This window comes from Roseovarius salincola, assembly GCF_026891095.1.
In the GTDB taxonomy this organism is placed as follows: domain Bacteria; phylum Pseudomonadota; class Alphaproteobacteria; order Rhodobacterales; family Rhodobacteraceae; genus Roseovarius; species Roseovarius salincola.
The window spans coordinates 54744-110805 of record NZ_JAPTNL010000002.1; the positions used below are offsets into that span (position 1 = coordinate 54744).

55 protein-coding genes, 1 tRNA gene and 1 pseudogene (2 of these 57 only partly in view) are annotated in these 56062 nt (G+C 64.2%); 28 read left to right on the forward strand and 29 right to left on the reverse strand.

Annotated elements, in window-relative coordinates:
• A protein-coding gene (locus N5A93_RS02885) for a hypothetical protein (protein WP_268953562.1) crosses the window boundary here: on the reverse strand, positions 1-1195 show its beginning. The gene continues 1241 nt to the left of window position 1, outside the view; the window shows 1195 of its 2436 coding nt (coding positions 1-1195); it begins with the start codon at positions 1193-1195; its stop codon lies beyond the left edge, outside the window.
• 232 nt (positions 1196-1427) lie between these two features.
• Here N5A93_RS02885 and N5A93_RS02890 point away from each other — a divergent pair, with 232 nt between their 5' ends.
• Positions 1428-2102, forward strand: coding sequence for a thiamine diphosphokinase (locus N5A93_RS02890; protein WP_268953563.1), 675 nt, complete (start codon positions 1428-1430; stop codon positions 2100-2102).
• Positions 2103-2115: 13 nt separating this feature from the next.
• Here N5A93_RS02890 and N5A93_RS02895 read toward each other — a convergent pair whose 3' ends face one another.
• Together N5A93_RS02895 and N5A93_RS02900 are read right to left on the reverse strand one after the other, a co-directional pair.
• The gene (locus tag N5A93_RS02895) at positions 2116-3489 is read right to left on the reverse strand and encodes an L-serine ammonia-lyase (protein ID WP_268953564.1); all 1374 of its coding nucleotides are present in this window, start codon (positions 3487-3489) and stop codon (positions 2116-2118) included.
• Positions 3490-3648: 159 nt separating this feature from the next.
• The gene (locus N5A93_RS02900) at positions 3649-4353 is read right to left on the reverse strand and encodes a glutathione S-transferase family protein (protein ID WP_268953565.1); all 705 of its coding nucleotides are present in this window, start codon (positions 4351-4353) and stop codon (positions 3649-3651) included.
• A 174-nt stretch (positions 4354-4527) separates the two neighbouring features.
• On the opposite strand from N5A93_RS02900, the gene rpiA reads away from it, so the two are divergent.
• The 6 genes from rpiA (at position 4528) to N5A93_RS02930 (ending at position 10797) form a co-directional block, all read left to right on the forward strand.
• On the forward strand, positions 4528-5316 hold the full coding sequence (gene rpiA / locus N5A93_RS02905) for a ribose-5-phosphate isomerase RpiA (RefSeq protein ID WP_268953566.1): 789 nt from the start codon (positions 4528-4530) through the stop codon (positions 5314-5316).
• A 26-nt stretch (positions 5317-5342) separates the two neighbouring features.
• Positions 5343-6698 (forward strand): glutathione-disulfide reductase, encoded by a 1356-nt coding sequence (gor, locus tag N5A93_RS02910; protein WP_268953956.1) that lies wholly within the window; start codon positions 5343-5345, stop codon positions 6696-6698.
• A 68-nt stretch (positions 6699-6766) separates the two neighbouring features.
• Positions 6767-7936 carry an FtsH protease activity modulator HflK gene (gene hflK, locus N5A93_RS02915; protein ID WP_268953567.1) on the forward strand — a complete coding sequence of 390 codons (1170 nt, stop codon included), beginning with the start codon at positions 6767-6769 and terminating at the stop codon, positions 7934-7936.
• Entirely contained in the window at positions 7936-8979 is a 1044-nt protein-coding gene (hflC, locus tag N5A93_RS02920; protein ID WP_268953568.1) for a protease modulator HflC, read from the forward strand. The genes hflK and hflC overlap by 1 nt, the downstream gene beginning before the upstream one ends.
• Positions 8976-9173: a DUF2065 domain-containing protein gene (locus tag N5A93_RS02925; protein WP_268953569.1), complete on the forward strand. Its 198-nt coding sequence runs from the start codon at positions 8976-8978 to the stop codon at positions 9171-9173. Before hflC ends, N5A93_RS02925 begins: the two co-directional genes overlap by 4 nt.
• Positions 9174-9399: 226 nt before the next feature.
• The gene (locus N5A93_RS02930) at positions 9400-10797 is read left to right on the forward strand and encodes a DegQ family serine endoprotease (RefSeq protein WP_268953957.1); all 1398 of its coding nucleotides are present in this window, start codon (positions 9400-9402) and stop codon (positions 10795-10797) included.
• A gap of 84 nt (positions 10798-10881) precedes the next feature.
• Here N5A93_RS02930 and N5A93_RS02935 read toward each other — a convergent pair whose 3' ends face one another.
• From N5A93_RS02935 to rbfA, 4 genes are read right to left on the reverse strand one after another with little or no spacing between them, the layout of a single operon-like run.
• Complete coding sequence (locus tag N5A93_RS02935; RefSeq protein WP_268953570.1) at positions 10882-11442, reverse strand: DUF1643 domain-containing protein; 561 nt, start codon at positions 11440-11442, stop codon at positions 10882-10884.
• Positions 11439-12344, reverse strand: coding sequence for a tRNA pseudouridine(55) synthase TruB (gene truB / locus N5A93_RS02940; RefSeq protein ID WP_268953571.1), 906 nt, complete (start codon positions 12342-12344; stop codon positions 11439-11441). Before truB ends, N5A93_RS02935 begins: the two co-directional genes overlap by 4 nt.
• 55 nt (positions 12345-12399) lie before the next feature.
• A complete protein-coding gene (locus tag N5A93_RS02945; RefSeq protein ID WP_372920999.1) occupies positions 12400-13158 on the reverse strand; it encodes a phosphodiester glycosidase family protein in 759 nt (252 codons plus the stop codon).
• A complete protein-coding gene (gene rbfA, locus N5A93_RS02950) occupies positions 13145-13540 on the reverse strand; it encodes a 30S ribosome-binding factor RbfA (protein ID WP_085817835.1) in 396 nt (131 codons plus the stop codon). The genes N5A93_RS02945 and rbfA overlap by 14 nt, the downstream gene beginning before the upstream one ends.
• Positions 13541-13655: 115 nt before the next feature.
• On the opposite strand from rbfA, the gene dapB reads away from it, so the two are divergent.
• Positions 13656-14474 (forward strand): 4-hydroxy-tetrahydrodipicolinate reductase, encoded by an 819-nt coding sequence (gene dapB / locus N5A93_RS02955; RefSeq protein WP_268953572.1) that lies wholly within the window; start codon positions 13656-13658, stop codon positions 14472-14474.
• 9 nt (positions 14475-14483) lie between these two features.
• On the opposite strand, the gene N5A93_RS02960 is transcribed toward dapB, so the two are convergent.
• Positions 14484-14663, reverse strand: coding sequence for a DUF1674 domain-containing protein (locus N5A93_RS02960; protein WP_268953573.1), 180 nt, complete (start codon positions 14661-14663; stop codon positions 14484-14486).
• A 67-nt stretch (positions 14664-14730) separates the two neighbouring features.
• Here N5A93_RS02960 and N5A93_RS02965 point away from each other — a divergent pair, with 67 nt between their 5' ends.
• The 7 genes from N5A93_RS02965 to N5A93_RS02995 all read left to right on the forward strand — a co-directional run bounded on the left by N5A93_RS02965 (position 14731) and on the right by N5A93_RS02995 (position 23297).
• On the forward strand, positions 14731-16014 hold the full coding sequence (locus N5A93_RS02965; protein WP_268953574.1) for an RsmB/NOP family class I SAM-dependent RNA methyltransferase: 1284 nt from the start codon (positions 14731-14733) through the stop codon (positions 16012-16014).
• A 112-nt stretch (positions 16015-16126) separates the two neighbouring features.
• Positions 16127-17887 carry a heparinase II/III family protein gene (locus tag N5A93_RS02970; protein ID WP_268953575.1) on the forward strand — a complete coding sequence of 587 codons (1761 nt, stop codon included), beginning with the start codon at positions 16127-16129 and terminating at the stop codon, positions 17885-17887.
• Positions 17888-17914: 27 nt separating this feature from the next.
• Positions 17915-19504, forward strand: coding sequence for a bifunctional phosphoribosylaminoimidazolecarboxamide formyltransferase/IMP cyclohydrolase (gene purH, locus N5A93_RS02975; RefSeq protein ID WP_268953576.1), 1590 nt, complete (start codon positions 17915-17917; stop codon positions 19502-19504).
• Positions 19505-19514: 10 nt separating this feature from the next.
• Positions 19515-19988, forward strand: coding sequence for a signal peptidase II (gene lspA, locus N5A93_RS02980; RefSeq protein ID WP_268953577.1), 474 nt, complete (start codon positions 19515-19517; stop codon positions 19986-19988).
• A gap of 52 nt (positions 19989-20040) precedes the next feature.
• The gene (locus N5A93_RS02985; protein ID WP_268953578.1) at positions 20041-20565 is read left to right on the forward strand and encodes a DUF3035 domain-containing protein; all 525 of its coding nucleotides are present in this window, start codon (positions 20041-20043) and stop codon (positions 20563-20565) included.
• A gap of 90 nt (positions 20566-20655) precedes the next feature.
• Positions 20656-21987 (forward strand): M16 family metallopeptidase, encoded by a 1332-nt coding sequence (locus N5A93_RS02990; protein ID WP_268953579.1) that lies wholly within the window; start codon positions 20656-20658, stop codon positions 21985-21987.
• Complete coding sequence (locus N5A93_RS02995) at positions 21984-23297, forward strand: M16 family metallopeptidase (RefSeq protein ID WP_268953580.1); 1314 nt, start codon at positions 21984-21986, stop codon at positions 23295-23297. Before N5A93_RS02990 ends, N5A93_RS02995 begins: the two co-directional genes overlap by 4 nt.
• 93 nt (positions 23298-23390) lie before the next feature.
• Here the strand turns inward: N5A93_RS02995 and gyrB are convergent, their stop codons facing one another.
• The 9 genes from gyrB to mutM all read right to left on the reverse strand — a co-directional run bounded on the left by gyrB (position 23391) and on the right by mutM (position 33781).
• Positions 23391-25808, reverse strand: a complete 2418-nt coding sequence (gyrB, locus tag N5A93_RS03000; protein WP_268953581.1) for a DNA topoisomerase (ATP-hydrolyzing) subunit B — start codon at positions 25806-25808, stop codon at positions 23391-23393.
• Positions 25809-25979: 171 nt separating this feature from the next.
• Positions 25980-26600 carry a LysE family translocator gene (locus N5A93_RS03005; protein WP_268953582.1) on the reverse strand — a complete coding sequence of 207 codons (621 nt, stop codon included), beginning with the start codon at positions 26598-26600 and terminating at the stop codon, positions 25980-25982.
• The gene (locus tag N5A93_RS03010) at positions 26597-27028 is read right to left on the reverse strand and encodes a VOC family protein (RefSeq protein ID WP_268953583.1); all 432 of its coding nucleotides are present in this window, start codon (positions 27026-27028) and stop codon (positions 26597-26599) included. The genes N5A93_RS03005 and N5A93_RS03010 overlap by 4 nt, the downstream gene beginning before the upstream one ends.
• Positions 27025-28137: a DNA replication/repair protein RecF gene (gene recF / locus N5A93_RS03015; protein WP_268953584.1), complete on the reverse strand. Its 1113-nt coding sequence runs from the start codon at positions 28135-28137 to the stop codon at positions 27025-27027. Before recF ends, N5A93_RS03010 begins: the two co-directional genes overlap by 4 nt.
• A 70-nt stretch (positions 28138-28207) precedes the next feature.
• On the reverse strand, positions 28208-29326 hold the full coding sequence (dnaN, locus tag N5A93_RS03020; protein ID WP_268953585.1) for a DNA polymerase III subunit beta: 1119 nt from the start codon (positions 29324-29326) through the stop codon (positions 28208-28210).
• 164 nt (positions 29327-29490) lie between these two features.
• Positions 29491-30861 carry a chromosomal replication initiator protein DnaA gene (dnaA, locus tag N5A93_RS03025; RefSeq protein ID WP_268953586.1) on the reverse strand — a complete coding sequence of 457 codons (1371 nt, stop codon included), beginning with the start codon at positions 30859-30861 and terminating at the stop codon, positions 29491-29493.
• A 498-nt stretch (positions 30862-31359) separates the two neighbouring features.
• Positions 31360-31623 carry a 30S ribosomal protein S20 gene (rpsT, locus tag N5A93_RS03030; protein ID WP_268953587.1) on the reverse strand — a complete coding sequence of 88 codons (264 nt, stop codon included), beginning with the start codon at positions 31621-31623 and terminating at the stop codon, positions 31360-31362.
• Between the two features lie 464 nt (positions 31624-32087).
• Entirely contained in the window at positions 32088-32864 is a 777-nt protein-coding gene (locus N5A93_RS03035; protein WP_268953588.1) for an enoyl-CoA hydratase, read from the reverse strand.
• A gap of 65 nt (positions 32865-32929) precedes the next feature.
• Positions 32930-33781 carry a bifunctional DNA-formamidopyrimidine glycosylase/DNA-(apurinic or apyrimidinic site) lyase gene (gene mutM, locus N5A93_RS03040; protein ID WP_268953589.1) on the reverse strand — a complete coding sequence of 284 codons (852 nt, stop codon included), beginning with the start codon at positions 33779-33781 and terminating at the stop codon, positions 32930-32932.
• A 98-nt stretch (positions 33782-33879) separates the two neighbouring features.
• Between mutM and ubiE the strand changes: the two genes are divergently transcribed.
• The 4 genes from ubiE to N5A93_RS03060 all read left to right on the forward strand — a co-directional run bounded on the left by ubiE (position 33880) and on the right by N5A93_RS03060 (position 39086).
• Positions 33880-34623 (forward strand): bifunctional demethylmenaquinone methyltransferase/2-methoxy-6-polyprenyl-1,4-benzoquinol methylase UbiE, encoded by a 744-nt coding sequence (ubiE, locus tag N5A93_RS03045; protein ID WP_268953590.1) that lies wholly within the window; start codon positions 33880-33882, stop codon positions 34621-34623.
• A complete protein-coding gene (gene ubiB / locus N5A93_RS03050; RefSeq protein ID WP_268953591.1) occupies positions 34624-36156 on the forward strand; it encodes a 2-polyprenylphenol 6-hydroxylase in 1533 nt (510 codons plus the stop codon).
• A 99-nt stretch (positions 36157-36255) separates the two neighbouring features.
• Complete coding sequence (locus tag N5A93_RS03055; RefSeq protein WP_268953592.1) at positions 36256-38409, forward strand: YjbH domain-containing protein; 2154 nt, start codon at positions 36256-36258, stop codon at positions 38407-38409.
• A complete protein-coding gene (locus tag N5A93_RS03060; RefSeq protein ID WP_268953593.1) occupies positions 38406-39086 on the forward strand; it encodes a YjbF family lipoprotein in 681 nt (226 codons plus the stop codon). The genes N5A93_RS03055 and N5A93_RS03060 overlap by 4 nt, the downstream gene beginning before the upstream one ends.
• Before the next feature lie 78 nt (positions 39087-39164).
• Here the strand turns inward: N5A93_RS03060 and N5A93_RS03065 are convergent, their stop codons facing one another.
• From N5A93_RS03065 to fliK, 4 genes are all read right to left on the reverse strand, one after another.
• Positions 39165-39395: a hypothetical protein gene (locus tag N5A93_RS03065; protein WP_268953594.1), complete on the reverse strand. Its 231-nt coding sequence runs from the start codon at positions 39393-39395 to the stop codon at positions 39165-39167.
• A gap of 161 nt (positions 39396-39556) precedes the next feature.
• Positions 39557-40438, reverse strand: coding sequence for a phosphotransferase family protein (locus N5A93_RS03070; protein ID WP_268953595.1), 882 nt, complete (start codon positions 40436-40438; stop codon positions 39557-39559).
• Between the two features lie 74 nt (positions 40439-40512).
• The gene (locus tag N5A93_RS03075; protein ID WP_268953596.1) at positions 40513-41109 is read right to left on the reverse strand and encodes a flagellar hook capping FlgD N-terminal domain-containing protein; all 597 of its coding nucleotides are present in this window, start codon (positions 41107-41109) and stop codon (positions 40513-40515) included.
• A 96-nt stretch (positions 41110-41205) separates the two neighbouring features.
• A complete protein-coding gene (gene fliK / locus N5A93_RS03080) occupies positions 41206-42927 on the reverse strand; it encodes a flagellar hook-length control protein FliK (RefSeq protein WP_268953597.1) in 1722 nt (573 codons plus the stop codon).
• Positions 42928-43093: 166 nt separating this feature from the next.
• Here fliK and N5A93_RS03085 point away from each other — a divergent pair, with 166 nt between their 5' ends.
• Positions 43094-43333, forward strand: a complete 240-nt coding sequence (locus N5A93_RS03085) for a rod-binding protein (RefSeq protein ID WP_268953598.1) — start codon at positions 43094-43096, stop codon at positions 43331-43333.
• Positions 43320-43679 carry a flagellar export chaperone FlgN gene (gene flgN, locus N5A93_RS03090; protein WP_268953599.1) on the forward strand — a complete coding sequence of 120 codons (360 nt, stop codon included), beginning with the start codon at positions 43320-43322 and terminating at the stop codon, positions 43677-43679. The genes N5A93_RS03085 and flgN overlap by 14 nt, the downstream gene beginning before the upstream one ends.
• A 189-nt stretch (positions 43680-43868) precedes the next feature.
• Here the strand turns inward: flgN and N5A93_RS03095 are convergent.
• A pseudogene (locus N5A93_RS03095) lies at positions 43869-43988 on the reverse strand (chemotaxis protein MotB); the annotation flags it as partial.
• 182 nt (positions 43989-44170) lie between these two features.
• On the opposite strand from N5A93_RS03095, the gene N5A93_RS03100 reads away from it, so the two are divergent.
• Entirely contained in the window at positions 44171-44971 is an 801-nt protein-coding gene (locus tag N5A93_RS03100) for a class I SAM-dependent methyltransferase (RefSeq protein WP_268953600.1), read from the forward strand.
• Between the two features lie 53 nt (positions 44972-45024).
• On the opposite strand, the gene N5A93_RS03105 is transcribed toward N5A93_RS03100, so the two are convergent.
• The 4 genes from N5A93_RS03105 to N5A93_RS03120 form a co-directional block, all read right to left on the reverse strand.
• Positions 45025-45100, reverse strand: a tRNA-Thr gene (locus N5A93_RS03105).
• A 45-nt stretch (positions 45101-45145) separates the two neighbouring features.
• On the reverse strand, positions 45146-46645 hold the full coding sequence (locus tag N5A93_RS03110; RefSeq protein WP_268953959.1) for a heme biosynthesis protein HemY: 1500 nt from the start codon (positions 46643-46645) through the stop codon (positions 45146-45148).
• Between the two features lie 19 nt (positions 46646-46664).
• Positions 46665-47969, reverse strand: a complete 1305-nt coding sequence (locus tag N5A93_RS03115; protein ID WP_268953601.1) for a COG4223 family protein — start codon at positions 47967-47969, stop codon at positions 46665-46667.
• Positions 47970-48017: 48 nt separating this feature from the next.
• Complete coding sequence (locus N5A93_RS03120) at positions 48018-48749, reverse strand: uroporphyrinogen-III synthase (protein WP_268953602.1); 732 nt, start codon at positions 48747-48749, stop codon at positions 48018-48020.
• Positions 48750-48820: 71 nt separating this feature from the next.
• On the opposite strand from N5A93_RS03120, the gene tsaD reads away from it, so the two are divergent.
• Genes tsaD through N5A93_RS03140 form a run of 4 tightly spaced genes read left to right on the forward strand, consistent with a single transcriptional unit; the run spans position 48821 to position 51563 of the window.
• A complete protein-coding gene (gene tsaD / locus N5A93_RS03125; RefSeq protein ID WP_268953603.1) occupies positions 48821-49915 on the forward strand; it encodes a tRNA (adenosine(37)-N6)-threonylcarbamoyltransferase complex transferase subunit TsaD in 1095 nt (364 codons plus the stop codon).
• Complete coding sequence (locus N5A93_RS03130; RefSeq protein WP_268953604.1) at positions 49912-50871, forward strand: NAD(P)H-dependent glycerol-3-phosphate dehydrogenase; 960 nt, start codon at positions 49912-49914, stop codon at positions 50869-50871. Before tsaD ends, N5A93_RS03130 begins: the two co-directional genes overlap by 4 nt.
• Positions 50871-51140: a YciI family protein gene (locus N5A93_RS03135; RefSeq protein ID WP_268953960.1), complete on the forward strand. Its 270-nt coding sequence runs from the start codon at positions 50871-50873 to the stop codon at positions 51138-51140. Before N5A93_RS03130 ends, N5A93_RS03135 begins: the two co-directional genes overlap by 1 nt.
• Before the next feature lie 3 nt (positions 51141-51143).
• Positions 51144-51563 (forward strand): EVE domain-containing protein, encoded by a 420-nt coding sequence (locus N5A93_RS03140; protein ID WP_268953605.1) that lies wholly within the window; start codon positions 51144-51146, stop codon positions 51561-51563.
• 227 nt (positions 51564-51790) lie between these two features.
• Here N5A93_RS03140 and N5A93_RS03145 read toward each other — a convergent pair whose 3' ends face one another.
• Positions 51791-52132, reverse strand: a complete 342-nt coding sequence (locus tag N5A93_RS03145) for a DUF2853 family protein (protein ID WP_268953606.1) — start codon at positions 52130-52132, stop codon at positions 51791-51793.
• Between the two features lie 209 nt (positions 52133-52341).
• Entirely contained in the window at positions 52342-53736 is a 1395-nt protein-coding gene (ahcY, locus tag N5A93_RS03150) for an adenosylhomocysteinase (protein ID WP_268953607.1), read from the reverse strand.
• Between the two features lie 107 nt (positions 53737-53843).
• On the opposite strand from ahcY, the gene N5A93_RS03155 reads away from it, so the two are divergent.
• Positions 53844-54437, forward strand: coding sequence for an HD domain-containing protein (locus N5A93_RS03155; RefSeq protein WP_268953608.1), 594 nt, complete (start codon positions 53844-53846; stop codon positions 54435-54437).
• A 24-nt stretch (positions 54438-54461) separates the two neighbouring features.
• Here the strand turns inward: N5A93_RS03155 and N5A93_RS03160 are convergent, their stop codons facing one another.
• Positions 54462-55208 (reverse strand): metallophosphoesterase, encoded by a 747-nt coding sequence (locus N5A93_RS03160; protein ID WP_268953609.1) that lies wholly within the window; start codon positions 55206-55208, stop codon positions 54462-54464.
• 200 nt (positions 55209-55408) lie between these two features.
• Between N5A93_RS03160 and N5A93_RS03165 the strand changes: the two genes are divergently transcribed.
• On the forward strand, positions 55409-56062 hold the start of the coding sequence (locus N5A93_RS03165; protein WP_268953610.1) for a type I secretion system permease/ATPase. The gene runs 1086 nt beyond the window's last position; the window shows 654 of its 1740 coding nt (coding positions 1-654); the start codon lies at positions 55409-55411; its stop codon lies off the right edge, out of view.

Sequence of the window (56062 nt, forward strand, 5' to 3'; positions counted from 1 at the left end):
CGGCGGTGTCGGAAGCGTTCTTGGCCGCGTCCGCAGGCAGGGAATCTGCCAGAAGCTGCGCCAGCGTGTCATGAGCCAGATCGACCTGATCAGCGGGTGCGCGTTCGCTGGGCGCGGGCTGAATTTCCTGTTCTGTTTCAAGGGTGTCGCCGGTATCGGCGGGCGCCTGGCCAACGGTGTCGCGATCCGCGTCAAAGCGCGAGAGGATCGAATCGAGATCGTCGTCCTCGTCCTGCTCGAGCGGCGTGGCGCGCGCGAGTTCGGCGGCGTCGTCGGCTTCGAGGGCGGCATCGAGATCGGCGGCGGTATCGTCGAGGAAATCGCCTGCGCTGTCGTCTTCGGCGTGCTCGTCCTCGGTGAATTCGTCACCGCCATAGCCGCGCTCGGACTGCATCACGACCGAGCGGATACGGCGCAGCTTGGCGGCGACGCTGTCGTCCTCGGGCACGGATTCAGCCGCAGTTTCGGCGGCGGGTTCCGCAGGGGATTCCGCGACGGGTTCCGCTGTTTGGCCGAGAACCTCTTCGCTGGACTCTTCGGTGACGGCGGGATGCGCGGCTTCGGCTGCCTCGGCGGATGTTTCGGCGTCATCTGCGGATTCGGCCACAGGGGAGTCGGCGGCATCCGTGGCCGCACTCTCTTGCTCCGGCTCGGGTTCGGGTTCGGTTTCGGGCTCAGGTGTTTCGGCGGTCGTGACCTCGGTCTCGGTGGCGTCGGCAAGCTCCGCCTCGGGTTCGGCCACCGGTTCCGCTGCGGCCTCGGGTTCAGGCGCCGGTTCGGGCGCGTCCTCTGACGGGGTCGCGGATTCAGGTGCCTCGGTCTCGGCGGGCTCGGGTGCGACGGGCTCGGTCTCGGCGGGCTCGGGGGCTTCCGCCTCCGGCGCGGGTGCCGTTTCGGGCGCGGCCCCGGGCTTGGGTGCGTCCTGAGCCCCGGGTTCGGGTGCGGGCTGCTCGGGGGCCGGTTCGCCTGCGGTTTCGGGCGCGGGCTGCGGCTGAGGTGGGGTCAGACCGGAGAGCGCTGCGGAATCCGCGGCGCGCAGAACGATCCCGCCGTCGCGCTGATGCGCCTCGACGCGGCGCGAGACTTCGCGCTCGGCGATCCGGGCGAGCATCTCGGCGTCCGGCGTCGGCGGTTCGGCACCGAAGTACCGGTCATCCGCCGCGAGGTCGCGAAAATACTCGGCGATCGCTTTCATCGTGTCGAAGGAATCATCGAATCCTTCGAGTGTGCACGAGAATGTCCCGTACGAAACTGTGAGAATTTTACTTCCACTAACCATTTGAATGCTCGCTCTTCTTGACCTGCGACATTCGTCTTTACCATCCTTGCCAAGACCAAAGGCGCCCGATTCTTGGAACTTTACCGTATCATTTCGTGGTGAGAATGTGATCAGCTTCCTAAATAGTGGCTAATCAGGAAAATGTCAGATGATTGTTGAGGCGGCAGAGCCAATTACCCTGATTGGGGGCGCAGATATAGATAAATTCCTGCTCAAGCGGGCGCGTGCGCTGGGGCCGCGGGTGGTTGCGGCGGATGGCGGTGCGGATGCGGCGCTGGCGCTCGGGGTGGTTCCCGAGGCGGTGATCGGCGATTTCGATTCGCTGAGCGCGGCGGGGCGTGCGCAGTTTCCCCCCGAGGCGCTGCATCCGATCGCCGATCAGGACAGCACTGATTTCGACAAGTGTCTCGGCAATATCGCCGCCCCGCTGGTGGTGGGAATCGGGTTTTCGGGGGCGCGGCTGGATCACCAGCTTGCCGCTTACAACACGCTGGTGCGCCACCCGCACCGGCGCTGCATCCTGCTGGGCAGCGAGGAGCTGGTGTTCCTCGCGCCGCCGGAATTGGCGATCGACCTGCCCGAGGGCTGCGAGGTGTCGCTATTTCCGCTGGGGGCGGTCGAGGGGCTGTCGGAGGGACTGCTGTTTTCCATAGCGGGGCTGAACTTCGCGCCCGACGGGAGGGTGGGCACGTCGAACCACGCGACGGGGCCGGTGCAATTGTCGCTGACGGCGCCCAAGATGCTGGTCATCCTGCCCGAGGCGATGCTGGAAGTGGCGGCAAGCGCGCTTCTGAAGGCGCGCGCCGTCTGGCCCGAAGGTTAGGCAGCCGGGATCTTCAGCAGTTGGGCACGTTCACGGCAAGGCCGCCGAGGGATGTTTCCTTGTATTTCTCGCTCATGTCCTCGCCGGTCTGGCGCATGGTTTCGATACAGGCATCGAGCGGAACAAGGTGGGTGCCGTCGCCGCGCAGGGCGAGGCTGGCGGCGCTGACCGCCTTGATCGCGCCAAGGCCGTTGCGTTCGATGCAGGGCACCTGCACCAGCCCCTTCACAGGGTCGCAGGTCATGCCAAGGTGATGCTCCAGCGCGATTTCGGCGGCGTTCTCGATCTGGGCGGGGGTGCCGCCCAGCACGGCGGCCAGCCCGGCGGCGCCCATGGCGGCGGCGCTACCCACTTCGGCCTGGCACCCCGCTTCGGCGCCCGAGATCGAGGCGTTGTATTTCACCAGCCCGCCGATGGCGGCGGCGGTGAGCAGAAAATCCTCGATCTGGGATTCGGAGGCGCCGGGGACATGTTCGAGCCAGTACTTGATGACGGCGGGCACCACGCCCGCCGCGCCATTGGTGGGCGCGGTCACGACCTGCCCGCCGGCGGCGTTTTCCTCGTTCACGGCCATCGCGTAGAGGCTGATCCAGTCGTTGATCTTGTGGGGTGCCTGTAGGTTGGTGCCGCGCTCGGCCAGCAGGGCATCGCGGATTCCCTTGGCGCGGCGGCGCACGCGCAGTCCGCCGGGCAGTTCGCCTTCGGCCTCGATGCCGCGTTCTATGCAGTCATCCATAACCTTCCAGATCCGCGCCACGCCCGAGCGAAGGTTTTCAGGGCCGCCGCGCGAAATCTCGTTGGCCTTCTTCATCTGGGCGACACTCTTGCCCGAGTGTTCGGCCATTTCCAGCATCTCGGCGGCGGACTTGAAGGGATAGGGGACCGGCTCGCCTTCGTCGGTGTTGCGGCCCTGGGCCAGTTCGGCCTCGGTCATGACGAAACCACCGCCGATGGAATAATAGGTTTCCTGAAGGATCACGTCGCCTTGCGCGTCGGTGGCCATCAGGATCATGCCATTGGCATGGCCCGGCAGGTTGGGGCCGAAATCGAAGATCAGGTCATCCTTGGGGTGAAAGGCCAGTTCCGGCAGGCCGGGCGGGCGCAGGGTGTGGGTTTCACGGATCTGTTCGAGCGTCGCCTCGGCGGTGTCGTGCTCGTAATCCTCGGGGCGAAAACCGGCGAGACCCAGGATGGTGGCGCGGTCGGTGGCGTGGCCGATGCCGGTGAAGGCAAGGCTGCCATGCAACGAGCCGCGCAGGCCGTGGGGTTCGAACGGCGCGGCGCGCATCTTGTCCAGAAATCGCGCGGCGGCCACCATCGGCCCCATCGTATGCGACGAGGACGGGCCGACGCCGATCTTGAACATGTCGAAGACGGACAGAAACATGCAATCTTTCCCGTTCTGGCCCGATGGCAACACGGGCTTTTCTATCTCTATGACGCGCCGGGGCGCGATGTGGCGGCGCAAAAGCGACCGAGTCGTCGAAATCCGCGCCAGTCTTGTCAATCTCGGGGTTGCGGGACCGGGTTTCAACAACTGTGTGAGTCAGAGCGCGCTGCCTTCGGGCGGATCGCAGGGCCGTGGCGCGGTGAGCGGCGTGGGGCCAAGCCCTTCGGCGCAGATCGCGGCGGCGATGCTGGGGCGGGTTTCAAGGGCGGCGGCCATGGCCCGCAGATGTGGCCAGCGCGCCAGGGAAAACCAGCCGGTCGCGCCCTGCGGATAAAGCGCCATCCAGCGCAGCATCGGGCCGAGGTAAAGGCCAAGGATCGTGGGGGCGGTACCGCTGAACAGCGAAGGCGACGTGGTGGCGGCTGATTCGACTGTATCGAGGTGGCGGGCGATCTCGCCCTGCATATGGCTGCGCAGGCGCGCGCATTCCGCAGGGCCGGGGCCGGTATAACGATCCGGGTAAAAGGTTATCCGAAGGGCCGGGTGCAGCGTGTTCGCAAGAAAGAACAGCCATTTGAGCATCGCGCCCCGGTCGGGCGCGTCGGGTGCGGGCGCCAGCGCGCCATGGCGGTCGGCCAGCCAGAGCAGGATCGCGCCGGTCTCGAACAGCGGGCCGTCGGGGGTTTCGAGCGCCGGAATCAGTCCGGCGGGGTTGATCGCAAGGTAAGCGGGCGCGGATTGCCCCCGCGCCGCGCGGTCCACCAGAATGGCGTGATAAGGCTGGCGCAGTTCCTCGAGCGCGAGGCGGACCACCAGAGAGGCGTTATCGGGCGCGTAATGCAGGCGGTAGGATTCGGTCATGAGCATGGTGTCAGCCTAGCGGCGCGGGCGCACCGCGCCAGCCTGAAAGCGACGGCCCGGCCGCCGCGCGAGGCATCGGGCGCGCGGGTTTGTCACAAACCCGCCGATGCCCCCTCGCGCATGGCGTTCAACTTGCCTATAACCCTCCCCGAAACGTCACGGGGAGTCGCTGCCATGACCGGAGAATTGTCGCCCATCGACAAGGCCAAATTCGTCGCCGCCAAGCGGTCGGTGGATTATGTCGAGGACGGGATGCGCGTGGGGCTGGGCACCGGATCGACCGCCGCGTGGATGGTGCGCTGCCTCGGCGAGCTGGTGCGCGATGACGGGCTGAAGATCAAGGGCGTGCCCACATCCACCCGCACCGCCGAACTGGCGCGCGAGGTCGGCATCGAGGTGATCAGCCTTGACGAGGCCAAGTGGCTGGATCTGACCATCGACGGCGCGGATGAGTTCGACGCGAACCTGAACCTGATCAAGGGGGGCGGCGGGGCGCTGTTGCAGGAAAAGATCGTCGCCACCGCCAGCGACCAGATGATCGTGATCGCCGATGTCGGCAAGGAGGTCGAGACGCTGGGCGCGTTTCCGCTGCCGATCGAGGTCATTCCGTTCGGCTGGGAGACCACCAAATCGCTGGTCGAGGAGATGCTGATCTCGATGGATGTGCTGGGGCGCGACGCGACGCTGCGGATGAACGGGGACCGGCCCTTCGTGACCGATGAGGGGAATTACATCCTGGACCTGCATCTGGGGCGGATCGGCAAGGCGAACCAGTTGGCGATGGTGCTGAACCAGATGCCGGGCGTGGTGGAAAACGGGCTGTTCATAGATATCTGCGACGTGGTGATCGTGGGCTATGGCGATGGCCGCGTCGAGACCCGCGACATCAACGAGGGCACGGTCGAGGAAGACCGGCTCGATTTCCTGGAATCCGAGAACCTGTTCACCGATCTGCAGGATTGAGCGGGCACAAGTCAGAGGGCAAGGCATTGGCATTCGACTACGAACTTTTCGTGATCGGCGGCGGCTCGGGCGGGGTGCGCGCGGCGCGCGTCGCGGCGCAGGGTGGCGCCAGTGTGGCGCTGGCCGAGGAGGACCGCTATGGCGGCACCTGCGTGCAGCGCGGCTGCGTGCCCAAGAAGCTGATGGTCTTCGCCAGCGAGTATCCCGGCCATATGGAGGACGCGCAGGCCTATGGCTGGACCGTGCATGCGGGCGGCTTTGACTGGCCGGCCTTTCGGGACACGATGCACAGTGAGCTGGACCGGCTGGAAGGGGTCTATCGGCGGCTGTTGTCCAACAGCGGGGTCGAGACCTTCGATTCCCGCGCGGTGGTGGCGGATGCCCATAGTGTCAGGCTGGCCAGCGGCGAAACCAAGACCGCAAAGCATATCCTGATCGCCACCGGCGGCTGGCCGGTCACGCCCGACCTGCCCGACGCCGAGCACGCGCTGACCAGCAACGAGATTTTCCACCTGGAAACGCTGCCCAAATCGCTGCTGATCGTCGGCGGCGGTTATATCGCCTGCGAATTCGCCTGCATCCTCAATGGTCTGGGCGTCCAGGTGACGCAGTATTACCGCGGCGCGCAGATCCTGCGGGGGTTCGACGAAGAGGCGCGCGGGCTGATTTCCGAGGAAATGATGCGCAACGGGGTCGATCTGCATCTGGGCTGCAACATCATCGAGATGGAAAAGCAGGAACAGGGCTTCCGCATCAAGGCCACCAATGGCGACGAGCGGATGTTCGACCAGGTGATGTTCGCGACCGGGCGCAACCCCAACACGGCCGGGATGGGGCTTGAGGAGGTCGGCGTGAAGCTGGGCCGCAAGGGCGAGATCGAAGTGGATTCCTACAGCCAGACCGCGGTTCCGTCGATCTATGCGATCGGCGACGTGACCGACCGGGCGAACCTGACGCCGGTGGCGATCCGCGAAGGGATGGCCTTTGTGGAGACGGTGTTCAACGGCAACCCGACCCCGGTGGATCACGATCTGATCCCGACGGCGATCTTCACCCAGCCGGAATTCGGCACCATCGGCCTGAGCGAGGAGGCGGCACGCGATCAGGAGCCCGTGGATGTCTACTGCACATCGTTCAAACCGATGCAGCAGAGTTTCGCGGGGCGCGAGGACCGGGTTCTGATGAAATTGATCGTCAGCAAGGAAAGCCGGCGCATCCTGGGCTGTCATATCGTCGCGCCCGGCGCGGGCGAGATGATCCAGCTGGCCGGGATCGCGGTCAAGATGGGTGCCACGAAAGAGGATTTCGACCGCACGGTGGCGGTTCACCCCACCATGGCCGAAGAAATCGTCACGATGCGAGAACCAGTGCGAAGCGCTTGAAATTCAGGTATCACAGCACAGTTTAGATAGAACGTCCCGTTAGGGACGGCAGTGAAGGGAAGGTTTACATGGCTGGAAATTCTGGCGGCCCCTGGGGCGGCGGCGGAAATTCAGGCGGCGGGGATGACAACCGCGGCGGAAATCGGGGCGGACGCAGACCTCCGGAGGGGGGCGGGCCGCAAATCCCGGAGATCGACGAACTTGTCCGCAAGGGCCAGGATCAACTGCGCGTCCTGATGGGCGGACGCGGCGGCGGCGGCAATGGCGCCGGCGGAGACGGTGGCGGCCCGGCCTTCGGGCGCGGCTCCATCGTGCTTGGCGTGGTGATCGCGCTGGTGGCCTGGGCGGCGGCCAGCTTCTATACGGTGAAACCGGAAGAACAATCCGTCGAACTGTTCCTCGGGTCCTATTCCTCGACCGGGCAGCCGGGTCTGAACTTCGCGCCCTGGCCGTTGGTGACTTATGATGTGGTCAATGTCACCTCGGAACGCACCGAGGATATCGGCATGGGCCGCGGCGCCGACAGCGATGGCCTGATGCTGACGACTGATGCCAATATCGTGGATATCGATTTCCAGGTCGTGTGGAACATCCAGGATCCCGCGAAACTTCTGTTCAACATCCGTGATCCGCAGCTGACGGTGCGTGCGGTGTCCGAATCCGCCATGCGCGAGATCATCGCGGCATCGAACCTGGCACCGATCCTCAACCGCGACCGTGGCATCATCGCAGACACCGCGCGCGAGAATATCCAGGAAACGCTGGATGATTACGAAAGCGGCATCACCATCGTGCGTGTCAACCTTGACACCGCCGACCCGCCGGGCGCCGTGATCGACGCCTTCCGCGAGGTTCAGGCCGCCGAACAGGAGCGCGACCGCCTGCAACGTCAGGCCGACGCCTATGCGAACCGTGTTCTGGCCGAAGCCAGGGGGGAAGCGGCACAGGTGATCGAAGTGGCCGAGGGGTATCGCGCCCGCGTGGTCAACGAAGCCGTTGGTGAGGCCAGCCGCTTCATCGCCGTCGCGCAGGAGTTCAACACCGCGCCCGAGGTCACGCAGCGCCGTCTCTATCTTGAGACGGTCGAGCGCACGCTTGGGCAGCTTGACAAGATCCTGATCGACGAAGCCACCGGGGCGGGCGAGAACGGACAGGGTCTCGTGCCCTATCTGCCGCTTAATGAATTGCGCCGCAGTGGCGGTGCGTCCTCCAACACCAGCAACGGGGGCTCGAACTGATGCGTAAATCCGCACTTCTTCTGCCGATCGTGGTCATCGCCATCATCGGCGGCCTGTCCTCGGTCTTCATCGTGGACGAGCGCGAGAAAGCGCTTGTCCTGCAATTCGGTCAGATCCGCCAGGTGGTCGAGGAACCGGGCCTCGGGTTCAAGATCCCGATCATCCAGGAGGTCGTGAGATATGACGACCGGATCCTGTCCTTTGACACCGACACGATCGAGGTCACGCCTTCGGATGATCGCCGACTGGTGGTCGATGCCTTCGCCCGCTACCGCATCGCCAATGTGGTGCAATTCCGCCAGGCCGTCGGCGTGGGCGGTATCCGCGCCGCCGAGGACCGCCTTTCGTCGATCCTCAACGCACAGATCCGCGAGGTTCTGGGTGCCGATCAGGTGACATCGGATACGATCCTGTCGCCGCAACGGGGCGATCTGGCGCGGCGTATCCGCGCACAGGCCCGCACCAGTGCCGAAGGCCTTGGGCTGGAAATCGTCGACGTCCGGCTGAAGCAGACCAACCTGCCGCAGCAGAACCTTGACGCGACCTTCGCCCGGATGCGCGCCGAGCGCGAACGCGAGGCCGCAGACGAGATCGCCCGCGGTAACGAGGCCGCTCAGCGCGTGCGCGCCGCTGCGGACCGGACCGTGGTTGAAACCGTGTCGAAAGCCGAGCGGGAGGCCGAGATCACCCGCGGTGAGGCCGATGCCGAACGTAACCGGATCTATGCCGAAGCCTTTGGAAAGAATCCCGAGTTCTTCGCCTTCTACCGCTCGCTCTCGGCGATGGAGCGGTCGCTCAATTCGGAGAACACGACGCTGGTTTTCTCGCCCGACAGCGAATTCCTGTCCGAGTTGTTCAACTCGGTGCGGGCCGATGGTCTGAGGGAGGTGGACATCGATGATATCGATATCGACAGCCTGCGCGACATGGCGCCTGAATCCGAGATTTCGCCCGATCTGCCCGAGGCCGAGCGCGAGCGGCTGGAAGAGGACGAGCGCCTGCAGCAGATCGACAACGACAACGACTCAGAGGCGTCCAATTGATCGAGAATATCTTTCTGGCCCTCGGGCTGGTCTTGATCCTGGAGGGGCTGGTCTATGCGCTGGCCCCTTCGCTTGTGGAGCGATTCCTGATTGCGCTGAGTGCCCTGTCGGAAGACAATCGCAGGCTTATGGGGCTTGTCGCGATGGCGATCGGGCTGGTTATGGTCTGGGCGGCGAAAACGCTCGGCGCTTGATTTCCGGCTCACTTGAGCTTCACATGAACGTGACAGCGGGTTGCGCGCGTTTTGCGTTTGCGCCCGAAGCACCTACATGCATGTCAGAACAGCGCAGGCGTCAAGGCGTTTTGCAGATGCCCCAACGGACAATGGCAAGGAGACGATCCCAGTGACAGCCCAATCCGCAACAGCTTCAAATCGACAATCCGGCGCGCTGCGCGCGCTTTGGGTGACGGCGCTGACCATGGCGCTGATCATCGCGCAGGCGCTGGTGGCGCAGGCGCGGCCCGAGAGTTTCTCGGACCTGGTCGACAAGGTCAGCCCGGCGGTGGTGAACATCACCACATCTACCGTGGTGGCGCAGGGCACAGGCCCGTCGCCCATCGTGCCCGAGGGCTCGCCTTTCGAGGATTTCTTCCGCGAATTCCGTGATCGCAGCGGCCAGGGAGACCGGCCGCGACGCAGCTCGGCGCTTGGTTCGGGCTTCGTCATCTCGGAGGATGGCTTCGTGGTGACCAACAACCACGTCATCGAATCCGCCGACGAGATCATCATCGAATTTTTCTCGGGCAAGGAGTTGGTCGCCGAAGTCGTCGGCACCGACCCCAAGACCGACATCGCGCTGTTGAAGGTGGAGACCGACGAGCCGCTGCCCTTTGTCACCTTCGGCGACAGCGACACGGCACGCGTCGGGGATTGGGTCATGGCGATGGGCAATCCGCTGGGACAGGGTTTCTCGGCCAGTGCGGGGATCGTTTCAGCCCGCAATCGCGCGCTCAGCGGTACCTATGACGATTACATCCAGACCGACGCCGCGATCAACCGTGGCAACTCGGGCGGGCCACTGTTCAACATGGACGCGCAGGTGATCGGGGTGAACACCGCGATCCTGTCGCCGACCGGTGGCTCGATCGGTATCGGCTTTTCGATGGCGTCGAATGTGGTGACGCGGGTGATCGACCAGCTCAAGGAGTTCGGCGAGACGCGGCGCGGCTGGCTGGGTGTGCGCATCCAGGACGTGACTGACGACGTGGCCGAGGCGATCGGCCTTGAAGAGGTGCGCGGCGCATTGGTGACCGACGTGCCCGAAGGCCCCGCCGCCGAGGGCGGAATGAAGGCCGGTGACGTGATCCTGAGCTTTGACGGCAAACCGGTTCAGGATACGCGCGAGCTGGTTCGCCGGGTCGGCAATACCGAGGTCGGCAAGGCCGTCCGGGTGAGGGTGTTCCGCGACGGCAAGACCCAGTCGCTGAAGATCACGCTGGGACGGCGCGAAGAGGCCGAAGGCGCGGTGCCTGCGGCCCAGGTCGAGGAGGACAATGGCGGGGAAGCCTCCAGCCAGGAGATCCTCGGCCTGACGATCAGCCCGCTTGACGACGAGCTGCGCGATCAACTGGAGCTGGATGACAACGCGACCGGACTGGTGGTGACCGATGTCGACAACCTGTCGGAGGCCTATGAAAAGGGCGTGCGCGCAGGCGATCTGATCACCGAGGTCGGGCAACAGCAAGTGACCAGCATGAGCGATCTTGAGGACCGCATCGCCGAGGCCCGCGAGGCCGGGCGCAAGTCCATCCTGCTGTTGGTGCGCCGCGCTGGCGAGCCGCGCTTCGTGGCGCTGCCGGTCGAAACCGGCGAGTGACGCCGCGCTCGGAAATCGGGCAAGCAAAGGTCAGGGCGCCCTTGCCAGGGCGCCCTTTTTCGTGGCCGGGGGCCAACCGCGCGGTCAGACCGGCAGCGGGAAATCCATGAGCGCCGTGTCCTTGCGCAGGTAAAGCGGATGCTTGGCCGATCCGTCCTGATTGAGGCCAAGGCATTTCAGCGGCTTGCCGGTCGCGACCATCGCGCCGATCACGTCCTGCACCACGGGCCGGAAGCGTTTGTGCAGCTTGCCATAGGCCATGACGATCAGCTCGGATTCCTGCGCCATTTCAAGCAGAGCGGGAATATTGGCGGGGCTGCAGGCGGCCGCCGGATCGGCGGGGATGTCGCGCGGCGAGGTTGCGCGCCAGTCGAGCATGTTGCCCTTGAGATAGCGGGTGAAGCCCCAATCGCGGGCAAAGATCAGTTCGCGGTGGCAGGTGGGATCGGAAACTTCGGCAGCGGCGACCGAGGGGTTCATGCCGATGAACAGCACGGCGCGGGGGGTGGTGCCCGCTGGTGTCCAGTCACGCGTCAGCGATTGGCGGTAGCGCCCGCATTCCGAAAAGCTGGCGCCGCCGATCACCCCGTCGGGCAGCTTGAGGCGCACCTTGCCGCCGGGATCATGCGCGCCGGCGCCGCTCATTGGTTGAAGACGCGGCTTGGATGCAGCTCGCCCGCCTTGAAGCGGCCCACGGCGACGGCCCGCCCGTCGTGAGAGGCCCAGCATTCCTCGCCATATTCCACGTCGCTTGCGATCACCATGCCGGGATTGCCATTCCTGAGCCGCGCCAGCCCCACATCGGTGCAGCGCACCTGGGGCAGATCGTCGAGCCCCTCTTCGAGGGGGCGGATGTGGCTGTCGAGTTCGGGCGAATGGGCCAGCGCGTCGATCTGGTCGAGCGTCAGCCCGTCCTCGGCGCGAAACGGCCCCGACCAGATACGGCGCAGCCGGGTCACATGGCCGAAACAGCCCAGCGCCGCGCCCAGATCGCGGGCGATGGCGCGCACATAGCCGCCCTTGCCGCAGGTCATCGTCAGAACGACATGATCGGGATCGGGGCGATCCAGCATCACCAGTTCCTCGACCCAGAGGGGGCGGGGTTCGACCTCGAAATCCTCGCCGTCGCGGGCCAGCTTATAGGCGCGCTGCCCGTCGATCTTGACGGCCGAATATTTGGGCGGGACCTGCATGATCTCGCCGACGAAGGCGTGCAGCGCTTCCTTGATGGCGTCATCATCGGGGCGCGTTTCACTGGAGGCGATCACCTCGCCTTCGGCGTCGTCGGTATTGGTGGCCTGACCCAGCCGGACGGTGAATTCGTAGGCCTTGAGCGCGTCGGTGACATAGGGGACGGTCTTGGTCGCCTCGCCCAGCGCCACGGCCAGAACGCCTGTCGCCTCGGGATCGAGCGTGCCGGCATGGCCCGCCTTCCTGGCCTGCAAGGCCCAGCGCACCTTGTTCACGACCGCTGTCGAGGTCATCCCCGCAGGCTTGTCCACGATCAGCCAGCCGGAAATATCGCGCCCCTTGCGTTTGCGTGCCATGCTCGTGCCTTTCTGCCCGGTGAAGGCGGCGGCGTAGCCCAAGCCCCGCGCGCTGTCAATTCGCCCCGTGCCGGACCACACCCACCACCGGCCCCATCGGGAAGCCCCCGTCATGACGCCCGATGGCAGGCGCATAGAGGCGCGAGACGTTGCCGTCGAGGTAAAGCGCCTGCGGCGTCTTGAGCACGTCGCGAAACAGCGTGGCGAATTGATGGAAGCTCACCGGCGCCTGCGAGATCGCGAACCAGAGCGTCTGGCCGTCCGCCGAGCTGCCCACCGCGTTGCGCCGATAGCGGCTGTCGCTGTCGCGCAGGAAGCGCGGATGCAGCGCGCCGTCGATCACCAGCATCGGCCCGGACTGGGTGGCAAAGCGGCATGCGGGCGGATCGTCGGTGAAGCGCAGGGTCTCGATCACGTCGGCACGCCCGTCGCGAATGCACAGGATGCCGTTGGGCAAAAGCCCGAAATTGCCCGGCCCAGCCGAGGTGACGACCGGGGCAAGGGTCTCGCCCTCTTCGACATAAAGCCCGACCGGGCTGCGATCGGTGTGATACATCCCGGCATTCATGCCAAAGGCGAGGCGCGCGTCATCAGCGCCCAGCATCCTGTCGATATTGTCGAAACTGGCAAGCGGTTTGCCGGTGCTGTCGTCGCGCAAGAACAGCCTCAGGTCCGCGTCGGCGACATCGACGCGGCAGATGGTGAAAGCCTCGCCTTCATGGTCGCGCGTGCTGCATTCCACCGCAGCGGCGGGCATGGCGGCGGCACCCGCCCAGAGGGCCACGCAGAGGCGAAGCATGTCAGCCTTCGACATCCCGGCGCACCTTGTCCTGCGCAAAGAGCCTTCGGGTTTCATCCATCCGGTCGAATGTCTCGTCGATGCGGAAACGCAGGTCGGGCGCGTATTTCAGATCCAGCTTCTTGCCCACCATGCGGCGCAGTTCGCCCTTGTTGCGGGCAAGGAAGGCGATGGCGTCTTCCTGCCCCTCGCCGCCAAGCGGCAGCACATAGGCGGTGGCGACCTTGAGGTCGGGGGATACGCGCACTTCGCCGACCGTCACCGAAAGACGGTTGAGTTCGGGATCATGCACGTCGCCGCGCATCAGAACCTCGGACAGGGTGCGCCGGATCAGTTCGCCGACGCGAAGCTGGCGTTGCGACGGCCCGGATCCTTCGTGAAACTTGTTTCTGGCCATGACCCGCATCTAATCGCTTCGCGCTGCTTTGCCAAGATCAATGCGCGCAGTTGCCCATTGTGCGATGCCCCTGCCACGGGCTACACAGCGCCGGACATTCGCAGGAGGCCGCGACATGACAGATCTGCCGGGTATCGTGGTGACGGGCGCATCGGGGCGCATGGGCCAGATGCTGATCCGCACCGTTCTGGAAAGCGACCGCGCCAGGCTGGCCGGGGCGCTGGAGCGCAAGGGCCATGACTGGATCGGCAAGGACGTCGGCGAGGCGATGGGCGGCACGGCGATCGGGATCAGCGTGACCGACGATCCGCTGGAGGCGCTGTCGCGCGCCCATGCGGTGATCGATTTCACCGCGCCTGCAGCAACGGTGGAATTCGCCGGACTGGCGGCGCAGGCGCGCTGCGTGCATGTGATCGGCACCACCGGCCTTACGGGTGATGACATCGACAAGATCGACGCCGCCGCACGCCATGCCACGATCATCCGCGCCGGAAACATGAGCCTTGGCGTCAACCTGTTGGTGCAACTGACCAGGAAGGTCGCCGCCGCGCTGGACGAGGATTACGATATCGAGGTGATCGAAGCGCATCACAATCAGAAGGTCGATGCGCCCTCGGGTACCGCCCTGATGCTGGGCGAGGCCGCCGCCGAGGGGCGGGGCGTGCGCCTTGAGAGCGTCGAGGACCGGGGCCGCGACGGGATCACCGGCAAGCGCACGCGCGGGCATATCGGGTTTTCGGCGATACGGGGCGGCGATATCGTGGGCGAACATGACGTGATGTTCGCCGCGATGGGCGAGCGGGTGATCCTGCGCCATGTCGCCACCGACCGGGCGGTCTTTGCGCGCGGCGCGCTGAAGGCGGCGTTGTGGGGTCAGGGCCGCAAGCCGGGCGCCTATGACATGCTGGATGTGCTGGGCCTCAAGGAAGCCTGAGCGCACCGTTCAGAAATCGATGGCGAGGCCCTTTTTCTCCCAATCGCCATAGCGCACTGGCTCCAGCCCCTCGCGGCGGCCGCCAAGTTCCTTGGGCAACTCGGTTTCGGCGGCGTTGCGGCGGCGCTCTTCGGCTTCGGCCAGGGCGCGGATGGCTTCGGGCGGGAGATCGCGTTTGGGGTCGGTCATCGTCGGGCTTCCTTTGGTGCTTGAGCCTTGATATATGCCCGCATTGCCCCCGAGCCAAGGATTTCCGATGTCACAGCCCGCCCCGTCCGCCCGCCGCAGCGCTGTTCACCTGCTGGATCAGGTGATGGGCGAAGGGCGGTTGATGTCCGACATGATCGGCTCTGGCGCGCTGGACCGGCTTGAACCGGCGGACCGCGCCCGCGCGCAGCGATTGGCAAGCGACACCTTGCGCGGGCTGGAACGGGCCGACCGGCTGCTGCAACGCCATCTGCGCAAGCCGCCGCCGCTGCATGTGTTCAACATCCTGCGCCTCGGCACGGTCGAGCTTTGCACGGGAGGCGATGCGCATGGGGTGGTCAACGATCTTGTGGGGATCGTCGGCAGTCACAAACGGTATGGCAACCTCAAGGGGCTGATCAACGCGGTGCTGCGCAAGATCGCCGATGACGGGATGAAGACGTGGAACGATCTGCGCGTGCCACGCCTGCGCCGCTGGCTGCGTGAGCCGCTGATCGCCGCTTGGGGCGCGGGGCCGGTCGGGGCGATGGAGCGGGCGCATTTCGCGGGCGCGCCGCTGGACCTGACGGCCAAGGGGGATGCGGGTGAACTGCTGACCATGCTTGGCGCGGGGACACTGTTGCCGACCGGGAGTGTGCGGCTGTCGGATGCGGGTCAGGTCTCGGCCCTGCCCGGTTTTGATGCTGGCGCTTGGTGGGTGCAGGACACCGCCGCCGCGATCCCGGCGCGGGTGCTGGCGCCACAGCCGGGGGAAAGTGTGCTGGATCTTTGCGCGGCGCCGGGTGGCAAGACATTGCAGCTGGCGGCGGCGGGGGCGGATGTGACTGCGCTCGACATCTCCGAAAAGCGCATGGCGCGGGTGCGCGAGAACCTCGCGCGCTGCGGGCTTACGGCGCGGTGCGAGATCGGCGACGCGCTGGATCATGCGGGCGGCCCCTATGACGCGGTGCTGCTGGATGCGCCCTGTTCGGCGACCGGCACGATCCGGCGTCATCCCGACCTGCCCTTTGCCAAGGATGGCGCCGAGTTCGCGGCGCTGATCGCGTTGCAGTCGGCCATGATCGACCACGCGCTGACATTGCTCAAACCCGGCGGGCGGCTGGTGTTCTGCACCTGCTCGCTGTTGCCTGACGAAGGCGAATGCCAGGTCGAGGAGGCCTGCGCACGCCACCCGGGGCTGAGCGTGGAGCGCGCGGCGCTGGACCTGCCGGGGATCGCACCCGAGTGGATCACCGAAGAGGGCGGGCTGCGCCTGCGCCCCGATTACTGGCCCGAAATCGGCGGCATGGACGGGTTCTATATTGCCAGCCTGCGTCTGGACGCCGGGGCCTGACCCGGCACAGGAAACCTTCTGCGCCTTGAGGCGGATTGCCCGGTGACTTGGCGGCGACGGGAAGCTATAGTGACTCCAACAACGCCAGGAAGAGCGTGCAGAGGCACGGCATATGTCAAAGTCCGACAACCTGTCGGCGCGCTGGACGCGCCTTATGAACCGCGTCGCCGCCCGGCGCGCGACACTGACGCGCGCGGCCACGGCCTTTGTCTCGCAGCCCGAACCGCGCACCATCGGCAGTTATGCACGCGGTCGCCAGCTTGTGGCGGGCAACTTCCTGTTCGCCGGGCATCTGTTGCAGGAACCGGGCAGCAATATCTGGGACCTGGCGCCTCCGGACAAGGCTTTTGCCGAAGAAACACACGGATTTGGCTGGCTTGACGATCTGGCGGCGCTTGGCGATGCGAGCGCGCGTCAATGCGCGCAGGCGTGGCTGTGGTCCTGGATCGCGCGCTATGGCGCGGGGCGCGGGCCGGGCTGGACCCCTAACCTGACCGGTCGGCGGCTGATCCGCTGGATCAACCACGCGCCCTTCCTGCTTGGCTGCACCGGGCGCGAGGAGGCCGAGGGTTTCTTCAAATCGCTGGCGCAGCAGACCAATTTCCTGGGCCGCCGCTGGCGCGCCTCCTGCCCCGGCCTGCCGCGATTCGAGGCGCTGACGGGTCTGGTCTATGCGGGTTTGTCGCTGAAAGGGATGGAGGGGCATGTGGACCCCGCGCTGCGCGTGCTGGCGCGCGAGTGCGACACGCAGATCGACGATACCGGGGGTATCGCCACCCGCAACCCCGAGGAGTTGCTGGATGTCTTCGCGCTTCTGACATGGGCCTCGGTGGCACTGTCGGAATCCGGGCGCGCCCCGACGCCGTCGCATTGGAACGCCATTGAGCGGATCGCCCCGACCCTGCGGACCCTGCGCCATAGCGACGGCGCGCTGGCGCGGTTTCACGGTGGCGGGCGCGGGCTTGAGGGGCGGCTCGACAATGCGCTGGCCAATAGCGGCGTCAAGACGCGCCAGCCTGACGGTTTGTCGATGGGCTACGCCCGGATCAGCGCCGGACGGACCTCGATCATCATCGACGCGGCACCGCCGCCTTCGGGGCGCGCATCGCTCAATGCCCATGCCTCGACGCTGGCGTTCGAGCTGACGTCGGGGCGGCGGCCGCTGATCGTGAATTGCGGCTCGGGGGTCAGTTTCGGGGCGCAGTGGCGGCGCGCGGGACGTGCCACGCCGTCGCATTCGACACTGGTCCTGGCGGGCCGCTCCAGCGCGCGTTTGGACCTTGGGGCAAAGCGCGAAGGCTGGTTGACCGACGCGCCGCGCCATGTGCCGGTCAAGGTCAGCAATGCGCCGGACGGGCTGCGCTTCGAGGGGGGGCATGATGGCTATCTGCGCAGTTACGGCCTGACCCATGCCCGCACGCTGGACCTGACATTCGACGGGCGCGGGGTCGCGGGCGAGGACATGCTGCTGACGCTGGGCGATGGCGACCGGCGCAAGTTCGACAAGGCGATGGATGCGGCCACCTTGCAGGGCATTCCCTTTGACATCCGCTTTCACCTGCACCCGGATGTGGATGCCAGCCTCGACATGGGCGGCGCAGCGGTGTCGATGGCGCTCAAGAGCGGAGAGATCTGGGTATTTCGCAGCGACGGACGGGTGAACCTGTCGCTGGAACCCAGCGTTTATCTCGAAAAAAACCGGCTCAAGCCGCGTGCGACCAAACAAATCGTTCTATCCGGGCGCGTGATGGAGTATGCGACCCGCACAAGGTGGTCATTGGCCAAGGCACAGGACACGCCGATCGGCATCCGCGACCTGACACAGGACGAGTTGGAGCCAGCGGCCGGTGACACCGAGACAGAACAGACCTGAACCGACTGACCCGAGGATCCGCTGCCCATGACCGATCTCGCCCCCGTGCGCCGAGCCCTTCTTTCCGTTTCCGACAAGACCGGACTGGTCGAACTGGGCCAGGCCCTGGCCGATCGCGGGGTCGAGTTGCTGTCGACCGGTGGCAGCGCCAAGGCGCTGCGCGATGCGGGGCTGGTGGTGAAGGATGTGGCCGAGGTCACCGGCTTTCCCGAAATGATGGACGGACGGGTCAAGACCTTGCATCCGGGCGTGCATGGCGGGTTGCTGGGGCTGCGCGACGACGATCAGCACATGGCGGCGATGACCGCCCACGGGATCAAGCCGATCGACCTTCTGGTGGTCAATCTCTATCCATTCGAGGCGACCGTCGCCAAGGGCGCCGATTACGCGACCTGCATCGAGAATATCGACATCGGCGGTCCGGCGATGATCCGCGCGGCGGCCAAGAACCACGCATTTGTCAATGTCGTCGTGGATGTCGAGGATTACCAGCCGCTGCTGGACGAGCTGGCCGCGCATGACGGTCAGACCACATATGCCTTCCGCCAGCGGCTTGCGCTGACCGCCTATGCGCGCACCGGCGCCTATGACGCGGCGGTCTCGGGCTGGATGGCCCAAGCCCTGGGCGAACAGGCACCGCGCCGCCGCGCCGTCGCCGGCAAGCTGGCGCAGACCTTGCGGTACGGCGAGAACCCGCATCAGAGCGCGGCCTTCTATGTGGATGGCTCGAACCGTCCCGGCGTGGCCACCGCCAAGCAGCACCAGGGCAAGGAACTGAGCTACAACAACATCAACGACACCGACGCGGCCTTCGAGCTGGTCAGTGAGTTCCTGCCCAAGGACGGCCCGGCCTGCGCGATCATCAAGCACGCCAATCCCTGCGGGGTGGCGCGGGGTGCGACCCTAAAGGAAGCCTATGCGCGCGCCTTTGACTGCGACCGGACCTCGGCTTTCGGCGGGATCGTCGCGCTGAATTCGACGCTCGACCGCGAGACCGCCGAGGAAATCTGCGAGATCTTCACCGAAGTGGTCATCGCCCCCGGCGCGCACCGGGAGGCCAAGGAGGTATTCGCGCGCAAGAAGAACCTGCGCCTGCTGACCACCCCCGGCCTGGCCAATCCGGCCGAGTCGGGCCTGATGCTGCGGCAGGTCTCGGGCGGCTATCTGGTGCAGGACAAGGATAACGGGCGGCTGGATGTCGCCGATCTGAAGGTGGTGACCAAGCGCGCGCCGAGCGATCAGGAGCTGGCAGACCTGCTGTTCGCCTGGCGCGTCGCCAAGCACGTCAAGTCGAACGCCATCGTCTATGTCAAGGACGGCGCCACGGTGGGCGTCGGGGCCGGACAGATGAGCCGCGTCGACAGTTGCCGCATCGCCGCGCGCAAGGCCGAGGACATGGCCGCGACACTGGGTCTCGATGCGCCGCTGACACGCGGCAGCGTGGTGGCGTCGGATGCGTTCTTTCCCTTTGCCGACGGGTTGCTGACGGCTGCGGAGGCCGGGGCGACGGCGGTGATCCAGCCCGGCGGCTCGATGCGCGACGACGAGGTGATCGCCGCCGCCGATGAGGCCGGGTTGGCGATGGTCATGACCGGCATGCGCCATTTCCGCCATTAGGGGGCAAGCGATGCGAGTGGTTTTACGGGCGGGTCTGTTGACGCTGCTGCTGGATCAGGTGACGAAATACTGGATCGTGCATGCGCTGAACCTGCGCGAGCTGGGATCGCTGGACGTGTTTCCGCCTTACCTGAACCTGCGCATGGCGTGGAATTACGGGATCAATTTCGGCCTGATGTCCGGGGGTAATCCGGTCATGCGGTGGGTCCTGATCGCGGTTGCGCTGCTGATTTCGGGTCTTGTGCTGTGGTGGGTCCATCGCGACCAAGGCGGGCGCTGGCAGATGCTTTCGGCCGGTCTGCTGATCGGCGGGGCGATTGGAAACGTGATTGACCGTCTGCTGTACGGGGCGGTTGCGGATTTCATCAATATGTCCTGTTGCGGGATCAACAACCCGTTTGCGTTCAATGTCGCGGATATCGCGGTTTTCGCCGGGGCGATCGGGCTGGTCCTGTTCAGCCCGCCTGCGAAAAACGCCTCGTGACCTCGGGCAAAGGATGCGATACATCTGTTCGCGAAACCGAAGGAGACGGGCGATGAGCGTGCCGCGCGTGACAGTATTGATCCTCAGTCTTGGCCTGGCCGCCTGCGGCAACCGGGGCGAGGATGTGACGCTGACCCATATCAAGCACACGGGCGAAGGCCCGGACGAATTCACGGTGCTGCCGACCAAACCGTTGCAGACGCCCGAAAGCTATTCTGCGCTGCCCGCGCCTGCGCCGGGCTCGGCCAATCTTGTCGATACCAATCCCAAGGCCGAAGGGGTCGCCGCGCTTGGCGGCAATCCCGCAGCCTTGAGCGGAACCGCACCTGCCGCCGCTGACAGCGGGCTGGTGCGCCATGCCGGGCGTTACGGCACGCAGCCGGGCATCCGCCAGACAGTGGCGCGCGAAGATGCCGAAACCCGCCGCAAGCACGGTCGGGTGAACATCCTGCGGCTTGGGCCGGTGGATGATTACACCAACGCCTACAAGCGCCAATGGCTTGATCCGCATAGCGAGGAAATGCGCATGCGCCGCGCCGGCGTCGAAACGCCCAGCAATCCGCCCCCCGAGGACTGACGCGCATCACAACCCTGTCAGCGCGCTTGCAACGCGGTATTGGCGACGTATGTTCCAAATCTGGAACCGTCGGAAATCTGGAGACACGGGATGCGCAAATTCATCGCGGGTCTGATTCTGAGCCTGGCCGCCACTCTGCCGGCCACCGCCAAGGATCAGGTCACGACCTTCACGCTCGATAACGGGATGGATGTTGTGGTGATCGAAGATCACCGCGCGCCGGTAGTCGTGCACATGGTCTGGTATCGTGCCGGGGCGGCGGATGAACCGCCGGGGGCCTCCGGTGTTGCGCATTATCTTGAACACCTGTTGTTCAAGGGCACCGAGACCATGGCGCCGGGAGAATTCTCGGCGGTGGTGGCGCGCAATGGCGGGTCGGACAACGCCTTTACCAGCTATGACTACACCGCCTATTTCCAGCGGATCGCCGCGGACCGGCTTGACCTGATGATGAAGATGGAAAGCGACCGGATGGTCAATCTTCGCCTGACCGAACAGGATATCGCCGCCGAGCGCGACGTGATCCTGGAGGAACGCAACCAGCGGGTCGAGAACAACCCCGGCTCGCTGCTTCGCGAACAGAAGAATGCGGCGCAGTATCTCAATCATCCATATGGCACGCCGATCATCGGCTGGCGGCACGAGATGCGCATGCTGGACATGGAAAAGGCACTGGATTTCTACAAGACCTTCTACGCGCCCAACAACGCGATCCTGATCGTGGCCGGTGACGTGATGCCCGACGACGTGCGCGCGCTGGCCGAGGAGCATTACGGCAAGCTGCCCGCCAATCCCGATCTGCCCGAGCGCACCCGCCCGCAGGAGCCGCGACAGATGGCCGAGCGGCGGATCGTGCTGGAGGATGCGCGCGTCTCGCAGCCCTATGTGACCCGCTCCTATCTTGCGCCTGAAAGGGACAGCGGCGCTCAGGAAGAAGCCGCGGCGCTGAATCTTCTTGCGGAAATCCTTGGCGGCGGAACCACGTCGCTATTGGCCGAAAAGCTGCAATTCGAGACCCAGCGGGCGGTCAGCACCTCGGCCTTTTACCGTGGCACGTCGCTTGACGACACGACCTTCGGGCTTGCGGTGGTGCCTGCGCCGGGTATCACGTTGCAACAGGCCGAAGATGCCATGGACGAGGTGATCGCGTCTTTCCTTGAAAAGGGTGTGGACAGCGAGCAGCTTGCACGGATCAAGATACAGGTGCGTGCCTCGGAAATCTATGCCCGCGACGATGTGGGCCGCTTGGCGAACCACTATGGCCGGGCATTGACGCAGGGTCTGACCGTCGAGGATGTCCAGGCCTGGCCCGAGATACTCGACGCCGTGACCGAAGAGGACATCATGGCCGCCGCGACAGAATTGTTCGAGCGCAATAATTCCGTGACCGCCTGGCTGACCGCACCGGAGGCAACCCAATGATCCGTTACGTTCTGGCCTTTGTCGCCTGCATCACCGCACTGCCTGCCCTGGCGGAAGTGGATATCGAAGAGATCACAACCCCGGGCGGAATTAACGCCTGGCTGGTCGAGGACCATACCAACCCCTTTGTCGCACTGGAGCTGCGGTTTCGGGGAGGAGCGTCGCTTGACCCCGAGGGGCAACGCGGCGTCACCAACCTGATGGTCGGGTTGCTTGAGGAAGGCGCCGGCGACATGGATTCGCGCGCCTTTGCGCGCGCCACCGAAGAGTTGGCGGCATCGTTCCGCTATGACCTTTCGGACGACACGGTCAGCGTGTCGGCGCGTTTCCTGACCGAGAACCGGGACGCGGCCGTGGCGCTTCTTCGCGCGAGCCTGATCGATCCGGCCTTTGACCAACCGTCGATTGATCGCGTGCGCGAGCAGGTGAATTCGGTGATCCGTTCGAACCAGACCGATCCGCGCAGGATCGCGGGCCGGAATCTTGACGAGCTGGTTTATGGAAATCACCCTTATGGCAGCTCTCTCAACGGTACGCTTGAAACCGTGGCGGACCTGACGCGAGACGATATCGTCGCCGCGCACAAGGCCGCTCTGGCACGCGACCGTCTTTATGTCAGTGCCGTGGGCGATATCACCGCCGACGAACTGACCGCGCTTCTGGATGATCTTCTGCTGGAATTGCCCGCCGAAGGCACGCCCCTGTCAGGCACGGCCGATGTCAACCTGCCCGGTGGCGTTCGGGTCGTGGAGTTCGACACACCCCAGTCGGTTGCCAGTTTTGCGCAGCCCGGCATCAAGCGTGACGATCCCGATTTCTTTGCGGCCTATGTCCTGAATCACATTCTTGGCGGCGGGTCATTCGAAAGCCGGTTGATGCAAGAAGTGCGCGAGAAGCGCGGCCTGACCTATGGGGTCTATTCCTATCTTGCCGACCGTGACGCCGCCGAGATCTGGATGGGCAGCGTGGCATCGTCCAATGAGCGGGTCGGCGAGGCGATCGAGGTGATCCGCGCCGAATGGGCACGGATGCGCGAAGACGGCGTGACGCCCGAGGAACTGGCGGACGCCAAGACCTATCTGACGGGGGCCTATCCGCTGCGGTTCGATGGCAATGCGCCGATTGCGAATATCGCGGTCAACATGCAGATGGAGGATCTGCCCACGGATTACATCTCGAACCGGAACGACATGGTCAATGCCGTAACGCTGGAAGACGTGAATCGTGTCGCCAGGGAGCTTCTGTCGCCCGACAAGCTGACTTTCGTGGTGGTCGGCAAGCCCGAAGGCGTCATATCGACCATAAACTGAGGGCGGCCGCCCTTGTGGTGAAATGGAATGGGCGGTGCCTCGGGTGAAGCACCGCCCAAACTGTGTCTACCCGTCAGGGTGCGCCGATTGCGTTCAGAAATCGAGGTTCTCGACGTTCAGGGCGTTCTGCTGGATAAACTCGCGACGGGGTTCGACGACATCGCCCATCAGCTTGGTAAAGAGGTCATCCGCCTCGGCCACGTCATCGACCTTGACCTGCAACAGCGTGCGCGCCTCGGGATCCAGCGTGGTTTCCCAGAGCTGGCCAGGGTTCATTTCGCCAAGGCCCTTGTAGCGCTGAAGCTGAAGCCCCTTCTCGCCCTCCTTCAGGATCGCATCCAACAGGTCGAGCGGACCATAGATGCTCTGCACCCGGTCCTTGCGCACCAGTGTCGCGGGATAGGTGTAGATCTCGCGCAGACCCTTTGTCAGTTGGCCAAGGCGGCGGGCTTCGCCACCGCGCAGAACCGGGCCGTCAAGCGTGCGGATTTCCTCGACGCCGCGCACGGTGCGGGTCAGGCGTATGCCGTGATCCTGGGTCGGGCGGCCCTGCCAGCCGCGTTCATATTCAAGCGCGATCAGGTCCAGACGTTCGGCCACCGTATCGGCAACGCCCTGAAGGTCGGAATCGACCCGGCCCGGAAGGAACGCCTCGGCGATGGCGGCCTGTTCAAGGATGTGACGGGGGTAATGGGTCGGGAAGGACTCAAGAATGCGCTTGCTCTGGCGCGCCTCCTCGACGACACGCACGAGGTCCTGGCCAACGATCTCCTCACCGGTTCCCAGCCTGAGCGCCGCATCGTCAGTGCCCTGCTGGATCAGGTAGTCTTCAAGCGCGGGTTCGTCCTTTAGATAGACTTCGGATTTGCCGCGCGACACTTTGTAAAGCGGCGGCTGCGCGATGTAGAGATGGCCATTCTCAATCAGCTCGGGCATCTGCCGGTAGAAGAAGGTCAGCAACAGCGTGCGGATATGTGCGCCGTCGACATCTGCATCGGTCATGATGACGATCTTGTGGTAACGCAGTTTAGCCAGGTTGAATTCGTCGCGTCCAATCCCGGTTCCCAAGGCCATCACTAGGTTGCCGATCTCCTGGCTGCCAAGCATCCGGTCAAAGCGCGCGCGTTCGACATTCAGGATCTTGCCGCGAAGGGGCAGGACCGCCTGTGTCGAGCGATCGCGCCCGGTTTGCGCCGATCCACCGGCGCTGTCACCCTCGACCAGGAAGAGTTCGGTCTTGGAGGGATCCTTTTCGGAGCAATCCTTGAGCTTGCCGGCCAGGTAGTTCACATCCATCGCCGTCTTGCGGCGCGTCAGTTCGCGGGCCTTGCGCGCGGCTTCGCGGGCCAGCGCGGCCTCGACGATCTTGCCGACGATCTGCCTGGCCTCGTTGGGGTTTTCCTCGAACCATTCGGTCAGTTTCTCATAGACCAGTCCCTCGACAGCGGGGCGCACCTCGGAACTGACCAACTTGTCCTTGGTCTGGCTCGAGAACTTGGGATCGGGCACCTTGACCGACAGAACGCAGGTCAGCCCCTCGCGGGCATCGTCGCCCGTGAAGCTGATCTTTTCCTTCTTGGCGATCCCGCTTTCCTGGGCGTATTTCTGGATGGTCCGGGTCAGCGCGCCACGGAAACCCGCCATATGGGTGCCGCCATCGCGCTGCGGGATGTTGTTGGTGAAGGGCAGGACGGTTTCATGGTAGCTGTCGTTCCACCACATCGCCACCTCGACAGCGATATCGTCGCGCTCGCCGGTGATGAAGATCGGGTCGGGGATCATCGAGCTCTTGTGACGGTCGAGATACTTCACGAACTCCATGACGCCGCCATCATAGTGCAATTCCGACTGAAGCGGCTCTTCGGGGCGTTCGTCACGAAGGATGATCCGCACGCCGGAATTGAGGAAGGCCAGTTCGCGCAGGCGCTTTTCAAGGGTTTCGAAGCTGAATTCGAGGTTCGAGAACGTATCCGTCGAGCCCATGAAGCGCACCTCGGTGCCCTTTCGGCCATTCGCCGGGCCGACCTCGCGCAGGTGTTCGACGGTATCGCCATGCTCGAAGCGGGCGTAATGCTCCTTGCCGTTGCGCCAGATGCGCAGCTCCAGCCAATCGGACAGCGCGTTCACCACCGACACGCCCACGCCGTGCAGACCGCCAGACACCTTGTAGGAGTTCTGGTCGAACTTCCCGCCGGCGTGAAGCTGGGTCATGATGACCTCGGCGGCGGAAACGCCTTCTTCCTCGTGGATCTCGACCGGAATTCCGCGGCCGTTATCGCTGACGGAAACGCTGGAATCGGCATGGATTGTGACGTTCACCGCGTCGGCATGACCGGCGAGGGCCTCGTCGATGCCGTTGTCGACGACCTCGTAGACCATGTGGTGCAAACCAGAGCCGTCATCGGTGTCACCGATATACATGCCCGGACGTTTGCGGACGGCCTCCAAGCCCTTGAGAACCTTGATGGAATCGGCGCCATAATCGTCGGGCGTCGGTGCAGCTTCGGCCATGTGGGAATTCCTTCGCACGTTTTTGATTTTATACGATTTTACGGGGGGGATGTCACGCGTTTACCCCAATATTTTGTGGTCTGATGGCGGCGGTCCGCAAGGGGCGCGCGCGCGGTCCGGGGCGGGCGCAACCGGGCCGGTCGCATCCCCGAGAGGGCTGCGCGCGGGCGTTCAGGTGAAGGCGATCACGACCGCGACCACGATCAGCAGCCAGCCGGACACGACATTGGTGCGCCGGATCGCTTCGGGCGAGCTCATTACCCGCCGGACCCGGTCCACGAACAGTGCGAGGCTCAGGTTCCCCACGAGGGGCACCGCGAATGACAGGAACACGATGGCGGCGATATCGGCCAATGTGATGCGCGTCAGATCGAAAAAGCCCGGCAAGACGCCCATGTAGAACAGGATCGCCTTGGGATTGCCCAGGATCGCCGCCAGCCCGGCCATGAACCCTGCCCAGGTACCGGGACGGGTCAGACGGCTGTCGGCGGCGATCGAGCGGTCAGCGTTGCGGATCAGCAGCACACCCATGCCGACGAACATCAGCACCGCCACGATCCTGAGCGCCAGCATGAAGCCGGAAAACACCGACACGATCCAGCTGACCCCGAGAATGGCAAGGAACGGCCAAAGCATGTCGCCCACCACCACGCCAAGCGCCAGCGGCCAGGCGGCCTGGAAACCACCCGACATGGAGCGCGCAAGCATCGCCAGCCAGACCGGCCCCGGCGTCAGGAACAGCACAAGCAGCGCGCCCGCGTAAAGCGCCAGATCGGAAAGCGACAGGGTCATTCCTGCACCGGCAACGTCAGCGATCCATCCCCGCAGAGCGGCCAGAACGGGTTCACCGCGAGCTCCCAGACATGGCCATCAGGGTCGGCGTAATAGCCGGAATAGCCACCCCAGAACACCTTTTCGGGGCGTTTGAGCAGCGTCGCACCCGCGTCCAGCGCCTGCGCGAATGCGGCGTCGACCTCGGCCTCGGTGCTGAAATTCTGCGCCAGCGTCATTGCGCCCGTACCAAGTACCGCATCGGGCCGCCCCTGATCGGCAGCCAAGGCCTCAAGCCCGAACAGCCCCAGGACAAGCCCGTTGATCTGGTAAAAGCTGACGCCTTCGGTTTCGTCCGCGGGAGTCCAGCCAAGCGCGCCGTAGAACGCCCGCGCGCGGTCCAGATCGCGAACGCCAAGGGTGATGAGTGTCACGCGTTGCGGTGTCATGGGCCGGGCCTTTCGCTGATCTGGCTGATGCCGTCGGCATCGGTCACAGTCACATTCTGCGCCCTGTCACCCAGTTCGGCGAACAGTTCCGGCCCCGTGCCCGTCATCCAGGCCTGAGCGCCAAGCGCGCAGATTTCGTCATAGAGTGCCGCGCGGCGTGCCGCGTCAAGATGGGCGGCGACCTCGTCGAGCAACAAAAGCGGCGGCGCCCCGAAGTCGCGCGCCAGCGCGCGGGCATTCGCCAGGATCAGCGACACCAGAAGCGCCTTCTGCTCGCCGGTGGAACAATCGCGCGCCGGCACGCCCTTGGCCGCGTAGACCCCGTAAAGATCGGCCCGATGCGGCCCGACCAGCGTGCGCCCCGCGGCAAGGTCGCGAAAGCGGCTTTCGCCCAGCGCCGCGGCCAAGTCGGCGGGTGTGTCCGGAATCTCGCCCTCGGTGGCGATCAGGTCCAGTTCGGCCACGGGAAAGGCAGTCTGGGCCTCAGCTTGCGCCGCGCCAAGCTGCTCCAGCGCATGAAGCCGATTGGCATGGATCGCCGCGCCATGTTCGGCCATCTGCCGCTCCAAAGCGATATACCAATGCGGATCGCGCACCTGATCCTTGAGCAGGCGGTTACGCTCGCGCATGGCCTTTTCGTAGGCAAGCGAGGCTTCGGCGTGATCCGGGCGAAAGCTCATCGTCATGCGGTCAAGAAACCTGCGCCGCCCGTCCGTGCCTTCGATCCAGAGCCGGTCCATCGCCGGAACCAGCCACAGCACCCGCGCGATCCTTCCCAAAGCGGTCTGGGCGGCGGGTTTGCCGTCGATCCGGGTCTGGCGCGCGCCGCCCTCCTCGGACCAGATCTCGACCTCGTGCAGCTGGTGCAGCGACTGAAGCACCCCGGTGATCTTCCAGCCAAGTGATTCAGGGCGGCGGGCGATATCCTGCGCCGCCGCGCGCCGCAGCCCGCGCCCCGGCGACAGGAGCGAGACAGCTTCAAGGATATTGGTCTTGCCCGCGCCGTTGGGGCCATGGATGGCCACCGGACGGGCATCCAGCTCAAACCGCGCCGATTTATGCGAGCGGACATGCGACAGGGTGAGGCGGGACAGGAAAAGACCGGGCATCACGCGCCCTTCATCGTTCCGAAAATACTCTCGCCGAAGGCATCGGCAAGGCCGGCTTCAAATCCCGGCGTCACACCCGCATCGGCATGACGACATAGACGGCGCTGGTGTCGTTGCCTTCGCGCATCAGTGTCGGGTCGCCCGAGGAGTTGAACAGGAATACGGCGTTCTCGCGGTCCACCTGGCTGGCGATCTCGAGCAGATACTTGGCGTTGAAGCCGATCTCGAGGCGCTCGTCGCCATAGGCCACGGCCAGTTCCTCTTCGGCGGCGCCGCTGTCGGGCGCGTTGACCGATAGGATCAGGCGGTCCTCGTCGAGCGACAGCTTGACTGCACGCGAGCGTTCGGAGCTCACCGTCGCCACGCGGTCGACAGCCTGTGCGAATTCGGCGGCGTCCACTTCCATCTTGCGGGTGTTCCCCTGGGGAATGACGCGTGTGTAATCGGGGAAGGTGCCGTCGATCACCTTGGAGGTCAGCATGATGTCGGGGGTGGCGAAACGCACCTTGGTTTCCGAGACCGAGACGGCGATCTTCATGTCATCGTCATCCAGAAGCTTGCGCAGTTCGCCCACGGTCTTGCGCGGGACGATGACGCCGGGCATGTCCTCGGCACCCTCGGGCAGGTCGGCGTCGATCCGGGCCAGCCGGTGGCCATCGGTGGCCACGCAGCGCAGCACCTTGCCGCCGTCGGATTCGGCGACGTGCATGTAGACGCCATTGAGGTAATAGCGGGTTTCCTCGGTGGAAATCGCGAATTTCGACTTGTCGAACAGGCGGCGCAGCACCGGAGCGGGGGCGCTGAAGTTGCTGGAATATTCCGACGAGGCCATGACCGGGAAGTCTTCTTTGGGCAAGGTCGCAAGGTTGAAATTCGAGCGCCCCGCCTCGACTGTCAGGCGGCCCGAGGTGCCATCGTCGCTGAGCGTGACAAGCGCGCCGTCGGGCAGTTTGCGCACGATCTCGTGCAGAGTGACGGCGCTGACGGTGGTGGCGCCGGCGCGTTCGACCTTGGCCGGGGCCTTGTCGACCACTTCGATATCGAGGTCGGTGGCGCGGAAATGAACGTCGTCGCCTTCGGCCTCGATCAGGACATTGGCAAGGATCGGAATGGTGTTGCGCCGCTCGACCACAGATTGTGCCTGCGACACCGCCTTGAGCAGCGTTCCGCGTTCGATGCTGAGTTTCATGCCCTCGCTCCCGAATAGGTGCCAGCGTCGTGCCGGAGGGGCACGTTAGCAACTTCCCCTTTCGGCTCAAGCCTTTTGTTGTTGTTTTTCTGCGTTATTCATCGGGCCGTCAAGTGCGGCCCCGCGCGCAGCGGGGCCAGGGACGGCACGGGACGCCGGAATGCTCAGCCTTCAAGCGTCCGGCGCAGGATTTCGAGGTCTTCGGCGATCTGCGCATCCTGGGCGCGAAGCTCGTCGATGCGGCGCACGCCATGCATCACGGTGGTGTGGTCGCGCCCGCCGAAGCGGCGGCCGATTTCGGGCAGTGAGCGGCTGGTCATCTGCTTGCACAGATACATCGCCACCTGACGCGGGCGCGCAAAGCTGCGCAGGCGCTTGGGGCCGATCATGTCGCTGAGGCGGATATTGTAGTGATCCGCCACCTGGCGCTGGATTTCCTCGACGCTGACCTTGCGCTCGGAGGCGCGCAGGATGTCGGCAAGGCAGTCCTGCGTCAGTTCCAGCGTGATCTCGTGGCCGACAAGCGAGGCAAAGGCAAACAGCCGGGTCAGCGCCCCTTCCAGGACGCGGACATTGGTGCTGATCCGGTGGGCCAGGAATTCCAACACGCCATCCGACATCCGCAGGTCGGGATACTGGCGGGAGTACTGCTCGCATTTGGACTGCAGGATTCCGAGGCGCAGTTCGTAATCGGTCGGGTGCAGGTCCACGACCAGGCCGCATTGCAGGCGCGACTTGATGCGGTCCTCGAGGTTCTCGATCTCGCCGGGGGCGCGGTCGCCCGAGATGACGATTTGCTTGTTCTGATCGACCAGTGCATTGAAAGTGTGGAAGAATTCCTCTTGCGTGCTTTCCTTGCCGGCGATGAATTGCACGTCATCCACCATCAGCACATCGACCGAGCGGAACATCTCCTTGAAATCCATCATCTTGCGGTCGCGCAACGCCTGCACGAAGCGATACATGAACTGTTCGGCGGAAAGATAAAGCACGCTCAACTCGGGCTGACGCGAGGTGAGTTCCCACGCGATCGCATGCATGAGGTGCGTCTTCCCCAGTCCGACCCCGCCATAAAGAAAGAGCGGGTTGAATGTGACCGGCCCGCCCTCGGCGACGCGCTTGGCGGCGGCATGAGCAAGTTCGTTGGGCTTGCCGACGACAAAGGTGTCGAAGGTGAACCGCTCGTCCAGCGGCGCGGTGTTGTGCCGGATGTCGGGTTCGGTGTTGTTGTTCGCCTGCGCGGACCTTTGCGGGGCCGCGCCGGATTTCGCAGCCTCGGGATCACGGGCAGTGCTGGCAGCGGTACGGAATTGAATCCGGCGGATTTCGGGCGCGATGGAATTTACCTGATAAAGGATCAGATCGCCAAAATTCTGCGAGACGTAATTGCCAAGGAAGCTGGTCGGCACGTTGAAGGTGGCGACGCCGTCCTTCACACCCGACAGTTCGAGGGGCTCGATCCAGTTCGTATAGTTGTTCTTGCCGACTGTATTCAGAAGTCGCTGCTTGAGTTGGCCCCATTGTTCCTGCGTCATTCGTCCCCCGTCTCAGAATCGGATCTACCAGTCTGCTCTTGTTCCACGCTCGCGCGGAGCGGGCGATCCGATAGCTGGGGGGATGAAGTCTGCATGGACAAAGATCAGCAGTTCCGCTGCATGAAAGCAGCAGTTGCCAAGCCCCTGTCCGGAGCCGAACTTCCAATGGTCGCAACAGAATGTCTAACGCGGACTGTCCCCACATCAACCGCGTCATCATTGCATTTGCGTGCCGTCTTGCCGGACAATCGCACAGCATGGTCAATAACCATTGATCAAGCTGCCATATAATGGCAGCCCGATTCTGTGCCACATGTCCCCCCAAGCGTGAATCGCTGGGTGAAGCTAGCAATTTCACGAGCGCCACGGCAACCGAACTTCGCGCTTGACATGACGTTTGCGTGAAAAGAATCTCCGCCCTCGTCGGGAAGGCCACAAATGCAAAAAAGGCGCCGGGCTGACCGGCGCCTTTTGTATCAATGATTTAGCCCGAAAGCCTTAGCCGAGCGCCTTTACGCGGGCGGCGAGGCGCGAGACTTTGCGGGAGGCGGTGTTCTTGTGGAAGACGCCTTTGGTGACGCCGCGCATCAATTCGGGCTGGGCGGCGCGCAGGGCGGCCTGGGCGGCGTCCTTGTCACCCGAGGCGATGGCTTCTTCGACCTTGCGAAGATGGGTGCGGATCCGCGAGCGGCGGGCCTTGTTGACGGCCAGACGGCTTTCGTTCTGGCGGGCGCGTTTCTTGGACTGGGGCGTATTTGCCATTTGAATCAGACCTCTGTCAGGTTTGCGTTGTCTTGGATGCGCTGCCGCAAACCCAAACGGGCGACGGATCGACCGGAGGTGATTCTAGCCAGAGCGGGCTGCACACGCATGTATAGCGGGGGCATATAGCCAAGTTTGGCGTCCTTGCAAAGCCGAAACTGGACAGCGGGGAACGAATCGCGCCAGGGGCCTTGTTAACAAGGCCGGGCGGGCGGCGGTAACAGACCGGTACCGCGTCGGTATCGCGTCGGTTTCGGGTGCCGAAACGGGCCGGGTTGACGGGGCGCGCGGTGCTTTCGTGTACGAAAGCGCGCGGATTTTGCACAAAATCCGAGACGGCGCCGGGGGGGGCCAGCCCCCCGCACCCCCCGAGGTATTTGAGGCCAGATGAAAGGGGGGGGGAGGAAAGGCGAAGGGCGCGCCGCAGATGGGCGCGCCCTGTCGGTACCGGGTTCAGGCGGCGGTCACTTGTCGCGGAACTGGGGTTCGCGTTTTTCCACGAAGGCGGCCATGCCTTCGGCCTGATCCTCGGTGGCGAAGAGCGAGTGGAACACGCGGCGCTCGAACAGCAGCCCCTCGCGCAGGGTCGTCTCGTAGGAGCGGTTCACCGATTCCTTGACCGCCATCACGCCGATCATGGATTTCTCGGCGATCTTGTCGGCCGCCGAGCGGGCCTCTTCCATCAGTTTCTTGACGGGGACGACGCGGCTGACGAGGCCCGCGCGTTCGGCCTCTTCGGCATCCATGAAGCGGCCCGTGAGGTTCATGTCCATCGCCTTGGATTTGCCGATGAAGCGGGTCAGGCGCTGGCTGCCGCCAAGCCCGGCCATGACGCCGAGATTGATTTCGGGCTGGCCGAATTTGGCGGTATCCGAGGCGATGATGAAATCGCACATCATCGCCAGTTCGCAGCCCCCGCCCAGCGCGTAGCCGGAGACGGCAGCGATGATCGGTTTGCGGACCCGCATGATCGCGTCGCTTTCGGGGCCGAAGAAATCCTCGGAGAACACTTCGACGAAGCCCTTGCCGCTCATCATCTTGATATCGGCACCGGCTGCAAAGGCCTTGTCGGAGCCGGTCAGGATGATGCAGCGCACCTTTTCATTCGCCTGCGCATCCCCGAGCGCGGTGCACAGCTCGGTCATGAGCTGGGCGTTGAGCGCATTCAGGGCATCGGGGCGATTGAGTTTGATGAGGGCGACGTGGTCTTCTATTTCGACGATGATCGTCTCATAGGCCATGAAATCTGCTTTCGCTTGTTTCTGTCAGAACGGATTCATTACCACTGTCTGCGCCCGGATCAACCTCATCTTTGGCAGGAGGTGCAATAGAAGCTGGAGCGCCCCGACTGCACGATGCGCCGGATGGTGCCGGTGCAGCCCGCAGTGCGGCAGGGCTGACCTTCGCGGTCGTAAACATCGAAACGGTGTTGAAAATAACCAAGTTCCCCGTCTGCCTGACGAAAATCGCGCAAGGATGACCCGCCCGCCTCGATGGCATCGCGCAGCACCTCGCGGATGACCCCCGCCAGCCCCGCAGCGCGGGCGCGCGACAGATTGCCCGCACGCCGCCTTGGGGAAATCCGCGCACGAAAGAGCGCTTCGCAGACATAGATATTGCCCAGCCCCGCAACGATTCGCTGATCGAGCAGCGCCGACTTGATCGGCGTCTTGCGCCCGGCCAGCGCATCGGCCAGGCAGGTTTCGTCAAAGCGGTTGCCCAGCGGTTCCGGCCCCAGTTTCGCCAGCAGCGGGTGCGCATCGGCCCGGGCGGTCTCCATCAGGTCCATCGCTCCGAAGCGGCGCGGGTCGTTGAAGGTGATGCGCGCGCCGTTCGCCATGTCGAAGACGACGTGATCGTGTTTCTGCGCCGCGGGGTGGTCGTGGTGAAACACCCCGAGCGGGTCGCCCGAAACGGTCATGCGCCCCGACATGCCCAGATGAATGAGCAGGGTTTCCCCCGAGGAGAGATCGGCCAGGATGTATTTCGAGCGCCGCCGCAGCGCGATGACGCGCTGTCCGGTCAGGCGTGCGGCCATGTTTTCGGGGAAGGGCCAGCGCAGATCGGGGCGGTTGACCTGCGCGCGCGCGATCACCGCCCCTTCCATGGCGGGAAGAAGGCCGCGGCGAACTGTCTCGACCTCGGGGAGTTCGGGCATCGGTTCCATCCTGTGACGCATGGGGCGCATTGTATCCGCCCCCATGCGCCCTATAAGAAGGGCGTGGACACGTAACGGCAAGGCTTCGGTCGCGGAACATGAACGAGAAGACCACCCATTTCGGATTTCAGAGCGTGCCGGAGGCGGAAAAGGCCGGGCGCGTGCAGGGCGTGTTCGGGTCGGTCGCATCGAAATACGATGTGATGAACGACGCGATGTCGCTGGGCATTCACCGCATCTGGAAGGATGCGATGATGGATTGGCTGGCGCCCCGCCCCGGCCAGCGCCTGTTGGATGTTGCCGGGGGCACGGGCGACATAGCGTTTCGTTTCCTCAAGCGTGCGGGCCATGGCCATGCCACGGTGCTGGACCTGACCGAGCCGATGCTGATCGAGGGGCGCAAGCGCGCCGAGGCGGCGGCGATGGCGGACAGCCTTGACTGGCTGGTGGGCGACGCGATGGCGCTGCCCTTCGCCGATAACAGTTTCGATGTCTACACGATCAGTTTCGGCATCCGCAACGTGACCCGCCCGCAGGAGGCCCTGAACGAGGCGTTCCGGGTGTTGCGCCCGGGCGGCCGGCTGATGGTGCTGGAGTTCAGCCAGATTCCCAATGACCTGATGCAATGGGCCTATGATCTTTATTCCTTCAACATCATTCCGCGGCTCGGGCAGGCGATCGCGAATGACCGCGAGAGTTATCAATACCTGGTGGAATCGATCCGCCGTTTTCCCGATCAGGAGACATTCCTGGGCATGGTGCGGGAGGCCGGGTTCGGCAATGCGAAATACCGCAATCTGAGCATGGGTGTCGCCTGTCTGCATTCGGGCTGGAAGATCTGAATGCGCGGTCCGCACAATATCCTGCGCCTGATCCGCACGGGCGCCACGCTGGAGCGCAGCGGCGCCATGGCGGTGGTGATGGATGCGTTCGATGCGCCGCGTCTGGTCAGGGTGACGATGCGTCTGCTGGCCTGGCCGTTCCAGTGGCTGGGTTATCGCGGCGATCCGGCGATGCCGCCCGCGACACGGGCGCTGACGGCGCTGGGGCCGGCCTATATCAAGTTCGGACAGATCCTGTCGACGCGCCCGGACCTTGTGGGGGACGATCTGGCGACGCAGTTGCGCGTCTTGCAGGACAAGCTGCCGCCGTTTCCGGTGGCGGTGGCCAAGGCGTCGGTCGCGGCGCAGCTGGGCCGCCCGGTGGAAGAGGTGTTCGACGATTTCGGCGCACCGGTCGCGGCGGCCTCGATCGCGCAGGTGCATCGCGCGACCCTGCGCGAGAGCGGCGAGGAAGTGGCCGTCAAGGTGTTGCGCCCCGGGATCGAGCGGGCCTTTCGCAAGGATATCGACGCCTTCTATTTCGCGGCGCGCACCATCGAGTTCCTGTCACCGGGATCGCGGCGGTTGAGGCCGACCGATGTGATCGCCCATTTCGAGGGCGTGGTGATGGGGGAGCTCGATCTGCGGCTGGAGGCGTCTTCGGCCAGTGAATTCACCGCCAATACCGCGCAGGACGAGGGGTTTGCCCTGCCACGGGTGAACTGGCCGCTGTCGGGGCGGCGGGTGATGACGATGGGCTGGGCCGATGGTGTGCCGCTGGGCGACAACGCGGCGCTTGACGGCGCGGGGCATGACCGGGCGCAACTGGCCGAGCGGGTGTTGCAGCTGTTCCTGAAACATGCGCTGCGCGACGGGTATTTCCATGCCGACATGCATCAGGGCAACCTGAAGGTGGCGCCGTCGGGGGATATCATCGCCTATGATTTCGGAATCATGGGGCATATCGACGAATATACCCGCAAGGTTTACGCCGAGATCCTCTATGGGTTCATCAAGCGCGATTACCAGCGCGTCGCGGAAGTGCATTTCGAGGCGGGCTATGTGCCCGCGGACCGGGATGTGGACGAGTTCGCACGGGCGCTGCGCGCGGTGGGCGAGCCGATCTTCGGGATGGATGCCTCGCAGATGTCGATCGGCAACCTGCTGAGCTACCTGTTCGAGGTGACCGAGCGTTTCGGGATGGAGACCCGCACCGAGCTGATCCTGTTGCAGCGCACGATGGTGGTGGTCGAGGGTGTGGCGCGGTCGCTCGATCCGCAGATCAACATCTGGCAGGTCGCACGGCCGGTGGTCGAGGATTACATCCGCAAGAATATCGGCCCGCGCGCGGTGATGCGCGACCTGCAGAAGACGCTGGCGGTGCTGACTCGTTACGGGCCGCGCCTGCCGGCGATTGTGGAGAATGCGCTGATCCGCCAATCCATGCCGTTGGAGCCCGCGCCACGCGGGAGTCGCGGGGCGGGTGCGCTGTGGGCCCTGGGCGGCGGGCTGGCAGGTGCGGCGGCGACGGTGGCGGCGTTCTGGATGATTTGACATCCTTTGGCGGCGCGTCGGGGTGATCCCTCTTGACGTGTTGTGAAAATACCTTCATCCCGCTAAGGTGGTATTGTTGCCTGCTGGCGGAGTTGATGAGTGAGCTGTTTTTCCCGTGGATGGAGCGCCGCGATCGCGCTGGCCCTGTGGCCCTTGCCGGGGCTGGCAGAGGAGCCGGGCACCGGGACGCAGGGCGGGCGGCTGACCACGACGGTCACCGACAGTTACGGCGCGCCGGGCGGGTTGATCGACATGCCGAGCGCCGAGATGGCGCCGGAGGCGCAGATCTCGACGACGGTTTCGCATTATGACGGCACCACCAAGACGACGCTGAGCTTTCAGCCGACCCGCTGGCTGAGCACCTCGTTCCGCTATTCGGCCATTCGTGGGCTGCGGCCCGATCCGGGCCGCCCGCCCTATGACACCTATTACGACCGCAGTTTCGATCTGCGCATCCGTCTGCTGGAGGAAACCGCCACCCGGCCCGCAGTGGCGCTGGGCCTGCGCGATTTCGTCGGCACGGGGCTGTTCGGGGGCGAGTATATCGTCGCCACAAAGGCCATCGGCAAGCGACTCAGGTTCACGGGCGGGCTGGGCTGGGGCCGCCTGGGCAGCCATGGCGCCTTCGCCAACACGGGAACGCGGCCAACGTCGCTGCTGGGCGAAGGCGGCATCCCGACGCATGACCGCTGGTTCCGGGGCGATGTGGCCGGGTTCGCCGGGCTGAGCTATGCCGCGAGCGAGCGCCTCAACCTGAAGCTGGAATATTCTTCGGATGGCTATGAGCGCGAAGTCCGCGACGGCATTACCCGCCACAAATCGCCCTGGAATGTCGGGCTGGATTACAAGGTCAGCGAGGCATTCCGCCTGAGCGCCTATTCGCTCAATGGCAGCGAGCTGGGCGTGAGCGCGACCTTGTCGCTCAATGCCCGCAAGCCCGTGGTCACTGGCGGGGCCGAAGCCGCGCCGATGCCTGTCGCGCCGCGCGCAGCGGGGGCCGCGCGCGATCTTGGCTGGACCAGCGGCGGCGCGGCGGGAACCGCCAGGCTGCGCGAGTCGGTCGCCAGCGGCCTCAGGACGGAAGGGCTGGTCCTCCAGGGGTTTACACATGACGCCACCAGCGCCCATGTGGCGATCCGCAATCCGCGCTATGACATCCGCGCACAGGCGGTGGGGCGCACCGCGCGGGTGCTGACCCGCACCCTGCCCGCCTCGATCGAGATGCTGACGATCACGCAGGTCGAACAGGGCATACCGACGAGCGCCGTGACCCTGCGGCGCAGCGATCTGGAGCGGTTGGAGCACCGCTCTGCCGACGAAATCCTGGCCGCCGCAACCTTCAGCGACCCTTTGAGCATCGGTGGCAAGCCGCTGTCGCTGCGCGAAACCTATCCGCGATTCGACTGGTCGGTGGGGCCGTTCCTGCGTTTCAGCGTCTTTGACCCGGACAGCCCGGTGCGCGCCAATGGCGGTATCGCATTGAAAGCGGATTATCATATCGCGCCGGGCTGGCGGGCCTCGGGCGCGGTTTCGGTCAAGCTGTTCGGCGATCTGGACGATGTCAGGACCGTGCCGACCAAGCTGCCGAGGGTGCGCTCGAATGTGGGGCGCTATTCGGCGACGAACGACCCCACGCTCGACCACCTGACGCTGGCGCATTACGGGCGACCGGGTAAGGATCTCTATAGCCGGATCACACTGGGCTATCTTGAAAAGATGTATGCCGGGGCGTCAGGCGAGCTGTTGTGGAAGCCTGTCGGCAGCCGTCTGGCACTGGGCGCCGAGGTCAATTACGTGGTGCCGCGCGATTTCGATCAGTTGTTCGGCACGCGCAGCCACAGGACCCGCACCGGCACGATCCCGGAAGTGAACGGGCATATCTCGGCCTATTACGATTTCCAGAACGGGTTTCACGGGCAGCTCGATGTCGGGCGCTATCTTGCCGGGGACTGGGGCGCGACGGTTTCACTGGACCGGGTGTTCGCCAATGGTTGGCGCATCGGCGCCTATGCGACCAAGACCGACGTATCCGCCACCGCCTTTGGCGAAGGCTCGTTCGACAAGGGCATCAGGATCACGATCCCGCTGTCCTGGGGCGTCGGGCAGCCGACGCGCAGGCGCTCGGATCTGGTGATCCGATCGCTGTCGCGCGATGGCGGCGCGCGGCTTCATGTGGATGACCGTCTTTACGAGAACATCCGCGACACCCACCGGCCCGAAATGGCCAAAAGCTGGGGGAAGTTCTGGCGATGAAGACACGGTTAGTGCGGATCCTGGCCCTTGGCCTGGCCGGGGCGCTGATGGCGGGATGCAGCAGCGGCAAGGAGGACAGCGCGAGCACGCTGGCCATCGTAAAGGGGCTGTTCAAGCCCCGTCCGCAGGCATCGCCCCCCGATGCGGCGCAGCTGAACGCGGCGATCACGGGTTCGCTTGCGGCGAGTGAGCGGCCTCTGGTGCTGTTGACGCTGGCCGACCACAGGGTGATCACCATCGTCGAGCGGATCGAGGTGAATGGCGCGCATGAGACATTCGCGGCACCGGATCGCCGGACCCTGACGCTGATGCAGGGGATGCTGAGCGGCACAAGGGGGCTTGGGCATGACCTGATGTCCGCGGATGTGGCTGAAAGCGCGCGGCTGATTTCTGCACGCGAGGACGGCGCGGCGCGGCGCGTTCAGCGATACATGAATGGCGAGAACCAGATCATCGAGATGACAGCCGATTGCAGCGTGACACGGGGTGATGCGCGGCGCCTGACCATCGGCGAGATCGTGGCGCGCCCGGTGATCGAGATGCACGAGACCTGCCGCATGAGCGACTGGCAGTTCGAGAACAGCTATATGGTGGATGCGGCCAGCGGTCGCGTGTTGCAGTCGCGCCAGTGGGTCGGGCCAAGCAATGGCTATGCGGTGCTGAACGCGTTGCGCTGAGGCGGTGCGGCAGAGATCAGGGCCTTGCAGGGCGGCTGCGCCACACCGCCTTGCGACGGTGCGGCACCAAGCCTGCGATCAGGTGTCGCCGCTGGAATCGACGGCGGCAACGGTGATGACGGTCAGGGCCAGGCCGACAGCCACGAGGCCGGCCGTTCCCATGCCGCCGAGCAATCCGCCGGCAAGGACGCCTTGGCTTGACACGAAGGGATCGGGATTCACGCTGTTGTCGGGCCCTTCGGCGGCGACCGGGGCTGCGGTGGTCAAGGCGATGGCTGCGGCTGCGGCGAGGGTCGAAAATGTCTTCATGATACTCTCCAACATTGGCTGACTGGGACTCCCCCGAACGGGGTTATGGGAAGTATTGCACAACTTTCGCTCAAACGTAAGCCCTCAAACTCTACCTTTGAGGTATCCGGGAGCGGAAATCTCATCCCCCGGAGAGCAGCGCGCCATACACCCAGACCGGATCAGGCGGGGTCCATTGCGATCAGGGCGGCCTGTTCGGCATCGGCGGCAGCGCGCGCGCCGGTGTCGCCGCCTTCGTGGCGCCAGAGGCAATAGGCCAGCATCCGCCAGTGATACCACGGCGCCAGCCGCCGGTAGCGCGCGATGATGGCGGGGTCGCGGTAGCTGGCGAGGAAGGCGGCGTGCTCGGCCGTGTCCAGCGGCGCGCCGCGATAGCTGAGCTGCATGGCGGGCGAAAGGAACAGAGCGATATCCTCGCAAGGGTCGCCAATGGCGGGGCATTGCCAGTCGATCAGCCGTGCGCCGGTTTCGCCGACCACCATGTTGGCGGCGACCGGGTCGCCGTGCAGCAGGGTGGCGCGGCCAAGTGCGGGCACCTCGTGGCGAGGCATCAGCGAACGGGTGGCGCGGGCGGCGTGGGAATCGCAGCGCGCCAGGATCGCCGCGGTCTGTTCGCCAAGCGCAAGGCTGCCATCCGGGGCGTTACGCAGGCCCGGTGGCGGCGCGATGGCATGCAGGCGCTTGAGCAGCGCGGCCGCCATGTAGGCGCCGCGCGTCCAGGGCGCTCCTTGCAGATGGGCATAGACAAGGCATGGCCCCGCCGGGGTTTCGCCGAAATACAGGGGGTGCGGCGCAATGCCGTGGCCCGAAAGATGGCGCAGCAGGCGCAGTTCCACCGCCGGATCGTTGGGAAACAGCGGGTTGGGCGCAGCATGTCTGTAAAGCTTGACCACGACCAGGCCACCCGATGGGCGCGAGACCCGCCAGAGCCGGTTGGTGCGCCCGCCCTCCAGCGCCGTCCAGGTGGAGTCTGGCGGCACTATGCCTTCGGCGGCCAGCGCCGGGGCCAGCGTTTCGGGCGGAAGGTCGTCTGAATCGGTCATGGCCGGGGTGGAACCTGCGGTTCGTCTGCGAATCGCCGGACGCTAGGCCACCGCGACAGGCGAGGCAAGGGCGCTCAGCCCTGTGGTTCGCGCAGCCCGAGGATTTCGCCCGAGGCCACCTCTTCGCCCCCCTGGAAGATCAGGGTGATCTGGTCGCCATCGTTGCGCGCCTCCACGATCCGTCCATGAAGCTCGGCGGGATGTGCGCCCAGCAGATCGCCGGCACGATATGATTCCAGCGTGATGTCGTAGCGCCCGGAGGGCAGCGGCGCGCCGTTGCCGCCGACCCCGGCCCATTGCACCGGCCCGGTTTCGGCCTGCGCATCGAGCCGCTGCACGATGTCGCCCTTGGTGTCGCGCACCACGATCTGCGCGGAATCGGCCAGCGGATCGGCCCGCAGTGTCAGGGTCAGCGGGGTGCCGTCGAATTCGACAGGGGTCACGGCGCGGGCCTCCATCCCGACCCAGCCAGCCAGTTGCGACATGCCCAGAGCCCCGACACGCGCGCCAAGCGATTCCAGAAGATCATTGGTGCGCACCTGCTGTTCGACTGTCGAGAAGGTTGCCAGCTGGACAGCGAAATCTGCAGATTCGACCGGATTGAGCGGATCCTGATTGCGCATCTGCGCGGTCAGCATCTTGAGAAAGGTTTCGAAATCCGAACTGAGCACGGGCCTTTCGTCTGGCGCTGAAGGCGGCGCGGACGCGGGCGGCGGGCTGGCGGCGGGAGGTATGGGGGAGGTCGGTTCTACCATGATGATGCCCTTTCAGAGTCTGATATCAACGCGATCCGCAGCGATCCCCAGCGCGGTGGGCGCAGGGGCCGCCGCAACCGTGGGCGGGGGCGGATCCTCGGGGTTGGCCGCGCGATCCGGCGTGCCGGTGCCGCCCGGTTGCCCGGGGTTGCGCCCGAAGGCGAATTCGGTGCTGCCCAAGCCGAGATGGCGGAAATCCTGCGCCAGCATGTCCGCATGGCGGCGCATCAATTCGAGCGTCTCGGGACGTTCGGCGATCACGGTGACGGTGATCGCCCCGTCGCCGGGTGTCATGCTGATGCGCACCCGGCCAAGTTCGGCCGGGTTCAGCGTCAGTTCGATGGCCTGTTCGCCACCGCCGACAGCCGTGCCGGCCATGCCGCCGCCAGCACCACCGCCCATGGCCCCCGCAAAGGGGATGGCCCGCTGCACAGCGGCACTGAGCTGTGTGGCGACATGGCGCGGCAGGTCGGGATGTTGCAGGATTTCGACGCTGGCGCGCAGCGACGCCAGACCGTCAGCAGCAAGGCGCGTATCGCCGTTCTGCCCTGAATCAGAGACGAATCTCATTGGTACGTCCAAAGAGTCGATTTGCACGGCCTCTATCGCGTGAAGGGGGGAAGGCGGCGCAGACGCGGGCACGGCATAGGCACGCGACGGCGGCAAGGCATCAATGGATCGCGGGGCATGACGGGGTGCGGACCTTGGCGTTTCGCTACGCGCCAGGGGGGTGATGACCGGATCGCTTGGCGCGCCGGGCACTGACGTCGGCGCAGACGGAACCGCCACAGGGTCGCGCGGGTCGGCGCGGGTATCAGGCGCCACCTGCGGCCGTGGCTGAGCCAGCGCCTGCGGCAGGCCTTGCGCCTGCGGCCGGGTTTGCGCCTGCGGCCGGGGCACAGGCTGCGCGCCCGGAGCGATAGGCGCGGGTGCGGGCTGATCCCCATCCGTCACGGCATGTGCGCCCTGTCGGGGCGATTTTCCGGGATCGGGCTCTGCCGCGCTGACGGTGGCGCGCGCGGCCTTGGCGCGCAGGTCGGCTGCGATGTTCTCATCTGCGGGGGCAGCGCGCTGAAATGCCACCATCGGGGGCGCGGCGCGCTCGGGCGTCGTTGCGGGAGGGTTCAACCGATCGGGCGGATCGGGCGGCACGCTGGCACGGGTGCCGGTATCGGAGGCCGGCATTGGCGATGGCGGCGGCGTGGCCGTCCTGTTGTCCGCTTGTCCAGTGCCCGTGAAATGGGCGCGGCCCGATACCGGCCGCTGCATGGGTTCGGGCATGTCGCGCCCGGGCGCGCGCGGCGCGGCATGCGCGATGTTCTGCGTCGGTATGGGCGTGCCTTGCATGGCTTCGGGGTCGGCCTGCGCCGGTTCCGGAGCGCTGTCGCGCACAGGTTCAGGGCCGGGATGCGGCGCCGCTTCCGGCGCCAACCGGGGCATGAGCGTGGCTTGCGGGACGCTTTCAGATTCGACCGCCATATCGCGCGCAGACGCATCATCGGAGATCACCGCGTCCGAAGGGACCTCATCTGAGGGCGGGGCATCCGCGGGCAATGCGTCGGCCAGATCCCCGGGCACCGCCAGAGATGGGCCGCCCTTGCGCGTGGTTTCCAGCGCGTCGAACACCGCCTGAAAACCGGACACGGGCGCGCCATCTGGCGCAATGCTGCCATCAATGGCCAGCCGCAGGGTCATTTCGGACATCACGTGCGGCGCGCTTGTCTGAACAAACATCATCGGCTTCTCCGGCGATCATTCCAATACTCGGGAAGGTCGCAGATGCCGGTTACTACTTCTTTACCCAAATGCCGTGAAATGGGGATGTGTATCTTCAATTCGAGGTGAAACAGTGACGGATTCTTTACCAATCGCCCCATACGTTGCGCCACGGCCCACCCCCTTGGCACCATCGGCGGCACGCGAGGTGGCAGAACGGCTTGAAGCGGGTTTTCTGGCCGAAATGCTGAAATCCGCCGGCTTTGGCGAACAGACGAACAGCTTTTCGGGCGGGCCGGGCGAGGATCAGTTCGCCTCGTTTCACCGGCAGGCCATCGCCGAACGGATGGCGGCAAGCGGTGGAATCGGCCTGGCCGAGAGCTTCTATCGCGCAATAACGGAGACCCATGATGACGCAGGATGACATGCAGACCCTGATCGACCGGCTGGACAAGCTACTTGAAACCGAGCGCGCCGCGCTGCTGGCGGGCGATCTGGAAACCATCGGCAGCTTGCTGACGCAAAAGGAGCGGCTGATCGACAGATTCAATGCGCTCGAGGGCACGCGTGAGCCCGATCTTGCCGGCCTTCAACAGAAGGTGCAGCGCAATCAGGTGCTGTTGGATGGTGCGCTTGAGGGCATCCGGCGGGTGGCAAGCCGGATGGCCGCGATCCGCCAGGTAAGGCGCTCGCTCGCGACATATGACGAGACCGGGAAGCGACGCACGATCGATGGCACGATGGCGCATAACGTCGAAAAGCGGGCGTGAGGTATTTGTCTCTAATTCGGCCCAACTTGTCCGTCGGGCTTAGGAGACGATTAGCATTTGGAGACCATGCTGGGCAGGCATTCGAAAGCGGATGGCGCGGGGCCGCGTGACACACCGGCACCCGCAAGCGCCAGAACGGGGCCTGCGCCGCCTCTTGAAGGGGCGGATATTGAAACCGGTGCAAAAGCACCAAAGGCTAAAGGAAAATGCCATGGCGACCTTCCAGGCACCACCATGGTGGCCCCCGCCGACAACGACCTTCTTCCTTTTGATGATAACTGGCGCGGCGTTTTCGCCCGGCGCGCTCATCCTACCACCTTTCAACTCACCCAATGGACGGTATAGCAGGAAAGAGATTACCGAACCTTTGACGTTTAAAGTTGAAATGATCGTGTCCGGCCCGGTTGAAGGAAATCATTATTCACTTGCGCATGCTCTTCGGGCCGGGCTAGCACGTAGGTGCCTGCCCGGCTGATCCAGGGACATTCAACTTGCCAGACCAAAGGACCCCCTTCGTGCAATGGCTGCGGCGCATTCAGCGCCGCGTTCTGGGTGGTTGGAAAATCACAAGGTACGCGCCGCGCGGCATCGATGAATTCGCATTCGACGGCCCGAGCGTCCTTGAAGATATACACCGGAAATACGATTACGATGGCGATCTTCTGACGATCTATTCGCAGCATTCGGGACATCTGGTCCACAAGTGGCACCATTACATTCCGATCTATGACCGCTATTTCACCCCTTTCCGCGGGCATGCGCCAAGGCTGCTGGAAATCGGTGTGTCAAAGGGCGGCTCTCTTGCCATTTGGCGCAAGTTCCTTGGCCCGGACGCGACCATCTACGGAATCGACATAGACGAGGACTGCCGCCAGTATGACGGTATCGACGGCCAGGTGCGCATCGGCTCGCAGAACGACCCGGCATTTCTAAGATCGGTGATCGCAGAGATGGGCGGTGTGGATATCATCATCGATGACGGCAGCCATCGCATGAACGATCTCAAAGCCTCGCTGGATGCCCTGTTTCCGCTTCTCAACAACAATGGCATCTATCTGATCGAGGATCTTCACACGGCCTACTGGACAGAGTTCGGTGGCGGGCTCGGGACGGCGTCGAATTTCTTTACCTATGTCCGCGACATCGTGGACGACATGCACCATTGGTATCACGAAGACGACATGCGGCACCCCGAGATCGCAGGGTCCTGCGCCGCGATCCACATTTACGATTCGATCGTCGTGCTGGAGAAAGCGAAACAGCACCCGCCGGTGCATTCGACCATCTCGTGAACGACGCGGCACGATCCCGACCCGCGCCGGACAACATATCCTGAAAAAGGCTGTGGTGCCGGTGATAGGACTCGAACCTACGACCCCATCATTACGAATGACGTGCTCTACCAGCTGAGCTACACCGGCCCCGTGACGCGGCCCTATAGCACCGCCCCACGCGGGGGGGAAGAGCTATTTTTCTGATGATTCCCTGTCGGGGCCGGTACCACTTTGTGTGACTGGCGTCGCGTCCACGATATCGTCGTCCTGGTCCTGATCTGTCTCCTCCAAGTCCGTGTCATCGCGGCGATCCTCGAGCGCGCCGACGATCAGCGGCAGCATCTCGATCCCGGTCGAAGTGGACATGGCAGTTGACGGCGGGCTGGTCCAGGATAGCGTATCGAAGGCATGACAGTTCTCGCAGGCGGGCACCCATTCGGCGTGAATATGGTGGCAGTTCTCGCATACCCATTGCGGGCCGCGCGGTGCCGAAAGGGCGCGCGCCAGCCATCCCTTGACCACGGCGTCCGACGCGCCTTCGCCACGCTCGACCGCTGCCATGATGGTCAGAACGCGTGCGTCCGGATCGTTTTCTACCATGTCGCCCAGCGCGCGCCGAGCCCCTGGGAAATCCTCGGCCGCAAGGTGAAGCTCGGCTTCCAGCAGGCGGGTCTCACGGTGATCCGGCTGCAGCTTGAGCAGTTTGCCAAAGCGCTTGAGGCGCTGCTCGGGGCTTTCATCAGGTTCGAGTTTGGCAAAGACCGCGGCAAGGTCGGGATGCGGCTGGGCCTCCCATGCCTTCTTGATGACCCGTATCGCATGGCGCTTGGCCCCCTGCTCGATATAGCCGCGCGCGGCCATGACGGCCGCCGGGATCAGATCGGGCGACTGGCGGTTCGCTTCGATGGCAGCTTCGCGGGCAGCAATATCGTTGCCCTCGTCCAGCACGCCGCGGGCCTCGGACAGCGCCAGAACCGCATCGCGCCGCTTGTGCACATCGCGCGGCAAGGCGCCATATTTCAGCTTCGCCTTGAGGGTTTCGCGCGCGCCTTTCCAGTCTTCCTGCTGCGCCTGTAGCTGCAGCAGCGTATCCTGAACCTCCTGGTGTCTGGGCTTGAGCGAAAAGGCCGTCTGAGCCAGCCGCAGGGCGGTTTCGGTATCCCCTGCCGAGAGCTTCTGCTTCATCAGGCCGCGCACCCCGACAAACCGTGTGCGTTCGTCCTTGAGAAGCTTCTTGTAGACCTTCTCGGCGCGCTTGCCGTCGCCCGCCATCTCGGCGGCCTGTGCCGTAATCAGGTTGGTCAGCTCGGGTTTGCGCAGATATTTCTCGGCCTTGTTGGCCTTGGACATGGCCTGCTCGCCCTCGCCCGATGCCAGAGCCATCAATCCATCGGTCAGAGCGCGGTAACCTTTCTCCTGGCGGTTCCGGTCGAAATACCGCGAAATCGCCGTTTCATCGCCATTGATGAATTTCAGCAAGGCGATCAGGAAAGCAGCCAATTTCAAAAGAAGCCATATCGCGATCACCAGAAGAACAAGCGCGATCACCGCCTTGAGCGGCGTCAGGTTGAACTCCTGGCCCGCCATGACGATCCGAACACCGCCCTCCATCTCGAGCAGATGGGCTGCTCCGAAGGTCGCGCCCGCAACCAGGGCGATAAAAACAACAATCTTGATGATCGACCACAGCATCATGCATGCCCTTTCGGTTTCAATTCATATCCTGGGCGAGCGCCTCTGCAGCAGCGACGGCCGCGAGGCGGCGCTTGGCATCCTCTGACCAGCCTGCCAACTCCGCGCGCCCCTCTTCGGGCAGTGTTTCGATCTCGGCCAGCGCGTCTTTCAGGCGCCCCTCGCGCGTGGCGGCCTCGGCGCGCGACAGAACGGCGTCGGGGTCGTCGCCCTCGCGCGGTTCAAGCGAGCGCGCCCCAAGCTGCGTGCGCAGAAAGCTACCGAAACCGCTGCCATCTTCCCCGGTGACCCGGCGCGAAACGGCCAATGCCCGACGGGCCGCGTCGGGAAAGCGGTCCTGAAGGCGGGCCAGCGAGGCGACGCCGTCTTGTGCAACCTGTGTCAGCGCCTCTGGAACGTTCACACCTGAGGATTCCAGATCGGCCAGGGCCGCATCAAACCCGGTTCCGGCATCCAGTGCGGTCTGAATCCGCGTAAGCGCTGCCCTCTGCATCGCGCCCCGGGCTGTCTGTTCGGCGTTCTCTTCCATCGTGCGAGCGTCCTCGACCATGCGGGTGATCTCGTCGCCTTGTTGCGCAACCGACTCGCGCAATGCGTTCAGCTCGGCCTCGATATCCGAGGCAATGGCCTGAGACGCGCCCTCGCCCGAGGGGCGGTTTTCAACCTCGCCAAGACGCGTTTCCAGCTCGTCGAGCCGGGTCGTGGCATCATTCAAGCGCTGCGAAACCGTTTCTATCGCCGCCGCCTGACCCGCCTGGGTTTCTTCCAGTCCGCCAAGGTCGGGGCCATCGCCCAGCGCATCCAGACGCCCCTGCAGATCTTCGATCTGCGCTGATTGCGTATCGAGCTGCTGGCTCAGCGCCTGATCCGCCCCGTCATCCGTGACTGCCGCGAATGGCCATCCGCCGGACATGTATTGCGCAGCACCAAAGCCGATCGCGGCTGCGGCGACACCGCCAAGAAGCGTCGGGACGAATCCACCCTTGTGCACGATGACCTGTTCCACCGGTACAGGTTGCGATGCCTCCGGCATGGCCTGTGCCGGGTCGGTGTCGCGATCATCGTCAGGATTGCCCGGTTGGCTGGCATCTGCGACGAAATCAGTCGCGCCTGCCTCAGACGTGTCGGCCTCGCCGTCGGTTTCGGCGGGGCTTTGCTTCTCGCTATCTGTCGGCTGATCGCGGTCGTCATCGGAGTCGGCTGTAGAATCTGACCGGGTCGTCTCTGCGGACTCAGCAATCTTCGGATCGGTCGTTGGATCGGTAACATCTTCCGACTTGTCTTCGGATTCCGACTTGTCTTCGGAGCTCTTCCTGTCAGCCACTCTCAACCACCCTTTCGAATCCTGCCATACGGCGCATACTTCACGACCTTACTTTGCCGTGTTTCCACCCTCAAGCCGCTTGGTCTTGTCCAGTAGCTTCTTTATTGCGTCCAGCATCGCATCCGCTGAGGGCGCGTGCGCGATCTCGATTGCGGCGACCCGGTCATCCGGCACCGCGGCGGCGGCGTTCCTGCTGATCGCAGCAACCAGAAGCGGCGCGGCGCCACATGCCTGGCCAAAGAACAGGCGGGCGCTGCGCGGCGAGAAGAGCGGCACCAAAACCGGCTCGGCCCCCGCCAGAATGGTGCGAGCCACTTGCGTTAGGGGCTCGGGTAATTGCCGGTAGATCACGGCTTCATCAGTCTCTAATCCCGCCGAACTCAGCAAAGTCGCGATATCGCTGGCGGCATGTGTCCCGCGCAGATGAAGGCAAGGTGCGGTGACGCCTGCCGACAGAAGCTGCGCGATCAGATCCCTTGCGTCGCCGCCGCACGCGGTCACATTCATCCCGGCCTCGCGGGCAGCCTGCGCGGTGGCCTCGCCCACCCCGAAGGCGGGCAGATCGCAGCGCCCACCCTTGGCCACATATGCTTCTACACCGTGTCGGGAGGTGAAAATCAGCGTGCGATATCCCGCCATCTGAGGCAGCGCGCCGCAATGCTCGATCCGCATGAGCGGAGACAAAACCACAGTCACGTCACCATCCAGCTGCGCCTCAAGCCGTTCGGCGAATTCCGCGCCAACGCGACCGGGCCGGGTGATCAGGATCGTCGGCGCCATGAGCTGTCCACAGTTGTTTGCATATTCATCCGGTGATACCTGCCAGTGGAGCAACACGCAACGGGCGGCCCATGCGCACCAGCCTTACCATCCTCGGCCTTGAAAGCAGCTGCGACGATACGGCAGCCGCCGTTCTGCGCCTTGACGGAGAGACACCCACGATCTTGTCTTCAATCGTTCATGGGCAGAACGATCTGCATGCCGCCTATGGCGGGATCGTCCCCGAGATCGCCGCCCGCGCTCATGCGGAAAAGCTTGATATCTGCGTCAAAGCGGCTCTGACGAAGGCGGAAACCACCCTTTCACAGATCGACGCGGTCGCTGTCACGGCAGGGCCTGGGCTGATCGGCGGCGTGCTTTCGGGAGTCATGTGCGCCAAGGGCATCGCCGCGGGCGCCAGTTTGCCGCTGATCGGTGTGAACCACCTTGCCGGCCATGCATTGACACCGCGGCTCACGGACGGGATCGCCTATCCCTATCTCATGCTGCTGGTCTCGGGCGGGCATTGCCAGTTTCTGATCGTGCGCGGCTGCGGGGATTTCAGCCGTCTTGGCGGCACGATCGACGATGCGCCCGGCGAGGCCTTCGACAAGACCGCGCGCCTTTTGGGGTTGGCGCAACCCGGCGGTCCCTCGGTCGAGCGCGAGGCGTTGCAGGGCGACCCCGAGCGATTCCGCTTTCCAAGGCCGTTGCTGGACAGACCCGGTTGCGACATGTCCTTTTCCGGGCTCAAGACGGCCCTGTTGCGGGCGCGCGATGTGCTCATGGACGCGCAAGGTGGCCTGACGCGTCAGGACCGTGCCGATCTCTGCGCCGGGTTTCAGGCTGCTGTGGCCGATGTTCTGGCCGAGAAAACCCGCCGTGCCCTTGCGATATATCTCGGCGAAGCACCTGCCACGTCCGCCTTTGCCGTGGCAGGGGGGGTTGCGGCGAATGGCGCTATTCGCGCGGCGCTGGAGGCAGCCGCCGACGCGGCGCAGACCGCATTCGTCGCACCGCCGCTGGCCCTGTGCACCGACAACGCGGCGATGATCGCCTATGCAGGCGCCGAGCTTTTGCGCGCGGGACATCGCGATGACATGACACTCGCCGCCCGCCCGCGCTGGCCGCTCGACCGGTCCGGTCCGGCGCTTCTGGGCAGCGGAAAGAAAGGGGCAAAGGCATGATCACGATACTGGGCGCAGGCGCATTTGGCACCGCCCTGGCCATATCCCTGTCGCGCAACGGTCCCGTCAAACTTTGGGCACGCGATCCCAAGCATGTCGACGAGATGCGCGCGGCCCGACAGAACGCACGCCGTCTGCCGGGTGTCGATCTGCCTGATAATATCAAGATTTCGGCTGAATTAGAGACTGTATCTCAAGGACAGGTCGTTCTTTTGTCCGTGCCCATGCAGCGCCTTCGCGGCGCGCTCGAAACGCATGGGGCTGCCCTGTCGCAAGGGCATCTTGTGGCCTGTTGCAAGGGGATGGAGCTGACGACCGGTCTGGGACCGACCCGGATCATTGCCGAAATGCTGCCCGACACGACATCGGCGATCCTGACCGGCCCGTCCTTTGCCGCCGATATCGCGCGCGGGTTGCCCACTGCGCTGACGCTGGCATGTGCCCATGACAGCGCAGGAGAGGCGCTTCAGAGCGCGCTCAGCACGGCCAATCTGCGCCTCTATCGCACCACGGACACCAGCGGCGCGGAGCTGGGTGGCGCGCTCAAGAACGTCATGGCGATCGGCAGCGGTGTGGTCATGGGTGCCGGGCTTGGCGAAAGCGCCCGCGCGGCGCTGATGACGCGCGGCTTCGCCGAAATGTCACGAATGGCGGCCGCTGTCGGAGCCCGGCCCGAGACGTTGTCGGGCCTTTCGGGCTTTGGTGATCTTGTGCTCACCTGCACGTCGGAGCAGTCCAGAAACACGCGTTTTGGCCTGAGTTTGGGTCGAAATGAAAGTTTCGATCCCTCCGTTACCGTGGAAGGAGCCGCCACAGCGCGCGCTGTTACGCACCGGGCTGCGGAACTCGGAATCGACATGCCCGTTACCCGCGCGATTACCGCCCTGATCAATGGTGAATTGCAGGTTGATCAGGCTATGGATATGCTTTTGTCACGCCCATTGAAGGAAGAATGATGCTGATTGCCCTGATTGCCCGAGACAAGCCCGGCGCCCTGCAAACCCGTCTGGACAACCGCGAGGCGCATCTGGCCTATATCAAGGCGACCGGGACCGTCGCGCAGGCCGGTCCGCTGCTGGATGATGCCGGGGCCATGGCTGGATCGCTTGTGATCCTCGATGTCGTGGACATGGCACAGGCGCAGGACTGGGCCGCGAATGACCCCTACGCCAAGGCCGGATTGTTCGACTCTGTCGAACTGATCGAATGGAAGAAGGTAATTTGAGCGATGCGTTACTGGCTGTTCAAATCCGAACCCTCCACCTGGAGCTGGGACGATCAGGTCGCAAAGGGTGACGCTGGGGAGGAGTGGGACGGCGTGCGCAATTACCAGGCCCGCAATTTCATGCGCGAGATGGAAATTGGTGATCGCGGGTTCTTTTACCACAGCCAGAAGGAAAAGGCCGTGGTCGGTATCGTCGAAGTCATCGCCAAGGCCCACCCCGACAGCACCACCGATGATGACCGTTGGGAATGCGTCGACATCAAGGCGATCGCACCCGCCAGAACTCCGGTCACGCTGCAGATGATCAAGGCCGACCCGCGGCTTTCCGATATGGTATTGGTGAATAACTCTCGCCTGTCGGTTCAGCCGGTCAGCGAAAGGGAATGGCGCCTCGTCTGCGAGATGGCGGGAATAGATGGCTGAGCCATCATGAAAACGGAGGATGCCAGCCGTTTGCCGACACCCTCCGTCACCCCACGTGCTCCCTTGGCACCACACGTGTATCTGGAAAAAGGTCTCGGCCTACTGGCCTGTTGTCGTGACACTAGCGAAACGCGCGCCCGGTGCCAAACCCGGAATGCCTAGAATACCCTTCAAATGAGAAACGCCCGCCAGAGAAGGCGGGCGTCGATCCGTCACTTGCCGGTGGTTCAGCTGTAAACAGATTCTTTCCCGAAATGCTTGGTCAGCATGTAATACACCACGGCGCGATACTTGTTCCGTTCGGAGCGACCATAGGTGTCCATGACCTGATTGATCGCATCCATCAGTTGCGGACCATCCGCCAGCCCCAGTTTCTTGATCAGGAAGTTTTCCTTGACGGTTTCCAGTTCGCTTTGCTGGGTCGCGGCCACAGTCGAAGCATCTGCATTGTAGATCGCGGGGCCGCATCCGATGGTCACCTTCCTCAGAAGGTTCATATCCGGCTCCATGCCACACTTGTTGCGCAAATCGTCGGCATATTGCGCAATCAGATCGTCACGCTTTCCCATACTGTCTCTCCCACCAGTCCGGCCCGTTTGCCGGATATCCGTTTTAATACCAAAGCCCCGTTTAGGCGCCGTTTTCAATGGTAGCGGCTGTTTCACAGCCCACAAAGGGAAAACTTTGCCCGCGCTCCCCTGCCGCAGGCGCAAAGAAAAGGCCCCGGCGTTGCTGCCGGGGCCTGTTGAAACATCTGTCGTGCGCCGTGACCGGTCGCTTAATACCTGTAATGCTCGGGCTTGAACGGGCCATCGGGTTTCACGCCGATATAGTCGGCCTGATCGGCGCTCAGTTCCGTCAGCTTGACGCCGATGCGCTCCAGGTGCAGGCGGGCGACCTTTTCATCAAGATGCTTGGGCAGGATGTAGACTTCGTTCTCGTATTGATCGCCCCGCTGCCACAGCTCGATCTGCGCCAGGACCTGGTTGGTGAAGGAGGCCGACATCACGAAACTCGGGTGCCCCGTGGCGTTGCCGAGGTTCAGCAGACGGCCTTCGGACAGCAGGATCATGCGGTTGCCCGAGGGCATCTCGATCATGTCCACCTGCTCCTTGATGTTGGTCCATTTGTGGTTCTTGAGATGCGCAACCTGGATCTCGTTGTCGAAATGGCCGATATTGCCAACGATCGCCATGTCCTTCATCTCGCGCATATGCTCGATGCGGATGACATCCTTGTTGCCGGTGGTGGTGATGAAAATGTCCGCGCTGGCGACTTCGTCCTCAAGCCGGGTCACCTCGAACCCGTCCATCGCGGCCTGAAGCGCACAGATCGGGTCGACTTCTGTCACCTTGACGCGCGCGCCCGCACCGCGCAGCGATGCCGCGCTGCCCTTGCCCACGTCGCCATAGCCGCAAACCACGGCGACCTTGCCTGCCATCATCGTGTCGGTGGCGCGGCGAATGCCATCGACCAGCGATTCCTTGCAGCCGTATTTATTGTCGAATTTCGACTTGGTCACGCTGTCGTTCACATTGATCGCCGGGAAAGGCAGATGGCCTTTTTCCATCATCTTGTAGAGACGATGCACGCCGGTCGTGGTTTCCTCGGACACGCCCTGGATCATGTGGCGCTGACGCACGAACCAGCCGGGGCTTTCGGCCATGCGCTTGCGGATCTGCGCGAAAAGCGCCTCTTCCTCTTCGCTGGTCGGGGTGGCGATCAGGTCTTCCTCGCCCTCTTCGACGCGCGCACCGATCAGAACATAGAGCGTGGCATCACCGCCATCGTCGAGGATCATGTTCGCGCCGCCTTCCTCGAACATGAAGATGCGATCGCAGTAATCCCAGTATTCCTCCAGCGTCTCGCCCTTGATGGCGAAAACCGGGGTGCCGCCCGCAGCGATCGCGGCCGCGGCATGATCCTGCGTCGAGAAGATGTTGCAGCTCGCCCAGCGGACCTGCGCGCCCAGCGCGGTGAGCGTCTCGATCAGCACGGCGGTCTGGATCGTCATGTGCAGGGAACCGGCGATGCGCGCGCCCTTGAGCGGCTGGCTCTGGCCGTACTCCTCGCGCAGGGCCATCAGGCCGGGCATCTCGGTCTCGGCGATATCCAGTTCCTTGCGCCCGTACTCGGCCAGGTTGATATCCTTGATGATATAGTCCTTCGCCATCGGCGTGGCTCCTTGCAAATCTACACTTCGAGGTGCAGATAGCACCGGCGCCTGATTTAGGCAACGCCACCACCGAATTCACTGCCCCCAAGGACGATCCGACGACCATGAAACAACCTCGCGCATGGCAAAAGATGCTTTCAGGCCGTCGTCTCGATCTGCTTGACCCGACGCCTGTGGATATCGAGATCGAGGACATCGCCCATGGGCTTGCCTTTGTCGCGCGCTGGAACGGGCAGACATCGGGTGACTACGCCTATTCCGTGGCGGAACACTCTCTGCTTGTGGAATGCCTTTTTTCCCGCCTCAGCCCATCTGCGCCTGCCAAGTGGAAACTGGCCGCGCTGCTGCATGACGCGCCGGAATACGTGATCGGCGACATGATATCGCCGGTGAAATCGGCGGTCGGGCCGGGTTATGAAGAATTGGACAAGCGTCTTTCGGCGGCCATCCATCTGCGCTTCGGCCTGCCTGCGGCGATCCCGGCACAGGTCAAGAAACAGATCAAGAAGGCCGACCGGATCAGCGCCTGGATGGAAGCGGTACGGATCGCGGGCTTTACCGAAGCCGAAGCCGACCGCTTTTTCGGCAAACCCGACCTGTCGATGATCAAAGGACTCGAGATCATTTTGCGCCCGCCCATGGAAGCGCGCGCGGACTATACCGCCCGCCACCACGCGCTGCTGGCCGACATGGGCTGAGACGGGGCGACGGGCTCCATCCGATCAGGTCGAGACGAAGCGCACGAATCCGGGTTCGATGATCGCGGCGGTCAGATGGCCGGTGTGAACCGCCCCGGTATCGATTCCGATCCTGCCATCCTTCATCTCGGGTTTGTCCCTGATGAAATGGCCGTGCACCATCCACAGCCCGTCCTGCCTGGGGGTGCTGAAGAACTTGGGGTGCCCCCATAACAGCCCGTGCCCGCGATGGGCTTCGATCGGACGTGTCGGATCGCCGCCTGCATGGCTGGTCACGACATTGCCGCTTTGCCAGATCAGCGGGCGCTGGTCGATCCATTCGAGCAGAGCAAGACCGGCGCATTCACGCAGACGGTCGCGGGTGTCGGCGGGCGCGCCGCTGTCGGGATCGAGGCCGAAGCTGCGCAAAGTCGTGCTGCCGCCATTCCGGGTCCAGAGTGGCCATTTGGCCCCTGGCATGTCCAGAAATTCCAGCATCATGGTCTCGTGGTTACCCATCAGGCAGACCACATCGCGCGGGTCCTCCTGTTCAAGTGCCATCAGCTTTCTCAGAACTCCGGCACTGTCGGGTCCACGGTCGATGTAATCGCCAAGAAAGACCAGTGGCAGCTTGGGCGCCTCGGTCTCGAGCTTGGCAAGCAGGGCCTCCAGAAGATCCAGCCGCCCGTGAATGTCGCCAATGGCAACAAATGGCCGATCAGGCGCGACCGGTGCGACAAAACGAGGTTTGCGCGGGTCAAAGCGGTTGATGAAAGCACGAAAACGGGCCATTGCATAACCATTAAGCGGTTCGCGCCCACGGGCAAGGGGTAACGATGCGGCTGACTGCCCAAAAGCGGCATGATTTTGTTGATCCCGAATTGGAAACATGCTTCGGAAAAGCGTATACAGGTTTATAAACTGTTTCTGTTTTAACTGCGTTCAGTATCCGTGTTTTAGAAAAATGAAATAGCACAGGCGACGGGACAATTATGTCAAGTGTCGAAAGGCCGGGAATTCAGGAATTGCGCGTCGCGCGCGGTAAGGGACGCGTACTGTTATTCTGGGCCTTCGTCTTCTCGATCTTCGTCAACCTCCTCATGCTGACCGGGCCGCTCTACATGCTGCAGGTCTATGATCGCGTGCTTGCCTCAAAATCGATCGAGACCCTCGTCGCACTGTCCCTTCTGGTGACGATGCTCTTTGCACTGATGGCGGTGCTGGATTATGCGCGTGGCCGCGTGATGGCTCGGATCGGAGCGCGGTTTCAAAGCGTGCTGGATGCGCGCCTTTTCGATGCGACGCTGCAACGCTCCAAGAACCCGCATGACCGCCCTGTCTGCAACGCCGCGCTTCGCGATCTGGACTCGCTTCAGAACTTGTTCGTCTCACCCGTGCTGCTGGCGATCATGGACATGCCCTGGACGCCGATCTTCATCGCCGCGATCTTTATCTTCCATCCGGTTTTGGGCTGGGTTTCGGTTGCCGGCGGGCTGATCATCGTGGTGCTGGCGCTGCTCAACCAGACCGTAACGGCACATCGCGTGCGCATGTCGCAGATCGCGACACAGCGGGCGCATTCCTTTGCCGAACACGCGCAGGAGGCCAGCGAGGTTGCGTTGAGCCAAGGCCTCGGTGACAGCCTG

Coding starts and splice junctions, on each gene's coding strand:
- N5A93_RS02890 (WP_268953563.1), top strand. CDS start 1,428: ATGATTGTTGAGGCGGCAGAGCCAATTACCCTGATTGGGGGCGCAGAT.
- N5A93_RS02895 (WP_268953564.1), bottom strand. CDS start 3,489: ATGTTTCTGTCCGTCTTCGACATGTTCAAGATCGGCGTCGGCCCGTCC.
- N5A93_RS02900 (WP_268953565.1), bottom strand. CDS start 4,353: ATGACCGAATCCTACCGCCTGCATTACGCGCCCGATAACGCCTCTCTG.
- rpiA (WP_268953566.1), top strand. CDS start 4,528: ATGACCGGAGAATTGTCGCCCATCGACAAGGCCAAATTCGTCGCCGCC.
- hflK (WP_268953567.1), top strand. CDS start 6,767: ATGGCTGGAAATTCTGGCGGCCCCTGGGGCGGCGGCGGAAATTCAGGC.
- hflC (WP_268953568.1), top strand. CDS start 7,936: ATGCGTAAATCCGCACTTCTTCTGCCGATCGTGGTCATCGCCATCATC.
- N5A93_RS02930 (WP_268953957.1), top strand. CDS start 9,400: ATGGCGCTGATCATCGCGCAGGCGCTGGTGGCGCAGGCGCGGCCCGAG.
- N5A93_RS02935 (WP_268953570.1), bottom strand. CDS start 11,442: ATGAGCGGCGCCGGCGCGCATGATCCCGGCGGCAAGGTGCGCCTCAAG.
- truB (WP_268953571.1), bottom strand. CDS start 12,344: ATGGCACGCAAACGCAAGGGGCGCGATATTTCCGGCTGGCTGATCGTG.
- N5A93_RS02945 (WP_372920999.1), bottom strand. CDS start 13,158: ATGTCGAAGGCTGACATGCTTCGCCTCTGCGTGGCCCTCTGGGCGGGT.
- rbfA (WP_085817835.1), bottom strand. CDS start 13,540: ATGGCCAGAAACAAGTTTCACGAAGGATCCGGGCCGTCGCAACGCCAG.
- dapB (WP_268953572.1), top strand. CDS start 13,656: ATGACAGATCTGCCGGGTATCGTGGTGACGGGCGCATCGGGGCGCATG.
- N5A93_RS02960 (WP_268953573.1), bottom strand. CDS start 14,663: ATGACCGACCCCAAACGCGATCTCCCGCCCGAAGCCATCCGCGCCCTG.
- N5A93_RS02965 (WP_268953574.1), top strand. CDS start 14,731: ATGTCACAGCCCGCCCCGTCCGCCCGCCGCAGCGCTGTTCACCTGCTG.
- N5A93_RS02970 (WP_268953575.1), top strand. CDS start 16,127: ATGTCAAAGTCCGACAACCTGTCGGCGCGCTGGACGCGCCTTATGAAC.
- purH (WP_268953576.1), top strand. CDS start 17,915: ATGACCGATCTCGCCCCCGTGCGCCGAGCCCTTCTTTCCGTTTCCGAC.
- lspA (WP_268953577.1), top strand. CDS start 19,515: ATGCGAGTGGTTTTACGGGCGGGTCTGTTGACGCTGCTGCTGGATCAG.
- N5A93_RS02985 (WP_268953578.1), top strand. CDS start 20,041: ATGAGCGTGCCGCGCGTGACAGTATTGATCCTCAGTCTTGGCCTGGCC.
- N5A93_RS02990 (WP_268953579.1), top strand. CDS start 20,656: ATGCGCAAATTCATCGCGGGTCTGATTCTGAGCCTGGCCGCCACTCTG.
- N5A93_RS02995 (WP_268953580.1), top strand. CDS start 21,984: ATGATCCGTTACGTTCTGGCCTTTGTCGCCTGCATCACCGCACTGCCT.
- gyrB (WP_268953581.1), bottom strand. CDS start 25,808: ATGGCCGAAGCTGCACCGACGCCCGACGATTATGGCGCCGATTCCATC.
- N5A93_RS03005 (WP_268953582.1), bottom strand. CDS start 26,600: ATGACCCTGTCGCTTTCCGATCTGGCGCTTTACGCGGGCGCGCTGCTT.
- N5A93_RS03010 (WP_268953583.1), bottom strand. CDS start 27,028: ATGACACCGCAACGCGTGACACTCATCACCCTTGGCGTTCGCGATCTG.
- recF (WP_268953584.1), bottom strand. CDS start 28,137: ATGCCCGGTCTTTTCCTGTCCCGCCTCACCCTGTCGCATGTCCGCTCG.
- dnaN (WP_268953585.1), bottom strand. CDS start 29,326: ATGAAACTCAGCATCGAACGCGGAACGCTGCTCAAGGCGGTGTCGCAG.
- dnaA (WP_268953586.1), bottom strand. CDS start 30,861: ATGACGCAGGAACAATGGGGCCAACTCAAGCAGCGACTTCTGAATACA.
- rpsT (WP_268953587.1), bottom strand. CDS start 31,623: ATGGCAAATACGCCCCAGTCCAAGAAACGCGCCCGCCAGAACGAAAGC.
- N5A93_RS03035 (WP_268953588.1), bottom strand. CDS start 32,864: ATGGCCTATGAGACGATCATCGTCGAAATAGAAGACCACGTCGCCCTC.
- mutM (WP_268953589.1), bottom strand. CDS start 33,781: ATGCCCGAACTCCCCGAGGTCGAGACAGTTCGCCGCGGCCTTCTTCCC.
- ubiE (WP_268953590.1), top strand. CDS start 33,880: ATGAACGAGAAGACCACCCATTTCGGATTTCAGAGCGTGCCGGAGGCG.
- ubiB (WP_268953591.1), top strand. CDS start 34,624: ATGCGCGGTCCGCACAATATCCTGCGCCTGATCCGCACGGGCGCCACG.
- N5A93_RS03060 (WP_268953593.1), top strand. CDS start 38,406: ATGAAGACACGGTTAGTGCGGATCCTGGCCCTTGGCCTGGCCGGGGCG.
- N5A93_RS03065 (WP_268953594.1), bottom strand. CDS start 39,395: ATGAAGACATTTTCGACCCTCGCCGCAGCCGCAGCCATCGCCTTGACC.
- N5A93_RS03070 (WP_268953595.1), bottom strand. CDS start 40,438: ATGACCGATTCAGACGACCTTCCGCCCGAAACGCTGGCCCCGGCGCTG.
- fliK (WP_268953597.1), bottom strand. CDS start 42,927: ATGTTTGTTCAGACAAGCGCGCCGCACGTGATGTCCGAAATGACCCTG.
- flgN (WP_268953599.1), top strand. CDS start 43,320: ATGACGCAGGATGACATGCAGACCCTGATCGACCGGCTGGACAAGCTA.
- N5A93_RS03110 (WP_268953959.1), bottom strand. CDS start 46,645: ATGCTGTGGTCGATCATCAAGATTGTTGTTTTTATCGCCCTGGTTGCG.
- N5A93_RS03120 (WP_268953602.1), bottom strand. CDS start 48,749: ATGGCGCCGACGATCCTGATCACCCGGCCCGGTCGCGTTGGCGCGGAA.
- tsaD (WP_268953603.1), top strand. CDS start 48,821: ATGCGCACCAGCCTTACCATCCTCGGCCTTGAAAGCAGCTGCGACGAT.
- N5A93_RS03130 (WP_268953604.1), top strand. CDS start 49,912: ATGATCACGATACTGGGCGCAGGCGCATTTGGCACCGCCCTGGCCATA.
- N5A93_RS03135 (WP_268953960.1), top strand. CDS start 50,871: ATGCTGATTGCCCTGATTGCCCGAGACAAGCCCGGCGCCCTGCAAACC.
- N5A93_RS03140 (WP_268953605.1), top strand. CDS start 51,144: ATGCGTTACTGGCTGTTCAAATCCGAACCCTCCACCTGGAGCTGGGAC.
- N5A93_RS03145 (WP_268953606.1), bottom strand. CDS start 52,132: ATGGGAAAGCGTGACGATCTGATTGCGCAATATGCCGACGATTTGCGC.
- ahcY (WP_268953607.1), bottom strand. CDS start 53,736: ATGGCGAAGGACTATATCATCAAGGATATCAACCTGGCCGAGTACGGG.
- N5A93_RS03155 (WP_268953608.1), top strand. CDS start 53,844: ATGAAACAACCTCGCGCATGGCAAAAGATGCTTTCAGGCCGTCGTCTC.
- N5A93_RS03160 (WP_268953609.1), bottom strand. CDS start 55,208: ATGGCCCGTTTTCGTGCTTTCATCAACCGCTTTGACCCGCGCAAACCT.